At 74.5% G+C, this 46,115-nt stretch carries 41 protein-coding genes (1 of these 41 only partly in view); 20 read left to right on the top strand and 21 right to left on the bottom strand.

Features of this window, described 5'->3' with window-relative positions:
- The 4 genes from RM540_RS05260 to RM540_RS05245 form a co-directional block, all read right to left on the bottom strand.
- On the bottom strand, positions 1-292 hold a 292-nt coding region (locus RM540_RS05260), incomplete at its 3' end, for a type II toxin-antitoxin system RelE/ParE family toxin (protein WP_311662495.1).
- A gap of 3 nt (positions 293-295) precedes the next feature.
- Complete coding sequence (locus tag RM540_RS05255; protein WP_311662494.1) at positions 296-505, bottom strand: hypothetical protein; 210 nt, start codon at positions 503-505, stop codon at positions 296-298.
- A 69-nt stretch (positions 506-574) separates the two neighbouring features.
- Positions 575-3,271, bottom strand: a complete 2,697-nt coding sequence (locus RM540_RS05250; RefSeq protein WP_311662493.1) for an ABC transporter permease — start codon at positions 3,269-3,271, stop codon at positions 575-577.
- Between the two features lie 78 nt (positions 3,272-3,349).
- Positions 3,350-4,117, bottom strand: coding sequence for an ABC transporter ATP-binding protein (locus RM540_RS05245; RefSeq protein ID WP_311662492.1), 768 nt, complete (start codon positions 4,115-4,117; stop codon positions 3,350-3,352).
- Between the two features lie 465 nt (positions 4,118-4,582).
- Between RM540_RS05245 and RM540_RS05240 the strand changes: the two genes are divergently transcribed.
- Positions 4,583-6,580, top strand: a complete 1,998-nt coding sequence (locus RM540_RS05240; RefSeq protein WP_311662491.1) for a M1 family metallopeptidase — start codon at positions 4,583-4,585, stop codon at positions 6,578-6,580.
- Between the two features lie 217 nt (positions 6,581-6,797).
- Here the strand turns inward: RM540_RS05240 and RM540_RS05235 are convergent, their stop codons facing one another.
- Positions 6,798-7,238: a BLUF domain-containing protein gene (locus RM540_RS05235; RefSeq protein WP_311662490.1), complete on the bottom strand. Its 441-nt coding sequence runs from the start codon at positions 7,236-7,238 to the stop codon at positions 6,798-6,800.
- Positions 7,239-7,458: 220 nt separating this feature from the next.
- Between RM540_RS05235 and RM540_RS05230 the strand changes: the two genes are divergently transcribed.
- Positions 7,459-9,210 carry a DEAD/DEAH box helicase gene (locus tag RM540_RS05230; protein WP_311662489.1) on the top strand — a complete coding sequence of 584 codons (1,752 nt, stop codon included), beginning with the start codon at positions 7,459-7,461 and terminating at the stop codon, positions 9,208-9,210.
- 291 nt (positions 9,211-9,501) lie between these two features.
- Here the strand turns inward: RM540_RS05230 and RM540_RS05225 are convergent, their stop codons facing one another.
- Positions 9,502-11,202 carry a prolipoprotein diacylglyceryl transferase family protein gene (locus RM540_RS05225; RefSeq protein ID WP_311662488.1) on the bottom strand — a complete coding sequence of 567 codons (1,701 nt, stop codon included), beginning with the start codon at positions 11,200-11,202 and terminating at the stop codon, positions 9,502-9,504.
- Between the two features lie 260 nt (positions 11,203-11,462).
- Here RM540_RS05225 and RM540_RS05220 point away from each other — a divergent pair, with 260 nt between their 5' ends.
- Positions 11,463-12,881 (top strand): NupC/NupG family nucleoside CNT transporter, encoded by a 1,419-nt coding sequence (locus tag RM540_RS05220; protein WP_311662487.1) that lies wholly within the window; start codon positions 11,463-11,465, stop codon positions 12,879-12,881.
- A 121-nt stretch (positions 12,882-13,002) separates the two neighbouring features.
- Entirely contained in the window at positions 13,003-13,521 is a 519-nt protein-coding gene (locus RM540_RS05215; protein WP_311662486.1) for a hypothetical protein, read from the top strand.
- On the opposite strand, the gene RM540_RS05210 is transcribed toward RM540_RS05215, so the two are convergent.
- Positions 13,518-14,723 (bottom strand): 4-phosphoerythronate dehydrogenase, encoded by a 1,206-nt coding sequence (locus RM540_RS05210; RefSeq protein WP_311662485.1) that lies wholly within the window; start codon positions 14,721-14,723, stop codon positions 13,518-13,520. The genes RM540_RS05215 and RM540_RS05210 overlap by 4 nt on opposite strands.
- Before the next feature lie 288 nt (positions 14,724-15,011).
- Between RM540_RS05210 and RM540_RS05205 the strand changes: the two genes are divergently transcribed.
- From RM540_RS05205 to RM540_RS05195, 3 genes are all read left to right on the top strand, one after another.
- Positions 15,012-15,680: a cell wall hydrolase gene (locus tag RM540_RS05205; protein WP_311662484.1), complete on the top strand. Its 669-nt coding sequence runs from the start codon at positions 15,012-15,014 to the stop codon at positions 15,678-15,680.
- 572 nt (positions 15,681-16,252) lie between these two features.
- Positions 16,253-17,017 (top strand): RNA polymerase sigma factor, encoded by a 765-nt coding sequence (locus tag RM540_RS05200; RefSeq protein WP_311662483.1) that lies wholly within the window; start codon positions 16,253-16,255, stop codon positions 17,015-17,017.
- A 99-nt stretch (positions 17,018-17,116) separates the two neighbouring features.
- Positions 17,117-18,301 carry a baeRF10 domain-containing protein gene (locus tag RM540_RS05195; protein WP_311662482.1) on the top strand — a complete coding sequence of 395 codons (1,185 nt, stop codon included), beginning with the start codon at positions 17,117-17,119 and terminating at the stop codon, positions 18,299-18,301.
- Between the two features lie 133 nt (positions 18,302-18,434).
- On the opposite strand, the gene RM540_RS05190 is transcribed toward RM540_RS05195, so the two are convergent.
- Entirely contained in the window at positions 18,435-19,019 is a 585-nt protein-coding gene (locus RM540_RS05190; RefSeq protein ID WP_311662481.1) for a porin family protein, read from the bottom strand.
- 171 nt (positions 19,020-19,190) lie between these two features.
- Between RM540_RS05190 and bshA the strand changes: the two genes are divergently transcribed.
- The 5 genes from bshA to RM540_RS05165 all read left to right on the top strand — a co-directional run bounded on the left by bshA (position 19,191) and on the right by RM540_RS05165 (position 24,900).
- Positions 19,191-20,369, top strand: coding sequence for an N-acetyl-alpha-D-glucosaminyl L-malate synthase BshA (gene bshA, locus RM540_RS05185; protein ID WP_311662480.1), 1,179 nt, complete (start codon positions 19,191-19,193; stop codon positions 20,367-20,369).
- Between the two features lie 92 nt (positions 20,370-20,461).
- Entirely contained in the window at positions 20,462-21,631 is a 1,170-nt protein-coding gene (locus tag RM540_RS05180; protein WP_311662479.1) for a metal-dependent hydrolase, read from the top strand.
- A 76-nt stretch (positions 21,632-21,707) separates the two neighbouring features.
- Entirely contained in the window at positions 21,708-22,394 is a 687-nt protein-coding gene (gene fsa, locus RM540_RS05175) for a fructose-6-phosphate aldolase (RefSeq protein ID WP_311662478.1), read from the top strand.
- A 195-nt stretch (positions 22,395-22,589) separates the two neighbouring features.
- Entirely contained in the window at positions 22,590-23,966 is a 1,377-nt protein-coding gene (locus RM540_RS05170) for an MBL fold metallo-hydrolase (RefSeq protein WP_311662477.1), read from the top strand.
- A 274-nt stretch (positions 23,967-24,240) separates the two neighbouring features.
- The gene (locus RM540_RS05165; RefSeq protein ID WP_311662476.1) at positions 24,241-24,900 is read left to right on the top strand and encodes an MBL fold metallo-hydrolase; all 660 of its coding nucleotides are present in this window, start codon (positions 24,241-24,243) and stop codon (positions 24,898-24,900) included.
- A 61-nt stretch (positions 24,901-24,961) separates the two neighbouring features.
- On the opposite strand, the gene RM540_RS05160 is transcribed toward RM540_RS05165, so the two are convergent.
- From RM540_RS05160 to RM540_RS05145, 4 genes are all read right to left on the bottom strand, one after another.
- A complete protein-coding gene (locus RM540_RS05160; protein ID WP_311662475.1) occupies positions 24,962-26,251 on the bottom strand; it encodes a DEAD/DEAH box helicase in 1,290 nt (429 codons plus the stop codon).
- 135 nt (positions 26,252-26,386) lie between these two features.
- Positions 26,387-26,761, bottom strand: coding sequence for a DUF5615 family PIN-like protein (locus RM540_RS05155; RefSeq protein ID WP_311662474.1), 375 nt, complete (start codon positions 26,759-26,761; stop codon positions 26,387-26,389).
- Positions 26,762-26,840: 79 nt separating this feature from the next.
- On the bottom strand, positions 26,841-27,080 hold the full coding sequence (locus RM540_RS05150; RefSeq protein WP_311662473.1) for a DUF433 domain-containing protein: 240 nt from the start codon (positions 27,078-27,080) through the stop codon (positions 26,841-26,843).
- A 63-nt stretch (positions 27,081-27,143) separates the two neighbouring features.
- Entirely contained in the window at positions 27,144-28,265 is a 1,122-nt protein-coding gene (locus tag RM540_RS05145) for a hypothetical protein (protein WP_311662472.1), read from the bottom strand.
- A gap of 502 nt (positions 28,266-28,767) precedes the next feature.
- On the opposite strand from RM540_RS05145, the gene RM540_RS05140 reads away from it, so the two are divergent.
- Positions 28,768-30,012 (top strand): putative sugar nucleotidyl transferase, encoded by a 1,245-nt coding sequence (locus RM540_RS05140; RefSeq protein WP_311662471.1) that lies wholly within the window; start codon positions 28,768-28,770, stop codon positions 30,010-30,012.
- A gap of 156 nt (positions 30,013-30,168) precedes the next feature.
- On the opposite strand, the gene RM540_RS05135 is transcribed toward RM540_RS05140, so the two are convergent.
- The 4 genes from RM540_RS05135 to RM540_RS05120 all read right to left on the bottom strand — a co-directional run bounded on the left by RM540_RS05135 (position 30,169) and on the right by RM540_RS05120 (position 34,233).
- On the bottom strand, positions 30,169-31,854 hold the full coding sequence (locus RM540_RS05135) for a PP2C family protein-serine/threonine phosphatase (protein WP_311662470.1): 1,686 nt from the start codon (positions 31,852-31,854) through the stop codon (positions 30,169-30,171).
- Positions 31,855-31,993: 139 nt separating this feature from the next.
- Entirely contained in the window at positions 31,994-32,485 is a 492-nt protein-coding gene (locus RM540_RS05130; RefSeq protein WP_311662469.1) for a metallophosphoesterase family protein, read from the bottom strand.
- Positions 32,486-32,875: 390 nt separating this feature from the next.
- Positions 32,876-33,814: a hypothetical protein gene (locus tag RM540_RS05125; protein WP_311662468.1), complete on the bottom strand. Its 939-nt coding sequence runs from the start codon at positions 33,812-33,814 to the stop codon at positions 32,876-32,878.
- Positions 33,815-33,978: 164 nt separating this feature from the next.
- Positions 33,979-34,233 (bottom strand): hypothetical protein, encoded by a 255-nt coding sequence (locus tag RM540_RS05120; RefSeq protein WP_311662467.1) that lies wholly within the window; start codon positions 34,231-34,233, stop codon positions 33,979-33,981.
- A gap of 93 nt (positions 34,234-34,326) precedes the next feature.
- On the opposite strand from RM540_RS05120, the gene RM540_RS05115 reads away from it, so the two are divergent.
- From RM540_RS05115 to RM540_RS05090, 6 genes are all read left to right on the top strand, one after another.
- A complete protein-coding gene (locus RM540_RS05115) occupies positions 34,327-34,818 on the top strand; it encodes an NUDIX domain-containing protein (protein ID WP_311662466.1) in 492 nt (163 codons plus the stop codon).
- A gap of 34 nt (positions 34,819-34,852) precedes the next feature.
- Positions 34,853-35,995: a 3-keto-disaccharide hydrolase gene (locus RM540_RS05110; RefSeq protein ID WP_311662465.1), complete on the top strand. Its 1,143-nt coding sequence runs from the start codon at positions 34,853-34,855 to the stop codon at positions 35,993-35,995.
- A gap of 101 nt (positions 35,996-36,096) precedes the next feature.
- On the top strand, positions 36,097-38,094 hold the full coding sequence (gene acs / locus RM540_RS05105; RefSeq protein ID WP_311662464.1) for an acetate--CoA ligase: 1,998 nt from the start codon (positions 36,097-36,099) through the stop codon (positions 38,092-38,094).
- A gap of 55 nt (positions 38,095-38,149) precedes the next feature.
- Entirely contained in the window at positions 38,150-39,196 is a 1,047-nt protein-coding gene (locus tag RM540_RS05100; RefSeq protein ID WP_311662463.1) for a serine hydrolase, read from the top strand.
- Between the two features lie 115 nt (positions 39,197-39,311).
- On the top strand, positions 39,312-39,794 hold the full coding sequence (locus RM540_RS05095; protein WP_311662462.1) for a hypothetical protein: 483 nt from the start codon (positions 39,312-39,314) through the stop codon (positions 39,792-39,794).
- Positions 39,795-39,914: 120 nt separating this feature from the next.
- The gene (locus RM540_RS05090; RefSeq protein WP_311662461.1) at positions 39,915-40,181 is read left to right on the top strand and encodes a hypothetical protein; all 267 of its coding nucleotides are present in this window, start codon (positions 39,915-39,917) and stop codon (positions 40,179-40,181) included.
- A gap of 89 nt (positions 40,182-40,270) precedes the next feature.
- Here RM540_RS05090 and RM540_RS05085 read toward each other — a convergent pair whose 3' ends face one another.
- Positions 40,271-40,942 (bottom strand): Rad52/Rad22 family DNA repair protein, encoded by a 672-nt coding sequence (locus RM540_RS05085; protein ID WP_311662460.1) that lies wholly within the window; start codon positions 40,940-40,942, stop codon positions 40,271-40,273.
- Positions 40,943-41,177: 235 nt separating this feature from the next.
- Between RM540_RS05085 and RM540_RS05080 the strand changes: the two genes are divergently transcribed.
- Positions 41,178-41,723: a septal ring lytic transglycosylase RlpA family protein gene (locus RM540_RS05080; RefSeq protein ID WP_311662459.1), complete on the top strand. Its 546-nt coding sequence runs from the start codon at positions 41,178-41,180 to the stop codon at positions 41,721-41,723.
- A gap of 21 nt (positions 41,724-41,744) precedes the next feature.
- Here RM540_RS05080 and argH read toward each other — a convergent pair whose 3' ends face one another.
- From argH to RM540_RS05060, 4 genes are all read right to left on the bottom strand, one after another.
- The gene (gene argH, locus RM540_RS05075; RefSeq protein ID WP_311662458.1) at positions 41,745-43,076 is read right to left on the bottom strand and encodes an argininosuccinate lyase; all 1,332 of its coding nucleotides are present in this window, start codon (positions 43,074-43,076) and stop codon (positions 41,745-41,747) included.
- A 49-nt stretch (positions 43,077-43,125) separates the two neighbouring features.
- Entirely contained in the window at positions 43,126-44,232 is a 1,107-nt protein-coding gene (locus RM540_RS05070) for a M20/M25/M40 family metallo-hydrolase (RefSeq protein WP_311662457.1), read from the bottom strand.
- A 121-nt stretch (positions 44,233-44,353) separates the two neighbouring features.
- A complete protein-coding gene (gene argB / locus RM540_RS05065; RefSeq protein WP_311662456.1) occupies positions 44,354-45,127 on the bottom strand; it encodes an acetylglutamate kinase in 774 nt (257 codons plus the stop codon).
- A 123-nt stretch (positions 45,128-45,250) separates the two neighbouring features.
- Positions 45,251-46,115, bottom strand: the 3' portion of a protein-coding gene (locus RM540_RS05060; protein ID WP_311662455.1) for an N-acetylornithine carbamoyltransferase. 197 nt of this gene lie beyond the right edge of the window; only the last 865 of its 1,062 coding nucleotides appear in the window; its start codon lies off the right edge, out of view; the stop codon is at positions 45,251-45,253.

Genomic DNA, 46,115 nt, shown 5'->3' with positions numbered 1-46,115 from the left:
TGCTACGATACGGAATCCCCCAGGCTAAGCATATGAGACCGATTCGCTTCCGGCCCTCCCCGGCGCTGTGGAGGTAGATGACGCGGTAGTTCCGGTACACCACCTCTCGCATGAGCTCGTCCCCGATCTCCGGCACGACGCGGCCGGACTCGGGAAAGGCGCTCAGCCGCTCGGCCGCTGCGAGAAGCCGACGCACGAGAACCTCGGCGTAGGCGGGCGACTGCGCGGCGTGGTAGTCCGCGATCTCGGCGAGGTCGGCCTGCGCCCTCTTCGTCCAGACGACGTCCGCCACTGTCTACGGCCGGTTGCGCCAACCGCTTAGCCGCTCCTCCATGCGGCGAGCGACTTCCGCGTGGGGGACGGTCTCTCCGCGGCGCGCCTGTTCGAGCCCCTCGCCGACCTTGCTCAGCAGGAGCAGGCGCTCCATCGCGTCCTCGACCGTCGCGTCGTCGGGCAGGTCGCCCACGGCACGGACGATCTGTGGCTTCGTGATGGGGACGGTCATGGCGCGGGCGGGGTGGTCCCTGATGATACGCCACGCGCCCCGCCCGACTCGTCCAGCGCCCGCCCCGCCCTACTCCTCCCGCAGCGCGATCGCCGGGCTCGTCGTGCTCATCCGCCACGCCGGGTAGGCCCCGGCCAGGAGCGCCGCCGCGACCGCCAGCCCGACCGCCTGGAGCAGCACGGACGGCGAGACCACGAACGCCAGCGTCCACCCGAACGAGCGGACGTTGACCACGAACACGAGGACGGCCGCCAGCGCGAGGCCGAGCGGGACCGAGAGCAGGCCCGCCCACAGCCCCATGAGGCCCGTCTGCGCGAGCACCATCTTCCGCAGCTCGCCCGGCGTCATGCCCTGCGCGCGGAGCATGGCCAGCTCGCGGCGGCGCTCGAGCTGGAGCGCCAGCAGCGCTGAGAGCACGCCCACAAACGCGACGCCGACCGCGAGCAGCCGGAGCACGCTCGTCACCACGAACGTCTGGTCGAAGATGTCGAGGCTGGCCTGCCGGAGCGCCCGCGTCGAGCGGACGGTCACGTCCTGCCGGCCCTCGGCGAGCGCCTGGGCGCTCGCCACCAGGTCGTCGGGGTCGACGCCCGGCGCCGCCGTGAGTGCCGTGCCCGCGTACCCGGGGTCGTCGTAGGCCGCGAGGAACGGGCGCTCGTCCATGAGCACCACGCCCAGGTCGTTCCCGTAGTCGATGTAGACGGCCGCGACCGGATAGGCGCGTGGGCCGCGGTCGGTCGGGAGCCGCAGCGTGTCGCCCACGCCGACCCCGAACCGGAACGCGAACGGCTCGCTCACGGCCACCGCCCCGCCCGGTGCCGCCGCCGCGAACGCCTCGGCCGAGCCCTCCTTGTAGCGGTTGACGCCCGCCCGCGTCGCGTCGATGCGCGAGACGACGAGGTCGAACCGGCCGGCCGACGAGCCGTCGCCCGCCCCGCCCGAGTTCCCGCCCGAGCGGACCAGGCCGTCCAGCGTGCGGATTCGGATGGCGTCGGTCCGCTCGACGCCCGGGAGCGCGGCCAGGTCGCGCGCGAGGGCCGGGTCGAGGACCGCCCCGCCCCGCCGGAAGACGGTCGCCGGCGGCTGCACGTAGACGTCGGACTGGAGCACGGACCCCAGCCAGTCCTCGACCGTCGTGCGGAACGACGACACCATCGTGGCCACGCCGATCGTGGCGGCCACGGCGACCGTGAGCGCGGCGACCGCCACGGCCGTCCGGCTGAGCGAGGTCGCGATCCCGCGCGCGGCCATCCGCCCGACCGGCCCCATGAGCCGGGCCATGAGCGGCTGCGCCGCCGCCGCGTACACTCGCGTGAGCCAGGGCGTGAGGAGCGCCACGCCGACCAGGATGCCGAGCATCCCGGCGTAGGCGCCGACCACGCCGGCGGGGAGGAGCAGCACCAAGCCGCCCGACGCGAGCGCCGCCGCCCCGCCCAGGGCCAGCCGCCCCGCCCCGCGCCCGATGCGGTCCTCCTGCGTCGAGCGGCGGAGCGCCGAGGCCGGCGCCACCGACGCCGCCTCCCACCCGGGCCGGAGCGCGCCGACGAGCGTGGCCCCGAGCCCCAGCACGGCGCCCTTCGCGAGCGCCCACGGCGAGAGCGCCAGCTCGCGCACGCGGACGACGAAGTACAGGTCGCCGATCGTCTGCGTCACGAGCCGGACCAGCCCGCTCCCCAGCGCCACGCCCAGCGCGAGCCCGAGCGCGGTCCCCACGGCGCCGACTACGAGCGCCTCGACCAAGACCAGCCGGAACACTTCGCCGCGCGTGACGCCGAGCGCCCGGTACGTCCCCAGCACGCGCCGCCGCTGGACGACGGCGAACGTCACGGTGTTGTAGATGAGGAACAGCCCAACGACGAGCGCCAAGAGGCTCAGCGCCGACAGGTTGAGCCGGAACGCCTCGGTCATCGTCGCCAGCGTCTCCGCCTGCGTCGACGCCGGCCGCACCTCGGCGCCCGCCGGCAGCAGCGCCGCCACGCGCGCCACCGCCGCCGAGTCCGGGAGCAGGAGGTCGATGCGGGAAAGGCGGCCGGCGGGTGCCGGCGAGGGATAGGGGATGGGGGATGAAGAGGGATTCGCAGACGTGACCTCGGCGGAGCCCGCCCCGTTCGGCTCCGCCCCGCCCACGCCCTTTCCACCCCGCCCCGCCCCGTCCCTCTCCAACCCAAACCACTCCTGCCCCGTCGCCACGTCCACCACGAGGAGGTTTTGGAGCGCGCTCGCGCTGCGGTCGTCGCCGGGCTGGAGGAGACCGATAACGTGGGCGACCTCGGAGCGGCCGTCGATCTGGAGCCCGAGCGTGTCGCCGACGGCGAGGCCCAGCTCCGCCGCCGTCTGCTCACTCACGAGCGCGGCGCCGGGGACGGTCAGGAACAGGCCGGCGTCGAGCCCGCTGCCCGGGCCGCCGACGAACGGGCGGAAGGCGGCCTCCTCGAACGGGTCCACGCCCAGCACGCCGACCACGCGGCTGCGCTCGCGCGCCACGCGCGCGTCGCCCTCCACGACCGGCGCCACGTTCGCCACCCCGCCCTCGGCGCGGACGCGGGCCACGAGCGCCCCCGGCACCCCGCCTGGCCCGCCGATGACCTGGTGCGTCGCGCGGCCGGTCACGGCCTCGCCCGACAGCTCGAAGGCGCGGAGCGCGCTCCCGTTCGCGAGGTCGACCGCCACGCTGACGGCCACGCCCAGCGCCACGCCGAGGATCGAGAGCGCCGTCAGCCACGGGTGGCGGAGCAGGTAGCGGCGGCTCGACAGGGCAAGGGTCATGGGGGATGAGGCAAGGGGGAAAGACCGTCGGGGCGGGGCGGCCTCCTCCGACGTCTGCTCTGTGAGGGGGCGGGGCGGTCAGTCGCGCGCCGCCACGGGGCGAGGCGCGCACTCCTGCCGCTTCCCCCCTCCCTCTTCCCTCTCCAGCCGCCCGTCGGCGAGGCGGAACACGGTGTCGACGCGGTCGAGCGTGTTCTCGTCGTGCGTGACCATGAGCAGCGTCCGCCCGCGCTCGCGCGTCATGGCTTCGAGGAGGTCGAGGATCTGGCGGCCGGTCCGGGCGTCGAGGTCGCCCGTGGGCTCGTCGGCGAGGACGAGGGCGGGGTCGTGGGCAAGCGCCCGGGCGATGGCGACCCGCTGCTGCTCGCCGCCCGAGAGCCGGTCCGGGAAGGCGTCCGCGCGGTCCGCCAGACCGACGTCCGCGAGCAGTGACGCCGCGCGGGCCTCGGCGTCGGGCGCCCGGTTGAGGTCGAGGAGGAAGCGGACGTTCTCGGCGACGGTCAGCGTGGGGACGAGGTTGTAGAACTGGAACACGAACCCGATGTGGCGGCGGCGGAACAGGGTCCGCTCGCGCTCCGAGAGCCGTTCGAGGTGCTGCCCGTCCACGACGACCGCCCCGTCGTCGGGTTGGTCGATGCCCGAGATCAGGTTGAGGACGGTCGACTTGCCCGCCCCGCTCCGCCCGACGAGCGCGCCGACGGTGCCGCGCCCGAGGCGCATGGACGCGCCGCGGAGCACGTCGCGCGTGGCGTCCCCCTCGCGGTACCCCTTGCGGACGTCGCGGAGGTCGAGCACGGCGTCCGCGGCGGGGGCGTCGGCGTCGGGCGGGGCGGGGCGGGCGGGCATGGCGTCGGGGCGGCGGCGTAGCACGACGCACGGCGCGCGGAGTTTTCAGCCGGGCGTGAAAGTGGGGCGGCGGGCAGCCCGTGAACCACCCCGCCCACGGCACGGGCGGGGCGGCGGCCGTAGCGGCGTTGCATGCAACGCCGTCGGGCTCGGCGCGCGGGCGGGGCGGCAGCGGGCGGGGCGGCGCCCGCCCAGACCGCCCCGCCTGCCCGACAACCACCCCTAGCCCCTCCTGGCTGCGCCGACGCTGCGCGGTGGCCAGGAGGGGGACTGCCGCCGCTTCGCAACGACGTTCGGCCACCTTCAGCCGCCCCGCCCGCGTTGACCTCCACCCCGCCCCCGGTCCGCTACCCGACCTGCAGGTGGGACGACCCCGTACGCGGACGGGCGGGGCGGGCGTTACTCCGGCGCCCCCGCCGGTGGCTACGTTCCCGCAGCGCCACCCCGCCCCCACTCCGCCCCTTTATGACTCCCCGCCTGTCCGCGCTGGCCCCGACCGCGCTCCTCACCGCGCTCGTCCTCGCCGCCGCCCCGGCCCTCGCCCAGAACGTCGCGTTCGACGAGACGAACGACGCCCTGTTCGCGCCGCTCGTGCTCCCGACGCCCAACCAGTACCGCGCCGCCGACGGGCGCCCCGGCCCGGCCTACTGGCAGAACGAGAACGACTACCGCATCGAGGCCGCCCTCGACACGACGACCCACACCGTCACCGGGACCGTCCGGCTGACCTACACGAACAACAGCCCGCAGGCGCTCGACTACCTGTGGATGCACCTCGAGCAGAACCTGTTCGCGCCCGCCTCGCGGGGCGCGCTCCGCACGCCGCCCGACAGCCGGTGGCGCGGGTCGTTCCCCGAGGGCGGCTACCAGATCGGGACCGTCACCGCGGGCGGCCAGCCCGTGACGCCGGTCGTGACCGACACGCGGATGCGGATCGACCTCCCCGCCCCGCTCCGCGACAACGGCGGGACGGTCGAGGTGGTCGTGCCGTACTCGTTCGTCGTGCCCGAGTACGGGGCCGACCGGATGGGCCGGCTCGAGACCGCCGCCGGGACCGTCTACGAGTTCGCCCAGTGGTACCCGCGCGTGGCCGTCTACGATGACGTCCACGGCTGGAACCCGCTCCCGTACCTCGGCCAGGGCGAGTTCTACCTGGGCTACGGCGACTTCGAGTACGACGTGACGGTGCCCTCGTCGATGACGGTCGTCGGCACCGGCGAGCTCTTGAACGAAGGCGAGGTCTACACCGACGTCCAGCGCGAGCGGCTGGCGCGCGTGCGCCAGAGCCCCGACCGCGTCTACATCGTCGAGCCCGACGAGGTCGGCCGCGCCCGCCCCGCCGGGGGCATGACCACGTGGCGCTACCGGGCCGAGAACGTTCGCGACGTGGCGTGGGCGGCTTCGGACGCCTTCATCCTCGACGGCGCGAACGCCGCCGTCGAGCTGGAGGACGGCACGACGAACGACGTCCTGATCCTGAGCGCCTACCCGTCCGAGGGCGTGGGCACGCCCGACAACCCCGGCTGGGAGGAGGCCACGCGGTTCGGCCGCGCCTCCATCCTCGCCAACAGCCGCTGGTACCCCTACCCCTACCCCGTCGCCATCTCGGTGGCCGGCGTCGTGGGCGGCATGGAGTACCCGATGCTCCACTTTTCGGGCGTCGACGCCCGGTTTATGAGCCTGTTCGGGGTCATCGACCACGAGCTCGGCCACAACTGGTTCCCGATGATCGTGGGCTCCGACGAGCGCCGCTACGCCTGGATGGACGAGGGCTTCAACAGCTACCTCAACACGTTCGCCAACCGCGAGTTCTACGACGCCAACCCGGACCCGACGATCGCCGGCTACGGCCAAGCCGACTCGGCCCGCGTGATCCGGCTCACCGAGGGGCCGGCGGCGGCGGACTTCGCGCGCCAGCCGTACGCGGTCGACCAGCCGATCATGACGTACCCCGACCGGATCCGCCGCCCCGCCCTCGGGTGGCTGGCCTACCGGAAGCCGGCGAAGGGGCTCCTGCTCCTCCGCAACACGGTCGTCGGGCCGGAGCGCTTCGACGAGGCCTTCGAGGAGTACATCCAGCGGTGGGCGTACAAGCACCCGCAGCCGGCCGACTTTTTCCGCACGATCGAGGACGTGACCGGCGAGGACCTGAGCTGGTTCTGGCGCGGGTGGTTCTACGAGACTGGCCTGTTCGACCAGGCGCTCGTCGCCCTCGACGTCGTCGACGGCCGGGCGGTGGCGACGGTCGAGAACCGGGGCGCGCAGGTGCTGCCCACGACGGTCGAGTTCCGGTTCGCGGACGGGACCACCGAAGTTGTCACGGTCCCGGCCGAGGCCTACTTCGGGACCGACACGACGGCCGCCCGCGTCGAGCTGGACGGCCGGACCGTGGTCTCGGCCCGGATCGACCCCACGGGCGACCTCCCCGACGACGACCCGACCGACAACGTCCGCACCCTCTAGCGCACCCTCCGGGTGGGTACGGGGTACCGGGTACGAGGTACGGTCCGATCTGACCTCGACGCGCGCGTACCTCGTGCCGAGCACCCTGTACCTACCTGCCGTTGCTCTAGCGCACTTTCTAGCCGCCCCGCCCGCTGCCCACGTCGGGGGCGGGGTGGCCGCACCCCCTAGCCGCCCCGCCCGCACGTCGGGGCGGGGCGGTCGCGTGCTGGGGCCGTCAGCCGGGGACGTGCGTGCGCACGCCGGGGAGGAGCGCGCGGAACGAGGCCAGCAGGCGCCGTGCCCGGTCCGGCCCCGGCGCCGTGAGGTCGAGGAGCGACCGCGTCGCAGCCCGGTCCTCGTCGTCCAGCCCGTGGACGTCGCAGAGCCCCATCGACCAGTCCGGGAACGACCGGGCCTCGACCGGCCCGCGGATGAGCGGGAGCACGCGGTGGTGGCGGGGGTCGCGGGCGATCCGGGCATAGGTCGCCTCGACGGCCGGGCCGGGGCCTTCGAGCACCTGCATCACGTTGCCCTCGGTGTAGAGGAGGGCGCCGGTGACGCCGGCGGCCGCGTTGTTGCGGCGGCTCACGCGGAGGATGTCGAGGAGTTCGTCGCGGCTCAGCAGGTGGGGCGTGGCGGAGCCGTAGACGACCTGGACGAGGGGGGCGGAAGACATGCGAACGCTGCGGTGATCTCCCGGGGGTATCGCCGCCCCGCCCCGTTCCTCAACCGGCCGCCCATTTCCCCGGGTCGCCCCGGGGGCGGGGTGGGGGATTCCGGCACGCGGGCCGCCGCCCAGGCCGCGGGTCCGCCGAGATTTCCCCGCCGCTCCGCCCCGCCCCGCCCGGCCGGGGGCGGGGCGGGCGTAGGTTGGACGGCCCCCGCAGATCGCTCCCGTGTCGCTCCCCGCCCGCCCGCTGCCGCCGTCGGCGGACGCCCTCCCCGGCGTCCGGCTCCGCGACGGGTTCGCGTTCCGCGAGGGGCAGCGGGCGTTCCTGGAAAAGTGGGCGGCGGCGCTCGAACGGGGCGAGCGGAACGCGCTCGGCGTGTTTGTCCCGGGCTACGGCAAGACGATTACGGCGCTCTCGGCCTACGTCGTCGCGCGCGCGCTCGGCGTCTGCGACCGGCTCGTGGTCTTCGTCCCCCGCGGCAACCTCCGCGACCAGTACGCCGACGCCGACGAGCTCGCCCAGGTCTTCCACTGGCTCGGGGGCGGGGCGGTCACGTACTGCGCGGCGGACTCGGACCGGGTGTTCCTCAAGAACCTCGACACCGAGGTCGTGGTGACGACCTACCAGTACGCGAGCGGCGAGCGTGGGAACGACGCGCTCGTCGAGTACTGCAAGCGGGCCAAGGCGCTCTTCGTGTTCGACGAGGTCCACCACCTGGCGACGGACGGGACGTGGGCGCGGGCCATTGAGCGGTTCCCGCACGCGGCGAGCGTGGCGCTCTCGGGCACGCCCATGCGCGGCGACAGCAAGACGCTGTTCGGCGTGCCCACGACGGTCGACTCCGAGGGCTTCGAGTACTACGACGCGCTCCACGAGGTCGGGATGCGCGAGGCCCACGCCGAGGGCGGCATCCTCAAGCGCGTCGACGCCCACGTGGTCGACTACGCGGTGCGGATGGTCAGGACGGACACGGGCGAGGAGGTCGAGATCTCGCTCTCGCAGCTCCGCGAGGACGCCGAGGCGACCAAGGACGTCGACGCGTACCTCGCGCGGCGGAAGCTCCGGTTCCACGAGGTCTACCTCGAGACGCTGCTCGGGCCGGCGTTCGCGCGGTTCGCCGAAAAGCGAGGGCAGCTCGCGCGGCAGATGGCGCGGTCCGGGAGCTACGCCGGCTACCGCGACCACCAGATGCTCGTCATCGCGATGTCGAACGCGCACGCGGCGGCCATCCTCGACTTCGTCCGCCGCCGCTACCCCGACGTCCGCTCCGCCCGGATCGGCCAGGACGTGGCCGCCGGCGAGCGGCAGCAGTTGCTCGACGCCTACCGCGAGGGCGGGCTCGACGTCATGGTCCAGGTCGACATGATCGGCGAGGGGACGGACATCAAGCCCATCTCGGTGCTGGTGAAGGCGGACCTCGTCCGCGCCGTCGGGAAGACGATGCAGCAGGTGTTCCGCGGGATGCGCTACGTGCCGCAATGGCCCGAGGAGGCCAACCGCTGCGACCTCTACGCCGCCGACGACTCGGGCGTGGTCGACACGCTGCGGTGGATCGCGGCCGAGGAGCAAACGGGCGTCAAGCAGTCCAAGGCGACCGGGGGCGGGGAGGGCGCGACGGTCGAGAAAACGGACGTCAGCGTGTGGGAGCTCAAGTCGGTCCGCCAGGGCGCGAGCCAGACGCACAGCCTGGAGCAGATGCCGGGCTACCGCTCGTCGTCCGACTTCCACCAGGACGTGCCCCGCCCCGCCCCGCGCCCCCAGGCCATCGACGTGGCCGCGCGCGAGCGCGAGCTGCGCCAGGCGTGCGCCGAGCTCGCCAAGGAGCTCTCGTTCGCCGCCGACGTCTCGGTCCGCCAGGTCCACGCGGCGTGGAAGCGGCGGATTCAGGGGCAGCCGCAGGCGGCGGCGAGCCTCGTCGAGCTGGACAAAAAGCGGACGTGGCTGGAGCGGTCGCTCCGGGCGGGGCGGCTGGTGTAGCGGGTACGGGGTACGGGGTACGGGGTACGGGGTACGGGGTACGGGGTACGGGAAGATGACCGCCCCGCCCGCGCTGTCAAGGGCGGGGCGGCCGAGTTGCCCCCACGTTGTCCACCCCGCCCGGGGCGGTTCTGCGCGACGAGGTCGCGTCGTTGCATGCAACGACGTGTTCCGGTGGCCGTCGGGCGGGGTGGCGGGCCGCCCGCAGCGACGCCTGGGCGGGGCGGGCGTGCTGCGCGGACCGCCCCGCCCGTGCCTCCGCCGCCCCGCCGGCGCGTGAGGGCGGGGTGGCTACTCGGCCGGCAGGTGGAGGCGGAGCCGGACGCCGCCCTGGTAGATCCAGTCGCCGTTGGACGACGCCACCGCGCCCATCGGTTCGAGGAAGAGCCGCCCCGCCGGGATCGTGCCGGCGACGTAGAAGCCGGAGCCGGAGACGCCGCCCGTCACACGGAGCTCCTGGCCGTCGGCGGTGAGCCGCCCGGTCCCCGCGCCGATGTGGACCGCTGGGGCTGGCGCTCCAAAGTGCGGGGCGTCCATAAAGCCCACCAGGAAGTGCGCGCGGCGCGGGCCGAGGCGGAGGCCCGCCGAGGGGAAGACCGTCGCCGTCTCCGGCCCCAAAATGGAAGAGCGGCCGACGTGGAGCCCGAGCGAGCCGCCGATGTTGCGCTCGTCGACCCGGGCGTACGGAGCGACCGCGGCGAAGCCGTGGGCCTCCTCCGAACGCGGCGCCTGATCGCTGCGCGGAGAGAACGCTTGCCGGCCGCCGTAGACCCGCACGCCGACCTCGCGCGTCCGCTCGGCCTCGGGGTCGACCCAGACGCGCGCCACGCCGGCGCCGGCCGTCGTGTACTGGTAGAGGTTGTCGCTGCAGATGTCGAACTCCTGGTACCGCCCCACGTCGCCGTGCGCCTCGACGGCCCACAGACTGAACGGCTCGGCCGCCGGCTCGGTCTGGAACCCGGCGACGAGCGGGAGCGCGCCGGCCACCCCCGCCGCCGCCCACCGGAGCGGGGCGGCGGCCGGGCTCCGCACCAGGGCGACGGCGACGGCGCCCGCCGCCGGCACGATCCGGATCAGCAGGACCGCCGCCTCGGCCGACGTCAGCCACCCGTCGAGGGCGAGGCGCAAAGCGACGACCACGCCCAGGACCGCCACGAGCCGGAGCGGGGCGGGCTCCGCGCGGTCCGCCCCACCCCAGCTCTCGGCCGCCCCGCCCCGCTCGCGCCGCTCGGCCCACAAGACGGCCCCGAGGGCGAGCGCGGCCGCGGCCGCCATCCCCACCTGGACCGCCGTGAGCCCGCCCCACGCCGTCACGTCGTTTGCCCGCACGAAGTCCTGCGCGAAGCGGTGCACGGCGTACAGGCCGACGACCGCGCCGCACAGGCTGCCCGGCGCGCGGAGCCGGCGCGCGAGCCGCGGCAGGAGCGCCAGCACGACGAGCGCGAACGCGATGTCGTAGAGCGGGATCGGGTGGACCGGCGCCGGACCGGCCGCCCCGCCCTCGACCACGCCGTGCGCGAGGTGGAACCCGTGGACGAACGAGCCGGCCGCGTACGTCACGCCCCACGGTCCGTCGGTCGGCGTCCCGAAGCAGCAGCCGGCCAGCAGGCACCCGACGCGGGCCACGGCGATGCCCACGAGCCCGGCCGACGCGAGCGGGTCGAGCATCGACCGCCGGACGCCCAGCAGGCGCCGCGCGGCCTCGGCGGCGACAAGCGCCCCGGCGATGGTGCCCGGCAGCCGGCGGACGCCCGCGTCGGGGAGGGCACCGTCGAGCCAGAGCGCGCGGAGCCCGTCGAGGCCGAGCGGGAGCAGCCGCGTCCCCACGACGCCGCCGATCCCGGCGGCGGCCAGGACCAGGAGCCACGCCGCCGGCGGCCAGCCGCGCCGGTAGCCCACGACGACGGCCGTGAGGTAGGCCGCGCCGAAGGCGAGCACGGTGAACGGCCCAAACCACTCGGGATGCGCTCCGAACAGGGAGGTCAGATCCATGGCGAGGCGTGGGGGCGGGGTGGTCGCAGAGCGTAGCCCCACCGCCCCGCCCGCGCGTAGTGCAAACGCACCACCCCGCCCGCGACGAGCAGCGAGCAGAAGGTGGCCTCCTCGCCCGCGCTGAGGGCGGGGTGGTCACCCTGCGCCCGGCACGCCGCGTCGCCACGGGCACCGGGCCGGGGCGGCCTCCCGACTCGCCGGCCCCCGCCCCGCCCGGTATCTTCGCGCCGCCTCACCCTGCGGGTCCGCCCCGCGCATGCATGGACCTTGTCTCGATCGGCCGCGGCTTGCTCGGCCTCGTCGTCATCCTCGCGATCGCGTTCGCGCTCTCGTCCGACCGCCGCCGCGTCAACTGGCGGACGGTCGGGCTGGGGCTGGGGCTCCAGCTCGTGTTCGCCGTGCTCATCCTCCGCGGCGACAGTCTCGCCGCGACGTTCGCCCCGCTCGGGTGGCCGGCGGCGGCGTTCGCGTTCGTCTCGGGCCTGTTCGTGCAGTTCCTGGCGGCCGTCGAGGTCGGCTCCACGTTCATCTTCGGGACGCTCGGGCTGGGGCCGGCGTCCGAGGGCTCGCTCGGGTTCTTCTTTTTCGCCCAGGTGCTCCCGACCGTCATCGTGTTCGCGTCGCTGATGTCGATCCTGTACTACCTCGGGGTCATGCAACGGATCGTGCAGGGCGTGGCGTGGGTGGTCCAGCGGGCGCTGGGGACGAGCGGGCCGGAGTCGCTCTCGGTCAGCGCCAACATCTTCGTGGGGCAGACCGAGGCCCCGCTCGTCATCAAGCCCTACATCAAGACCCTCTCGCGGAGCGAGCTCATGGCCGTCATGACGGGCGGCATGGCGACGATCGCGGGCGGCGTGCTGGCGTCGTACGTCGCGTTCCTGGGCGAGCGCTACGCGGCCATCGAGGGCGTCCCGGTGGCGGTCGGGCAGCAGCTGTTCGCCGAGCAGCTGCTGGGCGCGAGCGTGATGGCGGCGCCGGCGGCCCTCGTGCTCGCCAAAGTCCTCATCCCCGAGACGCGGCCCACCACCCCGCCCGACGCCCTCGGGGGCGGGGCGGAGGCCGTCCCGCCCGCCGTGACGGACGCGGGCGAGGCCACGCAGCCGGCGACCGACAGCACCGAGGCGACCGCCGCCGCCGTCGAGGACCTGACCGACGCCGGACCCAAAAACGTCATCGACGCCGCGGCGACCGGCGCGGCCGACGGGCTCCAGCTGGCGCTGAACATCGGGGCCATGCTCATCGCGTTCCTCGCCCTCATCGCCATCCTCAACGGCATCCTCGGGTGGGGCGCCGGCCTGTTCGGGTTCGAGATCAGCCTGGAGGCCATCCTCGGCGTGATCCTGGCGCCCGTCGCCTGGGCCGTCGGCGTGCCCGCGGGCGACGTGACCGCGTTCGGGGCGCTCCTGGGGACGAAGGTGATCGCCAACGAGTTCGTCGCCTACACCCAGCTCGCCGACGCGCTCGCGGCCGGCTCGCTCCAGCCCAAGACGGTCATCATGGCGACGTTCGCGCTGTGCGGGTTCGCCAACCTGTCGTCGATCGGCATCCAGATCGGCGGGATCGGCCCGCTCGCGCCGGAGCGGACGGGCGAAATCGCGGCGCTCGGGCTCCGCGCCGTGCTCGCCGGCACGCTCGCCAACCTCATGACGGCGACGATCGCCGGCGTGCTGCTGGGGTGAGGGGGAGAGGGGCAAGGGGAAAGTGCGCCGCCCCGGGGCGGGGTGGTCCGTTTGCACTACGGCGGGGCGGGGCGGGCGCGGTAGGCTACGGCACCGCCCCGCCCCAGGTCCGCTCACTCCCATGCGCCGCCCCGCCCTCCTCGCGTTGCTCCTCCTGCTCTCCGGCTGCGTCGCCACGACGCGGACGCTCGACGTGGCCGACGCGGCGAGCCGCCAGGCGATCAGCGAGCGGGCGGGGCGGCAGCGGGCGGTCGTCACCGTCCGCGACAGGCCGGCGGTCGAGGCCCGCGGCCTCCGCATCGACGCCGACTCGACGAGCTGGATCGGCGCCGACGGCGCCGTCCACGTCGTGCCGACGGCCGACGTCGACCGTGTCGCGTTCGCGGGCGTCGACCCGCGGGGGCGGCTGAGCCGGCTCGAAGGGTTCGCCCTCGGCTTCGCGGCGGCCGCCGTGGGGGGGGCGGTCCTGACCCACGCGACGTACGAGCCGCAGGGGTTCATCGACCTCAGCCCGACCGCCATGGCGGTGATATCGGGCGTGGTGTACGGCATCGGCGGCGGCGGCGTCGGAGCCTCTGTCGCCAACGGCCAGCCCGAGCGGTTCGTCCTGGCCCCGCCCCGCCCAGCGACGGTCCGCTAGCCCGCGATCCGCATCCCGAGCCCGTCCGCGACCGCGCGGCGGAGCGGGGCGGGGACCTCGCCCTCGACCGCGTAGTGCGCCCACTCGCGGCGCGCGGGGTACGTCCGCCGCAGATCGGCAAAGGCCGCCGCGCGCTCGGCCGCCCCGCCCGCGGCGTCGAGCGCGGCCCGGAACCGGGCGTCTTCGGCGCGGACGCTGAACGCCTGGCGCGCGAGCGCGTCCAGCCACGCCGCCTGCGCGACCGGGTCCTCCACGTCGCCCGGCGCGGGCGGGGCGGCGACCGGGGGCGGATCGGGGCCGAGCGCCGCGGACTCGTCCCACGGCGCGGCTTCCGCCCCGCCCGCCGCGAGCCACCGGCGGAGCGCGGCGGCCAGCATCGCCGTGCCGCGGACCTTGCCGTCGGCCGCGTAGCCAGCGACGTGGGGCGAGCCCAGTGCGGCGAGGCCGACCGTCTCGGGGTCGGGCGTGGGCTCGCCCGGCCACACGTCGAGCACGCACGGGCGGCGGGCCGCCTCGCGGCGGAGCGCGGTGGCGTCGACCACCCCGCCCCGGGCGGCGTTGACGAACCAGGCGCCGGGGCGCATGGCGGCGAACGCGTCGGCGCCGAAGAGGCCGCGCGTGGGCCACGGGCTCTCGGCCGCCGTCGTGAGCGGGGTGTGGAGCGTTACGACATCGGTCTGGGCGAGCACGGCGTCGAGCGGGACGTACGGGTGCGCCTCGCCCCGCGCCTCGGCGGCCGCCGCGCGGGGTGGGTCGGACGCGACGATGCTCATCCCGAGTGCCTCGGCACGCGGCGCGAGGCGCCCGCCGACGGCGCCGGTGCCGACCACGCCCAGCGTTTTCCCCGCGAGCGCCTCGCCCCGGTCCGCGGCGACGGCCAGGAGCGCGGCCAGGACGTGCTCGACGACCGACGTCGCGTTCGACCCCGGCGCCCACGCGAACCCGACGCCCAGGTGGCCGAGGGCGGGGCGGTCGACGTGGTCGGTCCCGGCCGTCGCCGAGCCCACGAACCGGACGGGCGTGCCCTCCAGGAGCGCCGCGTCGACCGGCGTCACGCTGCGGACGAGCAGGACATCGGCGCCCTCGGCCTCGGCGCGCGTGATCTCGCGGCCGGGGAGGAGCCGGACGCGTCCCAGCGCGCCGGACGCGTCGGTCGCGGCGGGGATGTTGGCGTCGGCGAGGATGCGGAGCGGGGTGTCCATTGGGCGAGACGGCGGGCGGGGCGGGTGTCCACCTCACGGGTCAGCCGAGGAGCCGACGGTGGACGCGTCGGGGGCGGGGCGGTCGGACGCCGGGCCGAGGCGCCGGTTCGGGCCGCCCCGCCCCCGCACGACCGCGTGGGCACGGTCGTTGGGACCTGTGCCCCGCCTGCTTCTGGCCCGGCTCCGAGTTCTCTCGGCCCGCACGCCCCCTTCTCGCGGGCTTCGAGACCTCAGAGTTCTCTTTCCCAGAGCGTCCTTCTCCCCACCGCCGATCCCGAGCCCCCCTGCATGGACACAGACTCGAACGACGCGTCGACAAAGACCTTTGCCAAGAAAGCCGCCGCCGGTCTGGCCCTGGTGTTGGCCGCGATGCTCCCGCTGCTCGCCCTGTTCTTCACCGCCTACAGCCCGGACGACCTCGCTCAGAGCGAGCTCCCCACCGCCGTCGTCTCCGACGCCCCCCCGCCCTTCGTGCTGGCGGACGTGAGCGACGACGTGCTGTGGCTGGCCCGGTGCATGTACTCGGAGACCAAGAAGCCCCACGAGCAGGAGCTCGTCGGCTGGGTCATCCGCAACCGCGTCGAGACCGAGTACCGCGGGGCGTCGACGTACGAGGGCGTCGTGACCGACCCGTACCAGTTTAGCGCCTTCAACCCGGGCAGCCCAAAGCGGCGCCTGTACACGACGCTCACGCCGGAGACTGCGACCGAGGCGTTCCAGCGCACGCTGGCCATCGCCCACGACGTCTACTACGCCCGTTCGGCGGACCGGCCGTTCCCGACGTCGACGCGCCACTTCTACAGCGAGCGCTCGATGGTGGGCGGGGCGGCCCCGAACTGGTCGGCCGGCCACCAGCCCATTCGCCCGACCGGCTTCCGCGTGGACCCGCGCCGGTTCCGGTTCTACTCGGGCGTGGCTTCGGCGCTGAGCGCCGCCCCCCTCCGGTTGGCGCTGTAGGTTTCGAACCCGGGTCCTCCCACCACGCCGGCCCGTCCGGCGGACCCGTCCAGGGCGCGCCTCCACCGGGCGCGCCCTGTTTTTGTTGGGGGCGGGGCGGAGACTCTGTGGGGCGGTTCTGTGAGGCCGCCCCTCCCTGTGAGACGGGTCGCCGTTTTGGGAGCGGTCCCGGGCGGGGCGGGGTCCGGCGGGCGGGGCGGTCGGTCCTCCCGGGCGGGCTCCCCCTCACTCCGTGGTCCCGCGTAGGGATGGCGATGGAGAGGAAGAGCCTCTGAAGTCTGCGCGGCTGTCTGGGACCGCCCCGCCCCGGGTCGATGCCCGCCCCCCACCCCGCCCTTTGGGTTCGACCCTCGCCCGGCGAGGGAGGGGGAGATCCCAGACGGCTTTTGAGATCGGGGGCAGGCGCGCCGCGGGCGGGGCGGTGGCCGACGGCGCCAGCTCACAGGCGAGGCGGACGCGGGCGCGGTTCCACCCCGCCCCGCCCGGATCTTGCGGTGCCCCCGCCCGGTTGACCCCAGACCGGCCCCGCCCCTGCGGAGCCGCCCTGCCCTTCTCGCGAACACGCCCCCTCCATGCCCTCTGCCCACCCGCCCGCCGACGCCTGGCGCCGCGCGCTCGACGGCGACCGCGACGCCTTCAACGACGCGATCGCCCCGTACCAGGACGACCTCATGGCCGCGGCCGCCCGCCAGCTCGACATCGAGCGCGCCGCCGTCGACGACACGCCGGCCGACGACACGGGTACGCTCGTCGACCTCACGACCGAGGAGCTCGTCGGCGAGACGCTCGTGCGCGCCTGGGAGCGCCGCGGCCGCTACGACGCCGACCGGATGAGCTTCCGCGCGTGGCTCCTCGGGCTTCAGACCCGGGCGCTCGCCCGGTACGCCCGCCAGGAGGACCGCTACGCCGAGCGCAAGATGATCTCGCTCGATGAGGAGCTCCCGACCGGCGAGGAGCACGACGCCGTCGAGGAGTCGTTCTACGAGTTCCGCCAGCCGTTCGACGTCGACACCTACGAGGAGATCGTGCCCTCCACGACCCCCGAGGACGTCAGCGTCGAGGGCTACGCCGAGGCCGACCTCAGCCCGCAGGACCGCGACCTCCTCGCCGACGCCACGTTCCGCGGCGCGGCCCGCCAGGTGACCGTCCTCCACGACGAGTTCGAGGTCTCGCTCCCCGAAGCGGCCCAGATCATCAACGCCTCGCTCAAGGACACGGCGGCCATGCTGAACCTGGCCCGCGAAGGGCTCCTCGACCGCTACGGCTCGGTCCGCGACGACCACGACGACGACCCCGCCGTCGACTCGTACACCGGCGACCCGCTCCCCGACGCGTAGCACGCCCCCCGGGCGCTCGGTACCTGGTACGAGGTCCGCCGAGCGCCCCGCCCCGCCCGCCCCTCTGCGCCCCGCCCGCTCCCCATCCCCTCCCCTCTGATGTCCACGACCCTCGCCCCCGACGACCGCGACGCCCTCCTCGCCGAGCTGCGCCGCCGAACGACGAAACCCGGCTTCCACTTTCTCTCGGCCGACCACCTCCAGCGCCTCAACGAGGCGCAGTCGACGAGCGCCCCCATCGTCAGCCTGTACATGGAGCTGACGCCGGAGGCCCGTCTGGGGACGACGTGGGAGACCACGTTCAAGGACCTGTGCGAGCGGGCGGTTTCGGACGCCGGCGAGCAGAAAAAGGCGGTCCAGGCCGAGTGCGACCGGATCGGGGAGGCGCTCGCGAACGGCCTGCCGCGGACGGGGCGGGGCGTGGCCTTTTTCGCGTGTGAGGCGCTCGGGCTCTTCGAGCAGCTCGGGACGGCGATCGCGCTCCCCAACGAGGTCCACGTCACCGACAACCCGTACGTGCGTCCGCTCGCGCGCGTCCGCGACGAGAACGACCGGTTTGTGATCGCGCTCGTCTCGGCCCACAAGAGCCGGTTCTTCTTTGCCCAGATCGGGCTCGTCGAGGAGGTCTACGAGCTGGAGGGCCAGGAGCTCTTCGTCACCGACTTTGCCTCAAAGGACCAGCGCCAGGACATGAAGGCGGACATGAAGCGGGCGCAGGCCCGGCGGAGCGCCCACGCCTGCAACCTGATCGCGCAGTCCCTGGAGGCCCGGCACGTGATCCACTCGGCCACGACCGACATGGAGGCCGACTTCCTCGACGGGCTCGACCAGGCGACGCGCCAGCGCGTGGCCGCCTCGTTCTCGTGCGACATCAACGCGACCTCGGCCGAGGTCTCGGACGCCGCCGGCGACGTGCAGCGCGAGGTCGAAGCCCGCGAGGAGCTCGAGACGCTCGGGAAGGTCCAGGAGCTCCTGTCGTCGCGGGCCGTGGCCGGCCTCGACGACACGCTCGACATGCTCAACCAGCAGCGCGTGATGACGCTCGTGGTCGACGACGCCGAGACGATTCCGGGCGGCATCGACCCGACCTCGGGGATGCTCACGACGCAGACCGAGGGCACGTACGAGGCGACGGGCGGGGCGGTGCGCGCCGTGAACGACCTCGTCGAGCTCATGCTCGACAAGGCCATGGAGCAAGGAGCCACGCTCGAACTCGTCCGCAGCAAGGCGGCGCGCGAGGCGCTCCGCGAGCACGGCCCGGCCGCCGCGCTCCTCCGCTTCTGAACGAGTACGGAGAGACGGGCACTGAGCGACGGGCGGGGTGGCTTCGAGACCGGGCCACCCCGCCCTCCTGTCAGGCGGGATGGTCGGTCCGACCACTCCACCCGTTACCCGTCGCTCATCACTCGTCGCCTTTCTAGATCCCGATGCCGGCGCGGATCATGAACAGGCTGACCTTGACGTCCTGGTCGGTCCCCGCGTCGTCGGCCGCGATGCCGGTGAGGTCGAACGCGTAGCGGAGCTCGAGGAACCCGTTCGGCCCCACGATCGGGATGCCGGCTCCGGCCCCGATGCCCACGTTGAGCACCGTGTTGACCGACCGCGTGTCGAACGTGTCGAGGCCGTCGAGCGGGAACCGGAATTCGGGGCCGACGAGCACGTACCCCTTTAGGATCGGCGTCGGCGTCTGGAGCTTGAAGTCGACGGGGACGGTGACGAAGCTGATCGACCCGTCCTCGCCCTCGCCCTGGACGTCGCCGGCGCGGAGGTAGTACACGCCCGTCCGCGCCTGGAACAGGAGGACGGAGACGTCGGCAAAGGCGCCGATGTGGTAGCCCGTCGAGCCGTCGAAGTCGAGCCCGGCCGCGTCGCCGAGCGACGCGAAGTTGACGCCGCCGGCGACGCCGACGTCGATGGACGGGATGATCTGGGCCTCGGCGCGCGGGGCGGCGAGGCACGCCGCGAGGGCGAGGGCGGGGAGGAGGCGGGAGGCGAGGCGCATGGGGAGGGGGCGGAGAACGGTCGCCAAACCTACCGCCCCGCCCCGCCCACGGCGAGCGGGGCGGACCGGACGCGTGGGCGGGGCGGCGACGAGCGCCACTCCCCCGCCCGACATTCACCGTTCTGCAGCACGCGCGCCGGACCCGGGGCGGGGCGGTGGCGTTGGGGCCGCATGACGATCGGCATCACCTGCTACCCCACCTTCGGCGGCTCCGGCGTGGTCGCGACCGAGCTGGGCAAGGCGCTCGCGGCGCGCGGCCACACGGTCCACTTTATCGCCTACGCGCTCCCGCTCCGGCTCGAGCACGTGGCCCAGAACCTCACCTTCCACGAGGTCCGCGTCAACACGTACCCGCTCTTCGAGTACCCGCCGTACGCGCTCGCGCTGGCCTCGAAGATGATCGACGTGGCGACGCACGACGGGCTCGACCTGCTCCACGTCCACTACGCGATCCCGCACGCGACGAGCGCGGTCCTGGCCCAGCAGATCCTCCGCTCGAAGGGCGTCGAGATCCCGGTCGTGACCACGCTCCACGGGACCGACATCACGCTCGTGGGCAAGGACCCCAGCTTCAAGCCGGTCGTCGAGCACGCGATCGACGCCTCCGACGGGGTCACGGCCGTGAGCGACTGGCTCCGGCGCGAGACGTACGCCTCGTTCGACGTGAGCCGCGAGATCGAGGTGATCCCCAACTTCGTCGACACCGAGCGCTTCCAGCGCCAGCCGAAGGACCACTTTAAGCAGGCGATCGCGCCCGACGGCGAGCGCCTGCTCGTCCACGTCTCCAACTTCCGCCGCGTCAAGCGGACCGGCGACGTGGTCGACGTGTTCGCCCGGCTCCACGCCGAGGGCGCGTGGCCCGAGGGCGACCCGCGGCACGGCGAGGCCGGCGGCGTCAAGCTCCTCATGGTCGGCGACGGGCCGGAGCGGGCGGCGGCCGAGGCGCGCGCGCGCGAGGCCGGCGTGTGGGGCGAGGTCCGGTTTATCGGGAAGCAGGAGCCGGTCGAGGAGATCCTCTCCATCGCCGACCTGTTCCTGATGCCGTCCGGGAGCGAGACGTTCGGGCTCGCCGCGCTCGAGGCCATGGCGTGCGGCGTGCCCGTGGTGTCGTCGGACATCGGCGGCCTCCCCGAGCTCAACGTCGAGGGCGTCACCGGCTTCCTCCGCCCGCTGGGCGACATCGACGGCATGACGGCGGCGGCCCGCGAGATCCTCTCCCACCCCGCCCTCCACGCGCGGATGGCGGCGGCGGCCCGCGAGCGGGCCGTGACCGAGTTCGAGATCGATCGGATCGTCCCCCGCTACGAGGCCCACTACGCGCGGCTCGTCGCGGGCGGCGTGGCCGTGTAGGACCGCCGGTTCGCGCGGAGCGTTCTCCGCCCCGCTCCCCCGTACGCGGGCGGGGCGGCCACCGTCCGCCGCTCCCCACCCCGCCCCGCCGTTTGGACTCTCTGACCCAGGCCGTTCTCGGCGCCGCCGTCGGCGAGGCCGTCGCCGGGCCGCGCGTCGGGCGCCGCGCCGCGCTCTGGGGCGCCGTCGCCGGGACGCTCCCCGACCTCGACGTGCTCGCGTACCCGTGGCTGGACACGGCCGCCGAGCTCCACGTCCACCGCGGGCTCACGCACGGGCTCGCGTTCTCGTTCGTCGCCGGCCCCGTGCTGGGGTGGGCCGTGTGGCGGTTCGAGCGGTGGCGAGCAGGGCGAAGCCCGGACCGCCCCGGCGGTTTGCGCCCCGCCCGGTCGGCGGGGACGTGGCGGCTGTGGACGGCCGTCTGGTTCGCGGCGCTCCTCACGCACCCGCTCCTCGACGTGTTCACCGTCTACGGCACGCAGCTTCTAGCCCCGTTCTCGGACCGGCCGTTCGCCGTCGGCAGCGTGTTCATCGTCGACCCGCTCTACACGGTCCCGCTCGCGGGCTTCCTGCTCGCCGCGCTCGTCACGCGGCGGCCGGGGCGGCGGCGCGTGTGGGCGGGGTGGGGGCTCGCCGTCTCGACGGCCTACCTCGCGTGGGGGCTCGTGGCGCAGCAGGCGGCGCACCGCGCGGCGCTCCGCGCGCTCGACGCCGAGGGCGTCCGCCCCGCCCGCGTGCTGACGGCCGCCGCCCCGCTCACGACGCTCCTGTGGCGGAGCGTGGCCGAGGTCGAGACCGACAGCGGGACCGTCTACCTGACCGGCCTCCGCTCGCTCCTCGACGACGGGCCAGACATGACGTTCCGGGCGACGGCCGCGCGCCGCAACCTGCTCGCGCCCTACGCCGGGAGCCGCCCGGCCGAGACGCTCCGCTGGTTCTCGCGCGGCTGGCTCCGCGTCCGCCCCGCCCCGCCCGGTGCGGACAGCGCGGGCGGGGTGGTGGTGGCCGACGTCCGGTTCGGGCGGGCCGACGGCGACCTCGGCCCGAGCCGGGCGCCGTACCTGTTCACTTGGCGCCTCGCGCCCGCACCGGGCGCGGGCGGGGTGGCGATGGAGCAGGTGCCGTTCGAAGCCGACGTCTCGGCCGAGTGGCTCGGGCGGCTCTGGGACCGCGCCCTCGGCCGCCCCGCCCCGGCAACAAGGCCGATGGACGCCCCGCCCGCCGAGCGGCCGAGCGAGCGGCCGGGCGGGGCGGCGGAATAAAGATTCCGGGCGGGGCGGGACATGCCGGAGCGCTCGGGCGTAGGACCCAGACCGATCCACCCTTCCCCGCCCCGCCATGAAATTCTTTATCGACACCGCCGTCCTCGACGAGATCCAGGAGGCCCAGGACATGGGCGTCCTCGACGGCGTGACCACGAACCCGTCCCTGATGAAGAAGGTCGGGGTCAAGGATTTCCACGGCCACATCGCCAAGATCTGCGAGATCACGCCCGGCGACGTCTCGGCCGAGATCACGGCCGTGACCTACGACGAGATGATGACCGAGGCCCGCGAGGTCGCCCAGATCGCCGACAACGTCGTGGTCAAGGTCCCGCTCACGCTCGACGGCATCAAGGCCATCAAGACGCTGACCGAGGAGGGCATCCCGACCAACTGCACGCTCTGCTTTAGCCCGACGCAGGCGCTCGTCGCCGCCAAGGCCGGGGCCACGTACATCAGCCCGTTTATCGGCCGGCTCGACGACATCTCGTCGAACGGGATGCACCTGGTCAAGCAGATCATCGAGATCTACGACACCTACGACTACGAGACCGAGGTGCTGGCCGCCTCCATCCGCCACCCGATGCACGTCGTCGAGGCCGCCGAACTCGGCGCCGACGTGGCGACGATGCCGCTCAAGGTGATCAAGCAGCTCCTCCAGCACCCGCTGACGGACGCGGGCCTGAAGAAATTCCTCGACGACTGGAAGGCGCTCCAGGGCGCCGAGGAGCCGGCCAACGGCCAGGTCCACCGCGAGGCGTAGCCGCCCCGCCCGCGGGGTCCGGCGTCGCGTCGGCCCGCATTCGCCGCCCCGCCCTCGCCGCCCCGCCCTCACGACGAGGGCGGGGCGGTTTGCGTTGGCGCCTCCGGGCGGGGCGGAGCGGCCCTGAACGAACCGAAAGTGCGAACACCGGGCGGGGCGGGAGCGGTAGTCTCTGCCTTCTACGAGCCTCTACGAATGCGTTACCTCTCCCTCGGCGACACCGACGAGATCGCCGCGAGCTGCCACCACGTCACCTTCGGCGGGACGGGCCTGGTCCTCGACGCCGGCATGGACCCCGACCTCGACGGCTACGCGGCCGTCCCCCCGTTCGAACTCCTCCGGGACCGGCCGGTCGACCACGTCGTCGTCACGCACGCGCACCACGACCACCTGGGCTCGCTCCCGGTGCTGACCCGCGAGGTGCCCCACGCCCACGTCCACATGTCGCGGCCGACGGCGCTCCTGGCCGAGATGCTCTTGCCGTCGTCGGCGCGCCTCCAGAAGCGGCGCATCCGCGAGGGGTCGTCCGACGCGGCGCCGGTGTTCGACGTCGAGACGGCCGAAGCGCTCAGCTACGTCTACGAGACCCACAGCCTCGACACGCCGTTCGACCTGGCGGGCCTGAAGGCCGAGGGGCCGCTCGCGGGCACGTTCTACCACGCGGGCCACGTGCTCGGCGCCGTCGGCCTGCTCGTCGAGGGCTACGAGAACGGCGAGCGCCGCCGGCTCTACTACACGTCCGACACGAGCGTCCAGCCCCAGACGATCCTCCCCGAGTCCGACGTCCCCGACGGCCCGGTCGACGTCATGCTCCTCGAGTCGACGCTGGGCGCCGACCCCGAGGCCGAGCGAACGACGCGGAAGAGCGAGGAGAAGCGGCTCGGGCGGGAGATCCAGAAGGTGCTCGGGCGGGGCGGCGTGGTCCTCATCCCGGTCTTCGCGCTCGGACGGAGCCAGGACGTGCTCGCCATGATCGACCGCTTTAAGCGGCGCGGCATCGTCGACGCCGACGTCCCGATCTACACGGCGGGCTCGATGCGCGGCGTGGCCGAGGTCTACGACAAGACGCGCGAGTCGACGCCGCGGCTGGACCCCGACTTCGAGGTCTACGGCGTCGACCAGGAGCGGTACCCGCGCTCGCAGAAGAAGAAGAACGCGGCGCTCGCGAAGCCGGGCATCTTCGTGCTCACGTCGGGCATGCTCTTCGAGCGAACCCCGTCGTACGACCTCGCGCAGCAGCTCGTGGCCGACGAGCGCCACGGGATCTTCTTCGTCGGCTACTCCAAGGAGGGTTCACCGGGCGAGCGGCTCCAGGAGGCCGCCGCGACGGGCGGGACCATGACGTTCGACGACGGCCCGCTCCCGGTCCGCGCCCAGGTCGAGCGGTTCCGGTTCTCGGGCCACGCCCACCGCCGCGACCTGCTCACGCTCGTCGACCGCGTCCAGCCGCGGACGATCGTGCTCGTCCACGGCGAGACGGCGGCGAAGGAGTGGATGCGCGACGCGATCGAGGAGGAGTACCCGGACATCGAGGTCATCATCCCCGAGCAGGGGCAGGAGCTGGAGCTGTAGCGGTGGCTGGGAACGGGCTGAGGGCGGGGCGGCGTCCTTTGACCGCCCCGCCCGGGCCGACGTGTACCGGGCGGGGTGGCCTCAGCACCGCCCCGCCCGTAGAGAACCGGGAGCGGGGCGGCCGCATCTTGGGCTCGCCGCCGGTCCTGCCGCCCCGCCCCAATGCGGACACCATGCATGGTGTCCCTACGGCTACGGCCCCGCCCCGCCCTTCGCGTTGGGCGGGCGGGGCGGCGTCCCTTCCGCGTTCCGCGTTCACCCTTCCACATTCACCATGCCTCTCACCGTCCGCTCGTTCGTCGTCAGCCCGTTCGCCGAGAACACGTACGTGCTCTCCAGCGGCGGCGAGGCCGCGCTCGTCGACCCGGGGACGGCGACGCGCGAGGAGCGCCGGCAGGTCGAGGACTACCTGGAGGCCGAGGGGCTCGCGGTCCGCCACCTGCTCCTCACGCACGGCCACATCGACCACGTGTTCGGGGCCGCCCACTTTGCGCGCACGCTGGGCGGGGCGGCCGAGCACGGGGGCTGGCAGATGCACCCAGCCGACGGGCCGCTGCTCCAAAACGCGCCGGTCCAGGGCGAGAGGTTCGGGGTCCGCGTGGACGCCCCGCCGCCGGCGGCCCACGACCTCGCCGACGGCGACACGCTCACGGTCGGCGACACGACGCTCCGCGTGCTGCACGTGCCGGGCCACTCGCCGGGGTCGGTCGCGTTCTACGACGAGGCCGGCGGCCAGCTCGTCGGCGGCGACGTGCTGTTTCAGGGCTCGATCGGGCGGACCGACCTGTGGCAGGGCAGCATGGACACCCTCCTAGCCTCGATCCGCGACCGCGTGCTCACGCTCCCCGACGAGACGGTCGTCTACTCGGGCCACGGCCCGGCCACGACGGTCGGCGCCGAGCGGCGGGCGAACCCGTTCCTCCGCGACCTCTAGCCGCCCCGCCCGCGGACACGGCAAGCCGTGTGTCCCTACGATGGCCGTGGGGGCGGGGCGGTCAGCGGCCGCCGGAGGGGCCTCGGCGGCCGCGCTGGGCCTTGGTGCTCCCCTTCGGCTTCGGGCCGCCCCGTCCGTGCTGCTGCTTCTGGCGCGACTTGTGGCCCTTCGGGTTGGAACGGCGCTTGGCCGTCTCCATCGCTTCGGCGAGCTTCGGCGCCTCGAAGCCGTCGAACGTGGCCGGCTCGATGGGCTTGCCCGTGTGCTTCTCGATGGCCCGGAGCTGGTCGCGCTCCTTGGCCGAGACGAACGTGATCGCGTCGCCCGTAGCCTCGGCGCGGCCCGTCCGCCCGATGCGGTGGATGTAGTCCTCGGGCTGGCCCGGCGCGTCGAAGTTGACGACGTGCGAGACGCCGTCGATGTCGATCCCGCGCGCGGCGATGTCGGTGGCGACGAGGACGCGGAACTGGCCGCCCTCGAACCCCTTCAGCGCCCGCTGCCGCTGCCCCTGGCTCCGGTTCGAGTGGATGGCGACGGCCTTGTAGCCGGCCCGATCCAGCTTCTTCTTGATCCGGTCGGCCCGGTACTTGGTCCGCGAAAAGACGATGACGCGCTCGACCGGCTCCGTGTCGAGAAGGTGGTGGAGGAGCGCCTGCTTTTCGGCCTCGGCCACGTGGACCGCCCGCTGGGCGACCGTCGCCGCCGGGTCGCGCCGCTCGCCGACCTCGATGGTCTCGGGCTTGTAGAGGATGGACCGGGCGAGGTCCTGGATCGCGGGCGGCATGGTCGCCGAGAACAGCATGGTCTGGCGCTGCTCCGGAACGGCCGCCACGATCTTGCGGATGTCGCGGACAAAGCCCATGTCGAACATCCGGTCAGCCTCGTCCAGAACCAGGATGTCGACGAACGAGAGGTCGATCTCCTTCGTCCCCACAAAGTCGAGGAGCCGACCCGGCGTGGCGACGACGACGTCGACCCCGTTGCGGAGGGCCGTCCGCTGCCCGCCCTTGCCGACGCCGCCGTAGATCGTCGCGCTCTTCAGCTTCGTCGCCTTCCCGTAGGTCTGCACCGCCTCCTCGACCTGGATCGCCAGCTCGCGTGTGGGCGTGACGACGAGCGCGCGCACCGGCCGCTTCTTGCCGCCCACCGGCTCGCGCACGAGGTAGTCGAGGATGGGGAGCACGAACGCGGCCGTCTTGCCCGTCCCCGTCTGCGCCACGCCGACCACGTCGACGCCCTTCAGCGCGTGCGGCAGCGTGGCCGCCTGGACGGGCGTGGGGTCGGTGTAGCCCGCGTCGCGGACGCCCTGGCGGACGGGCGGGGCGAGGTCGAAGTCGTCGAAAGAGGCCATGAGGACAGGGAAGAGGACGCGGCCAAGGTCGCTGCGGGGGCGGGGCGGCGCCTCTGCCCGGCCTTCTTCCACCCCGCCCTCGGCGCACGCAGCGAGACGGGTTTTCTGTAGGGCGGGGTGGCCGCCCCGCCCACCCTACTCGGGCGCAGTGGACGGCGGAAGCGGCTGGTGACGAACGCGGCCATTTCGATACGTCACGTAGCTCTCGCCCACGCGGACGCCGTCGAGCGCGAGGAGCTGCAAGACGACGCGGGCTGTCTCCTCTGCGTCGCTCTGGATGAACCGGAGGTAGATCACGCTGGGCGGTGGCGGATCGCCGTCTTTGAAGATCCGCTCTCCGATGTCGCTGTCGAACGTAATGAGCGCGCGGCCGAGGCGACGCGCGAGCCGGATCACGTCGGGGTCGTCGAGGCCGGGGTGCGTCTCCAGCACGGAGACCACGTCGAGTCCTCGGTCTCGTAGGAGGAGGATGCTCAGAAGGGAGACGTTCTCATCGGCCAGGAGCCGCATCGGGTCAGTAGCAGGGCGCTCAACGCTACCGCTCCACCCCGCCCTGCGTCTAGCCGGACAGGTGGTTTAGGTCCAAGCGTTAAATGTCCGCCCCGTTCTCTGGCACGAGCCGCGTGTCGGCTGCGGCGTCGTGCGCGAAGGCGAAGACGGCCCGCAGGTCCTCAACGGTCAGGTGTGGGTAGTTCTCCAAAACCTGCTCTTGCGTCCACCCTACCGCGAAAAGCTCCAGGAGGAACGCGACGCCCATACGCGTTCCCTTGACGCGGGGCTTGCCCCCGATGACGTTCGGGTCCGAGTCAATGTAGTCGTGCCAGTCCATGCCGGTCGTGTCGGGCGGGGTGGCCCAGGATACGCCGCCCCGCCCCGGCGGCTCCCCGCCCGCTCAGGCCACGTCGCCGGCGACGTCGGCGGCGGTCGCGCCGGAGAGGAGCTTGAGGCTGGCCGGCTCGGCCCGCTGCTGGAGGAGCTCGAGCGAGTGGTGGACGAGCTCGCCCATCGTGTCGACCCGGTGGAAGCCGGGGTCCCCGTAGTGCCGGGCGAGCGCGGCGCCGAGCCCGTCGACGTAGTCGGGCGGAGCGATCAGGTCCTCGCGCATCACGTCCATGAGCGCCTCGTACCGCCCCGCCCCGACGCGGAGCCGCCCCGCCATGAGCGCCCGCTCCTCACGCTGGTACTGGTCGACGGTCCGCTCCGTGAGGTGCGTCAGGCCGAGGGCGATGACCGGGTTGTTCTGCGAAAAGAACTGCGGGAGGTACACCTTGCGGGCGGGGTGGTGGCTCTGCTGGTCGAAGTCGACCGGCCGCATCCGGTAGTGGAGCTTCTCGAAGTCGGGCGTGATGTCGACGACCCAGTTGCCGGCGTGCATGTCGCCCAGGAGCCGCACGAAGCACCGCTCGTTGAACTTGACGAACTCCTTGGCGAGCCGGACCTGGTCGAAGCGGTTGTCGGGGAGCTGCTCGCGGATGAAGGCGTCGCCGGGGAGCCCGACGATGTGCTCCTCGACGATGGTCTGGTCGCGGAGCTCGGGGCCGTCGACGCGGGCCAGGAAGTTGATCGAGTTGGGCGAGAGCACGTGCTCCAGCTCCAGCCCGTACACGCGGCTCGCGTCGGCACGCTTGACGTAGAAGTAGTCGAAGTTCTCGTTCAGCCGGTTCACGATCCGCACGCGGAACGGGAGCGTGTTGCCGTAGAGGCAGAGGTCGACGCGGTCGACGTAGAGGTGCTCGACGGTCGAGAGGTCGCCGGCGGACTTGAGCAGCGCGTACGTCTCGCGGAGGGCGTCGTGGATCTCGGCGTGCTCGGCGTTGGCGTAGTAGACGGTGCTCCAGAGCGTGTCGTCGCCGAGCTCGTCGTAGAGCGGGGCCTGCCCAGCGTAGCGGCTGAGGTCGTCGTAGCTCACGCCGCCCTCGGCGCGCCGCCCGTACTGGCCGAGGTAGTCGGCGAGGTAGTCGGAGACGGCGTAGGCCGGCTTCTTTCTCGAGATCAGGTTGGGGCGGGGCTCCATGTGTCGGGTGGGGCGGCGAGCGGCGAGCGGCGAGCGGCGAGCGGCGAGCGGCGAGCAAAAGATGCGCCACCCCGCCCGCGCCCGAGGTAGACGCCGTAGGGGCGACCGGCGGTCGCTCGTGGGCGGGGCGGGCAAAACGGACGGAGCAGACTCGTAGGGACACCACGCGTGGTGTCCGCATTCGCCTAGCGACGCGCCGCGGGCGGGGCGGCGCGGCTCGCGTCGTCCCCCCATCCCCTCTTGGCTACGCCGACGCGGCACGGTGACCAGAAGGGGGACTGCCGCCGCCTCGTGCGGGTTTCGATGCCGCCCCGGACCGCCCCGCCCCCGCGGACACGACAAGCGGTGTTCCTACGAATGCCCGCCTCCGGTCTGTACACGGATGGGGCGGGGCGGATCAGGTACCACCCCGCCCATGGGCGCCCGCCCCGCCCTACGACCCACGGGCGGGGCGGCCAGTACTTTTCGCGGCGCCCGCCCTCTCCCCCCACCCCCATCTCCTATGACCCTCTGCCCGTTCGAGGACGCCCGCGTCGGGCACCTCGCCCCGCTCGCCCTCACGCGCGCCGCGTTCGACCTCCGCGTCGGCGCGCGGACGCTCCTGGAGACGCTGGCCGCCGCCTTCCCGCACGACCGGCTCGCGCTCCACACGCGGGCGGCCGTGGCCGGCGTGACGGCCGAGGAGCACCCAGGCGTGCCGGTCCGCACGGCGCCCTCCGGGGCCACGCTGTTCGTCAACGGCCGGTGGCTCGCGCGCGGCGGCGACGTCGTGCGGGCCGTCCGCCAGGCCGCCGCGGGCGGGGAGGCGCGGGCGTTCACGCAGGGCGACACGCTCCTCGCCCTGTTCCACCCCGCCCCGCCCGCCGACCTCGTGGCGACCGACGCGCTCGGGCTGTTCCAGACCGAGGGGCTCCCGCAGGAGCGGGTCGAGGGCGAGACGCTCGTGACGCACCTGTGGGACCTTATCGCGGACCTGGGCGACCGCATCACGCACGACCTGGAGGCGATGGGCGGACTGGGCCAGCACGCGGGCCGCGTCGAGGGCGGGGCGGTCCTGGTCGAGCCCGAGCGCGTCCACGTCGGCGAGGGCGCCGTGGTCCGCGCCGGGGCCGTGGTCTCGGCCGCGGACGGGCCGGTCTGGATTGGCGAGGGCGCCGAGGTCGGCGAGAACGCCGTCGTGCGGGGGCCGGTCTTTTTCGGGCCGAAGGCGGCTGTGAAGCCGGCGGCGCGCGTGGACGAGAGCGCCGTCGGGTTCCGGTCGAAGGTGGGCGGGGAGGTCCACGGGAGCGTCGTCCACAGCCTCTCGTCGAAGGGCCACGACGGGTACCTCGGCAACAGCTACCTCGGCCGGTGGTGCAACCTGGGCGCCGACACGAACACGTCGAACCTCAAGAATGACTACGGCGAGGTCACGGTCTGGGACGCCGTGGCCGGCGACTTCCTCGCGAGCGGGCGCCAGTTCGCGGGCCTCTTCATGGGCGACCACTCCAAGTGCTCGATCAACACCATGTTCAACACGGGGACGGTCGTCGGCGTGTTCTGCAACCTGTTCGGGTCCGGCTTCCCGCCCCGCCACGTGCCCTCGTTCGCGTGGGGCGGGGCGGATGGGCTCGCGCCGTACCGGACCGAGAAGGCGTTCCGCGTGGCCGAGGCCGTCATGGCCCGGCGCGACCGCCGCCTCTCGAACGCCGAGCGCACGCTGCTCGCCCAAATCGCCGCCGAGAGCGGGATGAGGGATGAGGGATGAGGGATGAGGGATGAGGGATGAGGGATGAGGGATGAGGGATGAAAGGTGCCGGGCGGGGCGGGGTGACGCAACAGGTCAACCAACTGTTTGACAGAAACTTTTCCACCCCGCCCAGCCGGCCACTTTCCACTTTCCACTTTCCACTTTCCACTTTCCTCACCCCACCATCCGCACCGCCACCAGCGTGAGGTCGTCGTTGTCCGCCGCCCCGCCCGCAGCCCAGGCGTCGACGCCGCGGAGGACCGTGTCGAGGAGGCCCGCGGCGTCGGCCGCAGCATGGCCCGTGAGGAGCCGGTCGAGGCCGACCGTCTCCAGCTCCTCGCCCCGCCCGTCTTCGGCCTCGGTCGCGCCGTCGGTGTAGAGGAGGACCGTATCACCTAGCCCGAGGTCGACCTCCCCCTGCACGAACTGGGCGCCGTCGAGGACGCCCAGGAGCGGCCCGCCCACGTCCAGCGGCTCGACCGCCCCGCCCGCGCGGAGGAGGCGGGGCGGCGGGTGCCCGGCGACGACGTAGCGGAACCGGCCGCCCCGCCCCGCCCCGCCCGAGCCGGGCGGGGCGGCCTCGACGATGCCCCACGCGAGCGTCACGAACTGGTGCGGCTCGGTGCTCTGCGCCACGAGCCGGTCCAGCCGGGCCGTCGCCGCGGCGAGGTCCGGGCGGGGCGTTTCCAGGTCGGGGCGGAGCAGGCGGAAGCCGGCCTGGAGCGTGGCCATGAGCAGCGACGCGCCGATCCCCTTGCCCACGACGTCGGCCACGGCGACGAGGAGGCGGCCGTCGCCCAGGTCAGCCACCTCGTACGTGTCGCCCGAGACGTCGCGGCTGGGCCGCCACCGCGCGGCCACGTCGAGGCCCGGCACGCTGGGGAGCCGGGCCGGCAGGAGGCGGACCTGGACGCCGCGGGCAAGCGCGACCTCCGCCTCGATCCGCTCGCGCTCGATCCGCTCGCCCAGCCGGTCCGCCGTCTCCAGCGCGCCGACGGCGAGCGCCGCGAGCGCCGCCGCGAAGTCGGCCGCGCCCTCGTCCAGCTCGCCCGCCGCGCGCGGGCCGAGCAAGACCACGCCGCGCGACACGTCGCCGGCCCGCAGCGGGACCGCCCACCGCCACCCCGCCCCCCAGAGCGGATCGGACGGGTCGAGCGCGCGCGGAGCGCGAAGGTCGGCGAGGCGGCACGGGACCGGAAGCGCCGCTCCGCCCGCGCCGCGCGAGAACGTGACGTCGAGCGCGGCGTCGCCCTCGCGGTCCGAGTCGCACAGGGCGACGGCGAACCGGGCCACGAGGAGCTGGCCCATGAGCGCGAACCCGAGCCGGTTCAGGATCGCCTCGCGGTCGAGCGCGCGGCCGAACGCCTGCGACAGCTCGAACAGCGTCCGCAGCTCCTGCGCCCGCGCCTCCTGCCGGCGGACCGCCTCGGCGAGCGCGGCCGCCGCCCGCCCCGCCCGGACCGACGCGGCCGTCGCGCCGGCGAGCGACCGCGCCACGCCCGTCTCGGCCGGCGCGTACGGCTCGCCCGAGAGGCGGCCGCCGAGGGCCACGAACCCGAGCGCGTCGCCCCCGTGGCGGAGCGGGAGCACGAGCGCCGACGCCTCGGGCGGGGCGGCGTCCAGGCGGTCGCCCACGGCGACGGGCATGCCGCCCTTCGCAGCCACGACGCGGAGCCCGCGGCCGTCGTCCAGGGCGGCCACGCCGCGCGGGGCGAGCAGCCGGCTCATGAGCGTGAGCAGGAGCGCCTCGGCCTGCTCCGCCGGGTCGAGCGCGGCGTCCAGGTGCTCGTCGTCCGGCCGCGCCTCGGACGGGCGGGGCGGGGCGGCGTCGGGCCGAGCAGCGTCGGGCGGGGCGGGCATCCGGTGGGTCGGTGGGTCGGTGGGTCGGTGGGTCGGTGGGTCGGTGGGTCGGTGGGTCGGTGGGTCGGTGGGTCGAAGATGCCCGCCCCGCCCCCGTTCCGCAACGGGCGGGGTGGCGGCGCGGCCCGGAGCGGCCGTCTTACTCCTCCAGGTGGATCACCTCCGCCCCGCTCATGGCGCCGTCCTCGATCGTCAGGCGGACGCACGTCTTGACCTGGTGGAACCCCTGCCGCCCCGCCGCGCCGGGGTTGAGGTAGAGCATCCGCCGCAGGGTCGGCACGCGCTCGATGCGCAGGATGTGGCTGTGCCCGCACACGAAGAGGTCGGGCGGGTCGGCGCGGAGGGCGGGGCCAATTCCCTTCGCCCACCGCCCCGGCCGCCCGCCGATGTGCGTCATCCACAGCCGCACGCCCTCCACCCGGATGCGGACGTGCTCCTTGAACCGCCCCCGCACCGGCGGCCCGTCGACGTTCCCGTACACGCCGACGACGGGCGCCATCTGCTCCAGCCGGTCGACGACCTCCACCGGCCCCACGTCGCCGGCGTGCAGGATGAGGTCGACGTCTGCGAACACGTCGTCCAGCTCGGGGTGGTAGTAGCCGTGGGTGTCGGAGACGATGCCGATGCGCATGCGGAAGGTGGAAGCCGGAAGGCGGCAAGATCACCGCCCCGCCCCGCTCGTGCCGCGGGCGGGGCGGCCGGGTTGCCCCCGAGTTGTCCACCCCGCCCAGGCAGCGAGGGCGGGACGCCTACCCCGGACACGACGCGTCGTGTCCCTACGGGTGCCTACCGGCGGGCGGGGCGAGGTTGGGCGGGGCGGCGCCTTCTCCAGCCGCCCCGCCCGCCCGACAACCACCCCTCCCCCCTCCTGACCAGGAGGGGAACTGATGCCGCCTCGGGACAGCAACGTGCCTGCCACGACCGCCCCGCCCTTTGGGTCCGCCCGCTGCTCGCCGCACGCTGCTCGCCGGCCCACGGGGCGGGGCGGACCAAAACCGGCGCCGCCCTGCTCGCTCATCCCTCATCGCAGCGTGAGGCGGAGGCCAAACTGGATGCGCTGGAGGCGGCGGCCGGGGAGGTCCGCCGGGTCCTCGGCGTCGTCCCAGGTGACGACGGGGACGCTCACGAACGGGGCCGCCTGGTACTTCGGCCGGCTAAACTCGATGCCCGCCCGGAGCCAGCCGGCCGCGGTCCGCACCCGCCGCTGCTCCGCGCGCGGCGCCGGCGGGCCGTCGTCGCCGGCCTCGTTGCGGACGCGGGACGGGACGACCGAGTAGCTGCCGCCCTCGGCCACGAGGCCCAGAGAGAGGCGGCTGCCGGCGGGGTCGAACAGGACGTTGTAGCCCCACCCCAGACGGAGCTCCTGCCCCACGAGCCGCTCGCGGCGGGGATCGGCGGGGCGGTCGGCCGAGGCGCCAAGCAGCGGCTCGGTCGTCTCCTCGGTCGCGAGGCTGTACCCCGTCCGCACGCGGCGGGCGCTGGCGGAGAAGTCGTTGGTGACGGCCGGCGAGAGCGCCGTCGTCGAGAAGAAGGCGACATCGGTCTGGCGGAACCCCAACCCGCCCTCGCTGGCCGGGTCGACGGCGAGGCGCAGCGCGAAGTCGGTCCGCTCGCTGTTCCAGTACGGCTTGACGACGACCCAGCTCAGCCCCAGCGGCCCGCTCTGGGCCGCGCCCGTGAGGTCGGCCACGAGGGCAAGGTCAACTCGCGGGAGGACGGCGTAGTCGAGCCGGGCGGCGAGCGAGAGGTTGCCAATCGGGGCCGCCCCCACCTCCCCGCCCCCCAGGGCGCGGAGAGCGGCCTCGCCCGAGAGCGCGAACCCGCCGTAGAAGGCCCGCCGCGCCGTCTCATTCCCGTACGCCGGATCCAGCGTCTCAAACCCACCCTGCGCCGCCACCGGCAGGGCGCTGCCGACGAGGGCGAGAGCGAAGGCGACGCATCGGAGCGGGGCGGACGGCATGGCAGCGGGGGCCGGCGGTGCGCCACCTTACGGGTCCGCCGGGTGTTGCGCAAGCGACCAGCGACGATTCGCGCCTCGCCGAGCCCGCCGCTGCGCCCTCGCCGGGCGGGGCGGATCGACCGCTCAGCCGCCCCGCCCCATCGAGCGGGGTGGCGCGCTCCGCGTCAGCGGCCGTCCGGCGGGTCCGCGTCGCGGCGGGGCGGGGACAGCGTGGGCACGGGGTCGGTGGGGGCGCCGTCACCGGAGACGCCCTTGCCCGCGTCCGGGCGCTGGCGGCGCGCGACGGCGTCCTGCGTCCACTCGTCGGCGACCCGCTCCTCGCGGCGGAGGAAGCGGTAGACCGGGTAGAGCAGGATGAACGCGAGGCCGACGAAGCCGACGAACGTGACCGCGACGACGAGGTAGATCTGGGTGTCCATGGGGCCGAACCCGAGGGGCGGGGCGGAGCGTGTGAACCCGGCGCCGGCGGTTCCGTTCTCCCGCCCCGCCGGACCTGCCCGACCGCCCCGCCCGTGCCCGCCGTCTCCGCCCACGCCGTCGACGTGTACCCGTACCGGCACCCGCCGAGCGCCGCGGGCGGGGCAGAGTGGCTCGTCCTGCGGCGCGCGGCCGGCCGGCCCGACGCCGGCGCGTGGCGGATGGTCGGCGGCAAGGTCGAGCCCGGCGAGGCCGCGTGGCAGGCCGCCCTCCGCGAGCTTGCCGAGGAGACCGGGTGGCGGCCCGGAGCCGGTCTGGTCGAGGCGTGGGCGCTCCCGTCCGTCAACGCGTTCTACGAGTGGGCCGAGGACCGCGTCGTGCTCGCGCCCGCGTTCGCGGTGCGCGTCGAGGGCGAGCCGACGCTCGACGGCGAGCACGACGGGTGGGCGTGGCTGCCGGCCGAGGCCGCCGCCGCGCGGCTCGCGTGGCCCGAGCAGGCCCGGCTCCTCCGCCTCGCGGCCCGGCTCGAACGGTCGCCCCGCCCCGCCGCCTGGGGCCTGCCCCTGGAACACGGGCGGGGCGGGTGACGGCGTATCCTCCGCCTCACCCTGCCCGGCCCCCGTGCTCCTCCGCCCCGCCCTCGCCCTCGCCGCCGCCCTCGGGCTCGGCGCCTGCGCGACGACCGCCCCGCCCCCCGCGCCCGCCATGCCCGCCGACGAGGGCGCCCCGCCCGCCCACACCCTGCCGTGGCGCCAGCACGACGTCGATCGGCCGGCCCCGCCGCGCGTCGAGCCCGCCGCGTCCTACGCCGCCCCGCCCGCCGACGCGACGGTCCTGATCCCGGCCGACCCGTCCGGCCCGGCCGCCCTCGCGGCGTGGGAGGCCCCCGACGGGAGCCCCGCCCCGTGGCGCGTCGAGGGCGGGGCGGTCGTCGTCGAGCCCGGCTCCGGCCCGATCCAGACGACGGAAGACTTTGGCGACCTCCAGCTCCACGTCGAGTGGCGGGCCGCCGACGAGCCGGCCAAGACGGGCCAGGACCGGAGCAACAGCGGCGTCTTCCTGATCGACGGCCGCTACGAGGTCCAGATCCTCGACACCTACGACAACGCGACCTACCCCGACGGCATGGCCGGCGCCATCTACGGCCAGTTCCCGCCGCTCGCGAACGCGCTCCGGCCCTCGGGCGAATGGCAGGCGTACGACGTCTTTTTCCGCGGCCCCCGCTTCGGCGAGGGCGGCGTGCTCGAGGAGCCGGCCCGTCTCACGGTCCTCGTCAACGGCGTGCTCGTGCAGAACAACGAGCTGCTGCCGGGCATGACGATCTGGCTCGAGTCGCTCCCCTACGCGCCGCACCCGCGCGCGGGCGCGATCCAGCTCCAGGACCACGGGAGCCCCGTCCAGTTCAGGAACCTGTGGGTCCGCGAGACGCCCGACCGCCCCGCCCCGCCCGCGGGCTACGCGCAGGTCGACGGCGTCGACCTCACGGACGCCCAGTACGACCGCCTCGTCGGGACGTACGACCGCGACAACAACGAGGGCCAGTTCGTCATCGAGCGGACGGACGACGGGCTCGGGCTGTCGATGCCGTGGCGGCCGGGCGTGCTCCGCATGGTCCCGACTTCGCCGAGCACGTTCAGGCTCGCCCACACGGCCGGCCGGCTCACGTTCGACGTGGGCGCCGACGGCCGGCCGGCCGGGCTCACGTTCGACATGGGCGGGGGCACTTACCGCGCCGCTCCGGCGGGCGGGGCGGCCGGCGGGTAGGCGGGGCGGGCTCGGAGCCACCCCGCCCACCTTGCACATTCCGTGAAGGGGCGGTAGCGTGAGCGGACCGCCACCGCCCCGCCCTCACGGGCCTGCCCGCCATGCCCGACGAACGAGCCGTCTACCCCCCCGCCCCCGCCGTGCAGGCGCGGGCGTTCGTGCCGTCGATGGCCGACTACGAGGCCACCTACCGCCGGTCGGTCGAGGACAGCGACGCGTTCTGGGCCGAGCAGGCCGGGCGCCTCGACTGGGTCACGCCGTTCGAGACCGTCCAGGACTGGAGCTTCGAGCCCGGCGATGTCCACATCAAGTGGTACGAGGGTGGCGTGCTCAACGCGTGCTACAACGCCGTCGACCGCCACGTCGAGGCCGGGCGGGGCGGGCGGACCGCGTTCCTGTTCGAGCCCGACACGCCGGGCGACGGCGACCGGACGATCACCTACTCCGACGTCCACGCCGAGGTGCAGCGGCTGGCGAACGTGCTGCGCGACCGCGGCGTCGGGCGGGGCGACCGCGTCACGATCTACCTGCCCATGATCCCGGAGGCGGCCTACGCGATGCTGGCGTGCGCGCGCATCGGGGCCATCTTCTCGGTCGTGTTCGCCGGGTTCAGCCCGAGCGCGCTCGCGAGCCGGATCGAGGACTGCGACTCGGACTTCGTCATCACGGCCGACGAGGGGCGCCGGGCGGGGCGGCGGATCGCGCTCAAGGCGAACGTGGACGCGGCGCTGCGGGGGTGCCCGGGCGTCCGCCACGTGCTCGTCGTCCGCCACACCGGCGGCGACGTCGCGTGGACCGAGGGCCGCGACGTGTGGCTGGACGAGGCCCGCGAGACGGCCGCGGCCGCGTGCCCCTGCGAGCCGATGGGCGCCGAGGACCCGCTCTTCGTCCTCTACACGTCGGGCTCGACGGGTACGCCCAAAGGCGTCGTCCACACGACGGGCGGCTACTGCGTGTGGACCTCGCTCACGCACGAGCTCACGTTCGATTACCATGCGGTCGAGGGCGGGGCGGCCGGCGACGTCTTCTGGTGCACGGCCGACGTGGGCTGGATCACCGGCCACAGCTACATCGTGTTCGGCCCGATGATCAACGGGGCGACGCAGGTCTTTTTCGAGGGGACCCCGACCTACCCCGACGCCGGCCGCTTCTGGGAGGTCGTCGAAAAGCACCGCGTCACGCAGTTCTACACGGCCCCGACGGCCATCCGCGCGCTCATGGCCAAGGGCGACGAGCCCGTCATGCGCTCCGACCGCTCGTCGCTGAAGGTGCTGGGGACGGTCGGCGAGCCGATCAACCCCGAGGCGTGGCGGTGGTACCACGAGGTCGTGGGCGAGGGGCGGTGCTCGGTCGTCGATACGTGGTGGCAGACCGAGACGGGCGGCCACATGCTCACCCCGCTCCCGGGCGCGACGCCCGAAAAGCCGGGGAGCGCGACGCGGCCGTTTTTCGGGGTCGTCCCCGAGGTCCTGAGCCCGGACGGCGAGCGGCTCGACGGCGAGGCCGAGGGGCTCCTCGTGATCGCGCGGTCGTGGCCGGGCCAGGCGCGGACGGTCTACCGGAACCACGACCGCTTCGTCAACACCTACTTCACGGCCTTCCCCGGCCGCTACTTCACCGGCGACGGCTGCCGCCGCGACGCCGACGGCGACTATTGGATCACGGGCCGCGTGGACGACGTGCTGAACGTGAGCGGGCACCGGATGGGGACGGCCGAGGTCGAGAGCGCGCTCGTGCTCCACGAGGCCGTCGCCGAAGCCGCCGTCGTCGGCGTCCCCCACGACATCAAGGGGCAGGGGATCTACGTCTACGTCACGCTCGTCGAGGGCGCCGACGCCACCGACGCGCTCCGCGACGAGCTCCGCCGCCACGTCCGCGCGACGATTGGGCCGATCGCGACGCCCGACTTTGTCCAGTTCGCGCCCGGCCTGCCCAAGACGCGCTCGGGCAAGATCATGCGCCGCATCCTGCGCAAGATCGGCGAGAACGCGCCCGACCAGCTCGGCGACACGTCCACGCTGGCCGACCCCGACGTGGTGGCGTCGCTCGTCCAGAACCGCCGCAACCAGCCCGAGGGGGACGACTCGCCCGTCCTCTAGCGACAGCAACCGGGGCGCCGCCCCGCCCGGCGCGGGAGCCCCGCGCACCTTCTCCGTGCCCGCCCCGCCCGTCCGCTACGCGCCCCTCGCCTGCCTGCTCCTCGTCGCCGCCGGGTGCGGGCGGGGCGGGGCGGACCAAGTCGGTGAGGCCGCCCCTGTCGAGACCCCGGCCGCCCTCGTCGATTGGGCGCACACACACGACGGCGCCTCGCTCGTCGTGTGGGACGTGGCCGGCGACTCGGCCGTCGTCGACGTCCGCGGCGACGTGCGGCGGCCCGTCGCCGGGCTGACCGGCCTGCTCCTGGCCGCCGAGCTCGCGCGGCGGGCGGGGAGGTCGCTGGACACGGCCGCCGTGCTCCCGGCCTCGGCCGTCGAGCGGCGGCGGCTCCCCGGCGTCGACCCGCCCCGCCCGGACGCCCGGGCGTCGTCGCTGGCCGGCCTCGCCCGCCGGGCGCTCGCCGGCGACCGCGCGGCCGCCGACGTCCTCCTGTCGACGCTCGGCCGCGAGGCGACCGGCGCGCTCCCCCACCGCCTCGGTCTGGACGAGCTAGACGCCCCGCTCCCGCTCGGCGGCCTCGTCCTGGCCTGGGCGCCGGCCGACCGGCCGGGGCCGCGCGAGGCGCAGCTCGCGTCGTTCCTCGCGCTCGGCCGCCCCGCCCAGCGCGATTCGGCGTTCGCGCGGTCGCGGGCCTACGTCAAAAGCCCGTCGTACCGGGCCGCCGAGCGGGCTCGGTTGGAGCGGGGCGGGTTGGGGCTCAGCCCCACCGACCGGCGAGCGGCTGCGCGCGCCACGCTCCCCCAGGGCACGGCCCGCGCCTACGCGCGGCTCCTGGCGCGAGCCGTCCGCGAGGACCTGGTCGACGCGGACGTGTCGGCTGCCTTCCTGGACCTCGTCCCCCGCCCCGCCCGCGACTCGCTCGGGGAGCGGGGCGGTCTGCGGCTCGGCGTGGCCGAGGGCGTGGTCGACGGCGTCGTGGGAGCGGCGGCCGTCGCAGAGCGGGGGCGGGGCGGGCGGATCGCGGTCTTGCTCGCCGATGACGGCGTGCAGGACGCGTCGGCGCTCCTGCTCGACCTCGCGCGGGCCGACTCGCTCGGCGAGTAGCTGCCGCTTCAGGGGCCAAATCGTGAAAAGACGGTGACGCTAGATCAGAAGATGGTACCACCCTGTTTATGCACTTAGGCCCCCTAGGGCTCGCTCTTCACCCACCCCCACCCCCATGACTCGCTCTCTCCTTCTCCTGGCCCTCGCCAGCACCCTCCCGCTCGCCGCCTGCGCGACCGACACCGAGCCCACCGACGTTGCCGTCGTCGAGCCCGGCGTCGTTACCGAGCCGGCCCCGGTCGTCGACGACCCCCTGGTCGACGACGGCATGATGACGACGGACGTGACCGCTCAGGGCACGCTCGACGCCGTCCCGGCCGGCGGCCTGACCGAGATGGCCCCGGCTACGGCCATCGGCAACATCGACAGCTGGATCGCCCAGCTCGACGGCGCCACGTTCACCAACTCCACGGAGATCCGCCAGGGCCTCATGACCCTCAAGGACCAGCTCCAGGCCAGCCCGATCGACGGCGCCGCCGTCGGCGAGACGCTGACGAACCTCGGCACCTGGACGGAGCAGGCCGCCGGTGGCGATGCCTCGCTCACGCAGCTGGGCCAAGCCCTCGCGTCGGCCGGTCAGAACCTGACCGCTATGTAAGCGGCACCCGCCGCTCGCTCGTCGCGGGGCGCCCCTCACCCGGGGGCGCCTCGCGTCTGTTTGGGGCGGATCTCCCGCCCCGCTCGACCCGTTCTGCGCCCTCACCCACGCTCTCTCGCCATGCCCCGCCTCGCCCTGCTCCTGCTGGCCGCCGCCCTCCCCCTCGCCGCGTGCGCCGACGACGAGGTCCCCGCTGTGGATCCGGTCCCCGACGCCACGCCGGAGCTCCCCGACCCCGACCCCGACACGATCCTCGACGTCGACCCGCTCTCGCGCCAGGACGGGCAGACGTCGGACGACACGTTCGACGAGAACGAGGTCGGCCAGGACATCCAAGACCGCCCGCTGGACGGGCTCGACGAGGCCGCCCCGCCCGACAGCCTCTGACGCAGACCGCCCCGCCCGACGGTGCGGGCGGGGCGGGAGACGTTTGACTGGCGGAGCCGCCGTCCTACTGGGCGCGTCGGCTGGGCGCTCTAGAACCCCGGGTCCGGCGCGCGCGAGTCGCCGTCGCCGGAGGACGGGGCGGGGCGGACGATCCGGCGCTGGCCGCTCCGCGGGGTAGGCCGAGACGGACGCGCCGGCTCGCCCCCGGTGGGCGCCGGGCGCTGCGCCGGGGCCGACCGCTGCGGCGAGCGCTCGCGCGGCGCCTCGGCGGAGGGCGGGGCGGAGCGGCCGCTCGGTGCCCCCGCCCCGCTCGACGGCAGGTACTCGCGCGGGACGCGCGGCGCCTCGGCAAACCGGCCGCGGTCGTCGAGCCGCACCCACGTCGCGGGCAGGTCGTAGAGGTAGCGGCCGACGCCCCACTGCACGGCCGCGCGCTTGGTGGCGCCCGACAGGCCGCCCTTGACGGCCTCGACCTGCGAGTTGTCGGCGCCGTCCCACTTCGTCACCCACTCGGCCGTCCCGTCCTCACGCTCGACGCGGACCGAGATTCCGCACAGGACGCCGCCGTCGGGGCCGGCCGTGAACTCGTTGCGCCAGTCGGCCGGGCCGCACACGTCGTCGAACCGCTGCTGCACGGCGCGGCTGGTGAGGTAGGCCATCGCCAAGCCTTTCGACTTGTCGCGGGTCGTAGCGCCGGGCTTCCACTCGATGTCGGCGGGCGGGAACGGGGCGGCGAGGCGGGAAAGGTCGGACGCCTTCATGGGATCGGGGGAGGGTCTGCCGCAAGGTCGGGCGGGGCGGAGACAGCCGAGTGTCACAGCCTCCGTATAAGCGTGTGAAGCGCCCGTCTGCCGACGCGGGCGGGGCGGGGCAAGACCCCGCAGGATGGCAGGGGCGCTGCCAAGGCCGCACGACGAGCCCGACGACGTGTCGGTCTTTCACCGCGGGTTCGTCCGGCGCGAGATTGGAACGGTCTCTGCGACGGTTGCCCGCGTTATGCAGACTGTTTCCCCGACTCCCGCCCTGTCCACCCCGCCCCGCCGCCTCCGACGGCTGCGGAGCCGGCTCCGCACTCCGCGACGGCGGACGCGTGCGGCGACGGGCCTCGCCGTGCTGGCGACCGCCATCGCCTTTCGTCCCCAGCCGGCCCCCGAGCCGGCGGCGCCCCGGGCCGAGCACGCCGCGGCCCCTTCCGCCGCCCCGCCCGCGCGTGAGGCGCCGGCCGTCTCGCACGTCGAGGGCGGGGAGGCCAGCTACTACGGCGACGAGCTCGCCGGCAACCCCACGGCCAGCGGTGAGCCGTTCGAGCCCGACGCGCTGACGGCCGCCCACCGCTCGCTCCCGCTCGGCTCTCGCCTCCGCGTGACGAACGTCCACACGAACGAGAGCGTGGTCGTCCGCGTCAACGACCGCGGGCCGTACGCTGAGGACCGCGTGCTGGACTTGTCGGAAGCGGCGGCCCGCGAGATCGGCATGGTCAAGCGCGGAACGGCGGACGTCCGCCTCGAACTGCTGTCGTCGCGCCGGGCCGTACGCGGCTAGTACGGCCCGGGGGCGGGGCGGTCAGAACGGGGCGCGCGCAGCGTCCAGCCGATCTCGGAGGGCGGCCACGTCGACGTGGCCGGGCGTCCCGGGCGATGCGTAGGCCGCGAGCGCGTCGGCGTCGGACGGAACTGTCAGGTCGTCCAGGTGTGTGCCAACCTCGCGGTAGGCGTCGCGGAACGCCGCCCCGCCCTCGACGCGGCGGAGCGCCTCGGCGGTCGCGAACAGGTCGGGCGAGAGCGCCGCGCGCATCCGGTCGGCCTGCCACTCGACGCCCGGGAGGACGGCGGCGACGGCGCTCGCCACGTCCTGCGCCGCCCCGACCGCGCGCATCGTCGCCTCCTTCGTGAGCTGGAGGTCCCGGTGGTAGCCGCCCGGCAGGTTCGCCGGGAGCCCCAGGAGCACGTGCAGCTCGGCCGTCAGGCGGTGGACGGTCGCCCGGGCCAGTTCGAGCACGTCGGGGTTCCGCTTCTGCGGCATGATCGACGAGCCCGTCGTGTGCTCGACCGGCAGGCGGACGAATCTGAACTCGGCGGTCGCGAAGAGGGCGAGGTCGCTCGCCAGCCGGTTCAGCGTGAGCCCGACCTGGACGAGCGCGTGGGCCACCCCGCCCTCCAGCTTGCCGCGCGACAGCTGCACGGCGGCGACCTCTTGGACGCGGTCGAACCCCAGCCGCTCGGCGACCGCCGCGCGCGGGAGGTCGAGGACCGGAACGCCGTAGCCGGCCGCGCTCCCCCACGGCGACGTGTTCGCCGCGCGCCGCGCTTCGGCGAGCGTCCGCAGGTCGTCGGCCAGGAGGTCGGCGTAGCCGGCGGCCCAGACGGCGACGGTCGTCGGCATGGCGCGCTGGCCGTGTGTGTAGCCGGGCATGAGGAGGCGGCCGCCCCGCTCGGCGTGGTCGAGGAGGGCGTCGGCCACCTGAGCCACCCCGCCCGCGACGGCGGCGAGCGCGTCGCGGAGCCACAGGCGGAGGGCTGTCAGCACCTGGTCGTTCCGGCTCCGCCCGGCGTGGATCTTTTTGCCGGCCGCGCCCAGCCGTTCGGTCAGCTCGCGCTCGATGACCGTGTGCATGTCCTCGTCTTCGGGCCGAACGGCGACCTCGCCGGCTTCCCACGCGCCTCGGATCGCGTCGAGCGCCGCGCCCACCTCAGCCTCCTCCTCGTCCGTCAGCACGCCGATCTGCGCCAGCGCCCAGGCGTGCGCGCGCGTCCCCTCCAGGTCGTAGGGCAGGAGCACCGTGTCCCACCGCCAGTCCTCGCCGACGGTGAACCGCACGATCCAGTCGTCGGCGGCGGTGCCTTTGTGCCAAATCGGGGTACGGGGTACAGGGTACGCGGTACGGTCGGAGTTCATCGGTGAGGCGGAGTGAGGCGAGTGTACCAAGTACCCTGTACCGGGTACCTTAGAAATAGTGGCGGGCGACGGCGGCGTAGACCTCGGCGGCGGCGTAGACCTCGGCGGCCTCGACGTGCTCATTGGCCGTGTGCGACAGCTCGCTCCGGCCCGGCCCGATCTTGACGGCGGGCACGTCGTGGAGGAAGATCCAGTCCGACGCCGTCGGGCTCCCGAACGGCTCGGCGTCCCGCCCCGCCCCGCCCAGCGCGGCCTGGACCGCCCCGGCGACGCGCGATCCGGGCGGGGTGGCGCAGGGGACGAGGCGGTCGGAGTAGACCTCGACCTCGCTCTCCAGGTGCCCCGCCACGAGCGCCGTCAGCTCGGCGTGCGTGTAGGCCGGCGTCGAGCGGACGTCGAGCGTGAACCGGCAGCGGTCGGGGACCACGTTCTTGGCCGCCCCGCCCTCGACGACGGTCGCCGTGGCCGTGGGGAGACCGAGGAGCGGGTCGGCGCGACTGAACGCGAGGCCGTCCAGGGCGACGAGGTCGCGGGCGGCGCGAGTGATCGCGTTGTCGCCCAGGTGCGCCCGTGCGGCGTGGGCCGTCTGGCCGTGAGCCGTGGCCTGCAGGATGAGGAGCCCCTTCTGCGCGAGGCACGGGCGCAGCTCGGTCGGCTCGCCGACAATCGCGGCCGAGACGTGGGGGAGCGCGTGCCCGAACACGTCGCGGCGCATGGCCTCCATCCCGTTGTAGCCGCCGCCCGTCTCCTCGCACGCCGTCAGCGCCACGACGAGGCGGCCGCCCTCGGGTCTCCACCCCGCCCCGGCCAGGTCCGCGAGGGCCGCGAGCATGGCCGCCCCGCTCGCCTTCGCGTCGACGGCGCCGCGCCCGTAGACCGCCCCGCCCACGCGCGTCGGCTCGAAGGGCGGGTACGGGTGGTCGGCGCTCGGGGGCACCACGTCGAGGTGCGAGCACAAGAGGAGCAGGTCGTCGCCGTCGCCCAGCGACGCCCACACGTTGTCGTCCAGGCGCCCGACGGCGAGGCCGGGCACGGCGCGCATCGTCGCCTCCACGAAGTCCGCCACCTCGGCTTCCTGATGGCTCAGCGACGGGAACCGCACGAGGTCGGCGTGGAGGTCGAGGACGGGGGGGAAGGGGGACGGGGGACGTGGCATGGAGGAACAGGCAGACGTGCGGGCGGGGCGGCGCTTTGCGGGTCGCGTTTCTGTTGCGCGTTTCGTGTTCGGGCGGGGTGGTGTGCGATGCGCAACACGCAACAGCGACACGGCTCAGCGGTCAGGGCACGACGACCGTCCCGCCCGCCCCGCCCACGTCGGCCGGCGCGCAGACGCGGGCGGAGCGGACGCCGCGCGCGAGCGCGTCCAGCGCCGTTTCGAGCTTGGGCCGCATGCCGCCCGCAATCCAGCCCTCGGCCACGCCCGCCTCGGCCTCGGCGGCCGTCAGGCGGCGGACGAGCGTGCCCGGGTCGCCCGCGTCGCGGCGCACGCCGCCCGCCTCCGTCACCAGGTCCAGCCGCCCCGCCCCCAGCGCGGCGGCGACCTCGGCCGCGACCGTGTCGGCGTTGACGTTGTAGAGCGCGCCCGCGCGGTCGGCGCAGACCGACGCCACGACGGGCGTGTACCCGGCCGCGGCGAGGACCAGGAGGAGCGTCGGGTCGACCGCCTCGACGTCGCCCACGTGCCCAAAGTCGACCGTCTCGCCGTCGACCGGGCGGGGCGGGCGCCGCGAGACGGTCACGAGCCCGCCGTCCGCCCCGCTCACGCCGACGGCGCGGGCGCCGGCCGCCCCGCCCGCCGCCGCGAGGCGGGCGTTGAGCGCGCCGCGGAGCGTCCACAGCGCCACGTCGAGGTCGAGGTCCGTCGTCACGCGGCGGCCGGCGACCACGCGCGGCTCGTGGCCCAGCCGCCGCGCGAGCGCCGTCGCCTGCGGCCCGCCGCCGTGTACGACCACGACCGGCGCCGCCGACGCGCGGACGCCCGCCCACACGGCGGCGACGGCCTCGGCGTCGGCGAGGACCGCCCCGCCCAGCTTCACGACGGTCGGGTTCATGGGCTTGGGGGGTCAGGGTTGGATGTTCAGGGTTGGGAAGCGCGTCGGGCGGGGCCGCGGGCGTAGACGGTGGGCGGGGCGGCGCCCGGGCGGCCTCGGGAGGCGTGGGCGGGGCGGGGCGGCTCAGGCGCGGACGCTAGGCGCGCCCGAACCCTGAACCTCACCCACCCCGAACCCTGAACCCCTCACCTCCCAGATCCACTCCAGGACCGCCTTCTGCGCCCAGAGCCGGTACTCCGCCTGGAGCAGGTGGACCGCGTTCGGGCCGTCCAGCACGTCGCCGTCGACGACGACGCCGCGCCGCACCGGCAGACAGTGCATGAACGCGGCGCCGGCCGTGCGGCCGAGGGCGGCCTCGGTGATGCGCCAGTCGGCGTGCCCCGCGCGGCGCGCGGCCTCGGCGCCCGGGTCGTCGTAGACCGCCCCGCCCGACCACGCCTTGGCGTAGACGACGCGGGCGCCTGAGAGCGCGGCGTGCTGGTCCTCGGACTCCGTCACCGACCCACCCGAGCGGGCGGCCGCCTGCCGGGCGAAGTCGAGTACGTCGCCGTCGAGTTCAAAGCCGGGCGGCCGCGCGACGACGACCTCCATCCCCAGCCGCGCCGCCATCACGACGGCCGAGTTGGGGACGGCGCGCGGCAGCGCCTTCGGGTGCGGCGCCCACGAGAGCACGAACTTCTGGCCGCGCGGGTCGCCCAGCGTGTCGCACACGGCGGCCGCGTCCGCGAGCGCCTGGCACGGGTGCCATCGCGCCGACTCCAGGTTGACGACGGGCACGCTCGACGCGGCGACGACCGCGCGGAACGCGGCGTCGGCGTGGTCGGCCTCGCGGTCGGCGAGCGTCGCGAACGTCCGCACGCCGAGCGCGGCGACGTAGCGCGAGAGCACGCCGACCGCCTCGCGGACGTGCTCGGCGGCCTCGCCGTCCATCCGCGCGTCGTCGCGCCATTCGAGCCCCCACACGCCCTGCCCCGGCGAGAGCGTGACG

This window comes from Rubrivirga litoralis (assembly GCF_031846415.1).
GTDB classification, from domain to species: domain Bacteria; phylum Bacteroidota; class Rhodothermia; order Rhodothermales; family Rubricoccaceae; genus Rubrivirga; species Rubrivirga litoralis.
Note: the sequence above shows the minus strand (reverse complement) of the source record. Positions and strands in the feature narration are given on the sequence as shown.

What these genes read in the sequence shown, in the direction of transcription:
- RM540_RS05215 (WP_311662486.1), top strand. Translation starts at nt 13,003, where the DNA reads ATGCGCCGCCCCGCCCTCCTCGCGTTGCTCCTCCTGCTCTCCGGCTGC.
- RM540_RS05130 (WP_311662469.1), bottom strand. Translation starts at nt 32,485, where the DNA reads ATGCGCATCGGCATCGTCTCCGACACCCACGGCTACTACCACCCCGAG.
- RM540_RS05170 (WP_311662477.1), top strand. Translation starts at nt 22,590, where the DNA reads ATGCGTTACCTCTCCCTCGGCGACACCGACGAGATCGCCGCGAGCTGC.
- RM540_RS05225 (WP_311662488.1), bottom strand. Translation starts at nt 11,202, where the DNA reads ATGGATCTGACCTCCCTGTTCGGAGCGCATCCCGAGTGGTTTGGGCCG.
- argH (WP_311662458.1), bottom strand. Translation starts at nt 43,076, where the DNA reads ATGAACTCCGACCGTACCGCGTACCCTGTACCCCGTACCCCGATTTGG.
- RM540_RS05190 (WP_311662481.1), bottom strand. Translation starts at nt 19,019, where the DNA reads ATGCGCCTCGCCTCCCGCCTCCTCCCCGCCCTCGCCCTCGCGGCGTGC.
- bshA (WP_311662480.1), top strand. Translation starts at nt 19,191, where the DNA reads ATGACGATCGGCATCACCTGCTACCCCACCTTCGGCGGCTCCGGCGTG.
- RM540_RS05200 (WP_311662483.1), top strand. Translation starts at nt 16,253, where the DNA reads ATGCCCTCTGCCCACCCGCCCGCCGACGCCTGGCGCCGCGCGCTCGAC.
- RM540_RS05210 (WP_311662485.1), bottom strand. Translation starts at nt 14,723, where the DNA reads ATGGACACCCCGCTCCGCATCCTCGCCGACGCCAACATCCCCGCCGCG.
- RM540_RS05145 (WP_311662472.1), bottom strand. Translation starts at nt 28,265, where the DNA reads ATGGAGCCCCGCCCCAACCTGATCTCGAGAAAGAAGCCGGCCTACGCC.
- RM540_RS05125 (WP_311662468.1), bottom strand. Translation starts at nt 33,814, where the DNA reads ATGCCGTCCGCCCCGCTCCGATGCGTCGCCTTCGCTCTCGCCCTCGTC.
- RM540_RS05095 (WP_311662462.1), top strand. Translation starts at nt 39,312, where the DNA reads ATGACTCGCTCTCTCCTTCTCCTGGCCCTCGCCAGCACCCTCCCGCTC.
- RM540_RS05120 (WP_311662467.1), bottom strand. Translation starts at nt 34,233, where the DNA reads ATGGACACCCAGATCTACCTCGTCGTCGCGGTCACGTTCGTCGGCTTC.
- RM540_RS05085 (WP_311662460.1), bottom strand. Translation starts at nt 40,942, where the DNA reads ATGAAGGCGTCCGACCTTTCCCGCCTCGCCGCCCCGTTCCCGCCCGCC.
- RM540_RS05090 (WP_311662461.1), top strand. Translation starts at nt 39,915, where the DNA reads ATGCCCCGCCTCGCCCTGCTCCTGCTGGCCGCCGCCCTCCCCCTCGCC.
- fsa (WP_311662478.1), top strand. Translation starts at nt 21,708, where the DNA reads ATGAAATTCTTTATCGACACCGCCGTCCTCGACGAGATCCAGGAGGCC.
- RM540_RS05165 (WP_311662476.1), top strand. Translation starts at nt 24,241, where the DNA reads ATGCCTCTCACCGTCCGCTCGTTCGTCGTCAGCCCGTTCGCCGAGAAC.
- RM540_RS05070 (WP_311662457.1), bottom strand. Translation starts at nt 44,232, where the DNA reads ATGCCACGTCCCCCGTCCCCCTTCCCCCCCGTCCTCGACCTCCACGCC.
- RM540_RS05150 (WP_311662473.1), bottom strand. Translation starts at nt 27,080, where the DNA reads ATGGACTGGCACGACTACATTGACTCGGACCCGAACGTCATCGGGGGC.
- RM540_RS05240 (WP_311662491.1), top strand. Translation starts at nt 4,583, where the DNA reads ATGACTCCCCGCCTGTCCGCGCTGGCCCCGACCGCGCTCCTCACCGCG.
- RM540_RS05160 (WP_311662475.1), bottom strand. Translation starts at nt 26,251, where the DNA reads ATGGCCTCTTTCGACGACTTCGACCTCGCCCCGCCCGTCCGCCAGGGC.
- RM540_RS05195 (WP_311662482.1), top strand. Translation starts at nt 17,117, where the DNA reads ATGTCCACGACCCTCGCCCCCGACGACCGCGACGCCCTCCTCGCCGAG.
- RM540_RS05235 (WP_311662490.1), bottom strand. Translation starts at nt 7,238, where the DNA reads ATGTCTTCCGCCCCCCTCGTCCAGGTCGTCTACGGCTCCGCCACGCCC.
- RM540_RS05080 (WP_311662459.1), top strand. Translation starts at nt 41,178, where the DNA reads ATGCAGACTGTTTCCCCGACTCCCGCCCTGTCCACCCCGCCCCGCCGC.
- argB (WP_311662456.1), bottom strand. Translation starts at nt 45,127, where the DNA reads ATGAACCCGACCGTCGTGAAGCTGGGCGGGGCGGTCCTCGCCGACGCC.
- RM540_RS05245 (WP_311662492.1), bottom strand. Translation starts at nt 4,117, where the DNA reads ATGCCCGCCCGCCCCGCCCCGCCCGACGCCGACGCCCCCGCCGCGGAC.
- RM540_RS05220 (WP_311662487.1), top strand. Translation starts at nt 11,463, where the DNA reads ATGGACCTTGTCTCGATCGGCCGCGGCTTGCTCGGCCTCGTCGTCATC.
- RM540_RS05155 (WP_311662474.1), bottom strand. Translation starts at nt 26,761, where the DNA reads ATGCGGCTCCTGGCCGATGAGAACGTCTCCCTTCTGAGCATCCTCCTC.
- RM540_RS05205 (WP_311662484.1), top strand. Translation starts at nt 15,012, where the DNA reads ATGGACACAGACTCGAACGACGCGTCGACAAAGACCTTTGCCAAGAAA.
- acs (WP_311662464.1), top strand. Translation starts at nt 36,097, where the DNA reads ATGCCCGACGAACGAGCCGTCTACCCCCCCGCCCCCGCCGTGCAGGCG.
- RM540_RS05250 (WP_311662493.1), bottom strand. Translation starts at nt 3,271, where the DNA reads ATGACCCTTGCCCTGTCGAGCCGCCGCTACCTGCTCCGCCACCCGTGG.
- RM540_RS05255 (WP_311662494.1), bottom strand. Translation starts at nt 505, where the DNA reads ATGACCGTCCCCATCACGAAGCCACAGATCGTCCGTGCCGTGGGCGAC.
- RM540_RS05140 (WP_311662471.1), top strand. Translation starts at nt 28,768, where the DNA reads ATGACCCTCTGCCCGTTCGAGGACGCCCGCGTCGGGCACCTCGCCCCG.
- RM540_RS05135 (WP_311662470.1), bottom strand. Translation starts at nt 31,854, where the DNA reads ATGCCCGCCCCGCCCGACGCTGCTCGGCCCGACGCCGCCCCGCCCCGC.